The sequence below is a fragment of the Microcoleus sp. A2-C3 genome (assembly GCF_036706065.1).
Taxonomy (GTDB): Bacteria; Cyanobacteriota; Cyanobacteriia; order Cyanobacteriales; family Microcoleaceae; genus Microcoleus.
In genome coordinates this window covers 125,633-183,303 of the sequence record NZ_JAUBVX010000003.1, presented here as the reverse complement: position 1 = coordinate 183,303, position 57,671 = coordinate 125,633, and the positions used below count along the sequence as shown (strand labels likewise).

Annotated in this window: 45 protein-coding genes, 1 tRNA gene and 1 pseudogene (1 of these 47 cut by a window edge); 18 read left to right on the top strand and 29 right to left on the bottom strand. The window is 45.1% G+C overall.

Annotated features, from left to right (window positions below; genetic code table 11):
* The 3 genes from uvrA to QUB66_RS03590 form a co-directional block, all read right to left on the bottom strand.
* Positions 1 to 2,952, bottom strand: the 5' portion of a protein-coding gene (gene uvrA, locus QUB66_RS03600; RefSeq protein ID WP_332965869.1) for an excinuclease ABC subunit UvrA. 12 nt of this gene lie to the left of the window's left edge; 2,952 of the gene's 2,964 nt are visible here — the first part of the coding sequence; it begins with the start codon at positions 2,950 to 2,952; the stop codon falls past the left edge of the window.
* Between the two features lie 73 nt (positions 2,953 to 3,025).
* Positions 3,026 to 3,469 (bottom strand): retroviral-like aspartic protease family protein, encoded by a 444-nt coding sequence (locus QUB66_RS03595; RefSeq protein ID WP_265239383.1) that lies wholly within the window; start codon positions 3,467 to 3,469, stop codon positions 3,026 to 3,028.
* A 209-nt stretch (positions 3,470 to 3,678) separates the two neighbouring features.
* A complete protein-coding gene (locus QUB66_RS03590; RefSeq protein ID WP_332965871.1) occupies positions 3,679 to 5,871 on the bottom strand; it encodes an alkaline phosphatase D family protein in 2,193 nt (730 codons plus the stop codon).
* A gap of 265 nt (positions 5,872 to 6,136) precedes the next feature.
* On the opposite strand from QUB66_RS03590, the gene QUB66_RS03585 reads away from it, so the two are divergent.
* Positions 6,137 to 7,918, top strand: a complete 1,782-nt coding sequence (locus QUB66_RS03585) for an SWIM zinc finger family protein (RefSeq protein ID WP_332965872.1) — start codon at positions 6,137 to 6,139, stop codon at positions 7,916 to 7,918.
* A gap of 239 nt (positions 7,919 to 8,157) precedes the next feature.
* On the opposite strand, the gene QUB66_RS03580 is transcribed toward QUB66_RS03585, so the two are convergent.
* The 3 genes from QUB66_RS03580 to QUB66_RS03570 all read right to left on the bottom strand — a co-directional run bounded on the left by QUB66_RS03580 (position 8,158) and on the right by QUB66_RS03570 (position 15,316).
* Positions 8,158 to 9,963, bottom strand: coding sequence for a serine hydrolase (locus tag QUB66_RS03580; RefSeq protein ID WP_332965874.1), 1,806 nt, complete (start codon positions 9,961 to 9,963; stop codon positions 8,158 to 8,160).
* A 294-nt stretch (positions 9,964 to 10,257) separates the two neighbouring features.
* Complete coding sequence (locus tag QUB66_RS03575; protein ID WP_332965877.1) at positions 10,258 to 10,992, bottom strand: calcium-binding protein; 735 nt, start codon at positions 10,990 to 10,992, stop codon at positions 10,258 to 10,260.
* A 334-nt stretch (positions 10,993 to 11,326) separates the two neighbouring features.
* Positions 11,327 to 15,316: a Calx-beta domain-containing protein gene (locus QUB66_RS03570; protein ID WP_332965878.1), complete on the bottom strand. Its 3,990-nt coding sequence runs from the start codon at positions 15,314 to 15,316 to the stop codon at positions 11,327 to 11,329.
* 375 nt (positions 15,317 to 15,691) lie between these two features.
* Here QUB66_RS03570 and QUB66_RS03565 point away from each other — a divergent pair, with 375 nt between their 5' ends.
* Positions 15,692 to 17,047 carry an AAA-like domain-containing protein gene (locus QUB66_RS03565; RefSeq protein WP_332965880.1) on the top strand — a complete coding sequence of 452 codons (1,356 nt, stop codon included), beginning with the start codon at positions 15,692 to 15,694 and terminating at the stop codon, positions 17,045 to 17,047.
* Between the two features lie 50 nt (positions 17,048 to 17,097).
* Here QUB66_RS03565 and QUB66_RS03560 read toward each other — a convergent pair whose 3' ends face one another.
* The 5 genes from QUB66_RS03560 to QUB66_RS03540 all read right to left on the bottom strand — a co-directional run bounded on the left by QUB66_RS03560 (position 17,098) and on the right by QUB66_RS03540 (position 22,726).
* Complete coding sequence (locus QUB66_RS03560) at positions 17,098 to 17,598, bottom strand: hypothetical protein (RefSeq protein ID WP_332965881.1); 501 nt, start codon at positions 17,596 to 17,598, stop codon at positions 17,098 to 17,100.
* Positions 17,599 to 17,640: 42 nt separating this feature from the next.
* Entirely contained in the window at positions 17,641 to 18,351 is a 711-nt protein-coding gene (locus QUB66_RS03555) for a calcium-binding protein (RefSeq protein ID WP_332965882.1), read from the bottom strand.
* Between the two features lie 167 nt (positions 18,352 to 18,518).
* Positions 18,519 to 19,283 (bottom strand): calcium-binding protein, encoded by a 765-nt coding sequence (locus QUB66_RS03550; protein WP_265235081.1) that lies wholly within the window; start codon positions 19,281 to 19,283, stop codon positions 18,519 to 18,521.
* 510 nt (positions 19,284 to 19,793) lie between these two features.
* Positions 19,794 to 20,840 carry a hypothetical protein gene (locus QUB66_RS03545; protein ID WP_265235082.1) on the bottom strand — a complete coding sequence of 349 codons (1,047 nt, stop codon included), beginning with the start codon at positions 20,838 to 20,840 and terminating at the stop codon, positions 19,794 to 19,796.
* Positions 20,841 to 20,971: 131 nt separating this feature from the next.
* On the bottom strand, positions 20,972 to 22,726 hold the full coding sequence (locus QUB66_RS03540; protein ID WP_265235083.1) for a hypothetical protein: 1,755 nt from the start codon (positions 22,724 to 22,726) through the stop codon (positions 20,972 to 20,974).
* 404 nt (positions 22,727 to 23,130) lie between these two features.
* Between QUB66_RS03540 and QUB66_RS03535 the strand changes: the two genes are divergently transcribed.
* The 3 genes from QUB66_RS03535 to QUB66_RS03525 all read left to right on the top strand — a co-directional run bounded on the left by QUB66_RS03535 (position 23,131) and on the right by QUB66_RS03525 (position 28,211).
* Positions 23,131 to 24,372: an AAA-like domain-containing protein gene (locus QUB66_RS03535; RefSeq protein ID WP_332965885.1), complete on the top strand. Its 1,242-nt coding sequence runs from the start codon at positions 23,131 to 23,133 to the stop codon at positions 24,370 to 24,372.
* A gap of 141 nt (positions 24,373 to 24,513) precedes the next feature.
* Complete coding sequence (locus QUB66_RS03530; protein WP_332971202.1) at positions 24,514 to 25,593, top strand: transposase; 1,080 nt, start codon at positions 24,514 to 24,516, stop codon at positions 25,591 to 25,593.
* A gap of 71 nt (positions 25,594 to 25,664) precedes the next feature.
* Positions 25,665 to 28,211: a WD40 repeat domain-containing protein gene (locus QUB66_RS03525; protein WP_332971201.1), complete on the top strand. Its 2,547-nt coding sequence runs from the start codon at positions 25,665 to 25,667 to the stop codon at positions 28,209 to 28,211.
* A gap of 430 nt (positions 28,212 to 28,641) precedes the next feature.
* Here the strand turns inward: QUB66_RS03525 and QUB66_RS03520 are convergent, their stop codons facing one another.
* Positions 28,642 to 29,274 (bottom strand): 7-carboxy-7-deazaguanine synthase QueE, encoded by a 633-nt coding sequence (locus QUB66_RS03520; RefSeq protein WP_332965891.1) that lies wholly within the window; start codon positions 29,272 to 29,274, stop codon positions 28,642 to 28,644.
* A gap of 190 nt (positions 29,275 to 29,464) precedes the next feature.
* Positions 29,465 to 30,163 carry a class I SAM-dependent methyltransferase gene (locus QUB66_RS03515; protein ID WP_332965892.1) on the bottom strand — a complete coding sequence of 233 codons (699 nt, stop codon included), beginning with the start codon at positions 30,161 to 30,163 and terminating at the stop codon, positions 29,465 to 29,467.
* Between the two features lie 42 nt (positions 30,164 to 30,205).
* On the opposite strand from QUB66_RS03515, the gene QUB66_RS03510 reads away from it, so the two are divergent.
* From QUB66_RS03510 to QUB66_RS03500, 3 genes are all read left to right on the top strand, one after another.
* Positions 30,206 to 30,391, top strand: coding sequence for a hypothetical protein (locus tag QUB66_RS03510; RefSeq protein ID WP_332965894.1), 186 nt, complete (start codon positions 30,206 to 30,208; stop codon positions 30,389 to 30,391).
* A gap of 605 nt (positions 30,392 to 30,996) precedes the next feature.
* Positions 30,997 to 31,764 (top strand): hypothetical protein, encoded by a 768-nt coding sequence (locus QUB66_RS03505; protein WP_332965895.1) that lies wholly within the window; start codon positions 30,997 to 30,999, stop codon positions 31,762 to 31,764.
* A gap of 510 nt (positions 31,765 to 32,274) precedes the next feature.
* Positions 32,275 to 32,721, top strand: a complete 447-nt coding sequence (locus QUB66_RS03500) for a hypothetical protein (RefSeq protein WP_332965896.1) — start codon at positions 32,275 to 32,277, stop codon at positions 32,719 to 32,721.
* A gap of 151 nt (positions 32,722 to 32,872) precedes the next feature.
* Here QUB66_RS03500 and QUB66_RS03495 read toward each other — a convergent pair whose 3' ends face one another.
* The 9 genes from QUB66_RS03495 to QUB66_RS03455 form a co-directional block, all read right to left on the bottom strand.
* Positions 32,873 to 33,433: a cyclic nucleotide-binding domain-containing protein gene (locus tag QUB66_RS03495; protein WP_332965899.1), complete on the bottom strand. Its 561-nt coding sequence runs from the start codon at positions 33,431 to 33,433 to the stop codon at positions 32,873 to 32,875.
* Positions 33,434 to 33,780: 347 nt separating this feature from the next.
* A complete protein-coding gene (locus QUB66_RS03490) occupies positions 33,781 to 34,770 on the bottom strand; it encodes a DUF1517 domain-containing protein (protein ID WP_332965900.1) in 990 nt (329 codons plus the stop codon).
* A 47-nt stretch (positions 34,771 to 34,817) separates the two neighbouring features.
* Positions 34,818 to 34,940, bottom strand: a complete 123-nt coding sequence (locus QUB66_RS03485; protein WP_332965902.1) for a hypothetical protein — start codon at positions 34,938 to 34,940, stop codon at positions 34,818 to 34,820.
* A 16-nt stretch (positions 34,941 to 34,956) separates the two neighbouring features.
* Positions 34,957 to 36,198, bottom strand: coding sequence for an LPS export ABC transporter periplasmic protein LptC (gene lptC, locus QUB66_RS03480; RefSeq protein ID WP_265235093.1), 1,242 nt, complete (start codon positions 36,196 to 36,198; stop codon positions 34,957 to 34,959).
* Between the two features lie 154 nt (positions 36,199 to 36,352).
* Positions 36,353 to 36,958: a LabA-like NYN domain-containing protein gene (locus QUB66_RS03475; RefSeq protein ID WP_096831201.1), complete on the bottom strand. Its 606-nt coding sequence runs from the start codon at positions 36,956 to 36,958 to the stop codon at positions 36,353 to 36,355.
* A 90-nt stretch (positions 36,959 to 37,048) separates the two neighbouring features.
* On the bottom strand, positions 37,049 to 38,656 hold the full coding sequence (metG, locus tag QUB66_RS03470; RefSeq protein ID WP_265235094.1) for a methionine--tRNA ligase: 1,608 nt from the start codon (positions 38,654 to 38,656) through the stop codon (positions 37,049 to 37,051).
* 993 nt (positions 38,657 to 39,649) lie between these two features.
* A complete protein-coding gene (gene hrcA, locus QUB66_RS03465; protein ID WP_265235139.1) occupies positions 39,650 to 40,753 on the bottom strand; it encodes a heat-inducible transcriptional repressor HrcA in 1,104 nt (367 codons plus the stop codon).
* 301 nt (positions 40,754 to 41,054) lie between these two features.
* Positions 41,055 to 41,921, bottom strand: coding sequence for an alpha/beta fold hydrolase (locus QUB66_RS03460; RefSeq protein ID WP_332965903.1), 867 nt, complete (start codon positions 41,919 to 41,921; stop codon positions 41,055 to 41,057).
* Between the two features lie 132 nt (positions 41,922 to 42,053).
* Positions 42,054 to 42,779 (bottom strand): hypothetical protein, encoded by a 726-nt coding sequence (locus tag QUB66_RS03455; RefSeq protein WP_006631881.1) that lies wholly within the window; start codon positions 42,777 to 42,779, stop codon positions 42,054 to 42,056.
* A 507-nt stretch (positions 42,780 to 43,286) separates the two neighbouring features.
* Between QUB66_RS03455 and QUB66_RS03450 the strand changes: the two genes are divergently transcribed.
* From QUB66_RS03450 to QUB66_RS03410, 9 genes are all read left to right on the top strand, one after another.
* Positions 43,287 to 43,838 (top strand): GNAT family N-acetyltransferase, encoded by a 552-nt coding sequence (locus QUB66_RS03450; protein WP_265235097.1) that lies wholly within the window; start codon positions 43,287 to 43,289, stop codon positions 43,836 to 43,838.
* A 270-nt stretch (positions 43,839 to 44,108) separates the two neighbouring features.
* Positions 44,109 to 44,182 (top strand) — tRNA-Pro (locus tag QUB66_RS03445).
* Between the two features lie 152 nt (positions 44,183 to 44,334).
* Positions 44,335 to 45,189, top strand: coding sequence for a Tic22 family protein (locus tag QUB66_RS03440; RefSeq protein ID WP_332965905.1), 855 nt, complete (start codon positions 44,335 to 44,337; stop codon positions 45,187 to 45,189).
* Positions 45,190 to 45,489: 300 nt separating this feature from the next.
* Positions 45,490 to 46,428, top strand: coding sequence for a peptide chain release factor N(5)-glutamine methyltransferase (gene prmC / locus QUB66_RS03435; RefSeq protein WP_332971200.1), 939 nt, complete (start codon positions 45,490 to 45,492; stop codon positions 46,426 to 46,428).
* A 337-nt stretch (positions 46,429 to 46,765) separates the two neighbouring features.
* Complete coding sequence (locus QUB66_RS03430; RefSeq protein ID WP_332965908.1) at positions 46,766 to 47,191, top strand: YcxB family protein; 426 nt, start codon at positions 46,766 to 46,768, stop codon at positions 47,189 to 47,191.
* On the top strand, positions 47,192 to 47,749 hold the full coding sequence (locus tag QUB66_RS03425) for a YcxB family protein (RefSeq protein WP_332965910.1): 558 nt from the start codon (positions 47,192 to 47,194) through the stop codon (positions 47,747 to 47,749).
* 148 nt (positions 47,750 to 47,897) lie between these two features.
* Positions 47,898 to 48,491 (top strand): L-threonylcarbamoyladenylate synthase, encoded by a 594-nt coding sequence (locus tag QUB66_RS03420; protein WP_332965911.1) that lies wholly within the window; start codon positions 47,898 to 47,900, stop codon positions 48,489 to 48,491.
* 25 nt (positions 48,492 to 48,516) lie between these two features.
* Positions 48,517 to 49,452 (top strand): sensor histidine kinase, encoded by a 936-nt coding sequence (locus QUB66_RS03415; RefSeq protein ID WP_265235103.1) that lies wholly within the window; start codon positions 48,517 to 48,519, stop codon positions 49,450 to 49,452.
* A gap of 80 nt (positions 49,453 to 49,532) precedes the next feature.
* Positions 49,533 to 49,658: a hypothetical protein gene (locus QUB66_RS03410; protein ID WP_265235104.1), complete on the top strand. Its 126-nt coding sequence runs from the start codon at positions 49,533 to 49,535 to the stop codon at positions 49,656 to 49,658.
* 62 nt (positions 49,659 to 49,720) lie between these two features.
* Here QUB66_RS03410 and QUB66_RS03405 read toward each other — a convergent pair whose 3' ends face one another.
* The 7 genes and pseudogenes from QUB66_RS03405 to QUB66_RS03375 form a co-directional block, all read right to left on the bottom strand.
* Positions 49,721 to 50,209 carry a GNAT family N-acetyltransferase gene (locus QUB66_RS03405; protein WP_265235105.1) on the bottom strand — a complete coding sequence of 163 codons (489 nt, stop codon included), beginning with the start codon at positions 50,207 to 50,209 and terminating at the stop codon, positions 49,721 to 49,723.
* Positions 50,210 to 50,533: 324 nt separating this feature from the next.
* Complete coding sequence (gene hemB / locus QUB66_RS03400) at positions 50,534 to 51,517, bottom strand: porphobilinogen synthase (protein ID WP_265235106.1); 984 nt, start codon at positions 51,515 to 51,517, stop codon at positions 50,534 to 50,536.
* 278 nt (positions 51,518 to 51,795) lie between these two features.
* Positions 51,796 to 51,909: pseudogene (locus QUB66_RS03395) on the bottom strand (Uma2 family endonuclease); the annotation flags it as partial.
* A 229-nt stretch (positions 51,910 to 52,138) separates the two neighbouring features.
* Positions 52,139 to 53,560: a signal recognition particle protein gene (gene ffh / locus QUB66_RS03390; protein ID WP_332965915.1), complete on the bottom strand. Its 1,422-nt coding sequence runs from the start codon at positions 53,558 to 53,560 to the stop codon at positions 52,139 to 52,141.
* A 171-nt stretch (positions 53,561 to 53,731) separates the two neighbouring features.
* On the bottom strand, positions 53,732 to 54,151 hold the full coding sequence (locus tag QUB66_RS03385) for a helix-turn-helix domain-containing protein (RefSeq protein WP_332965916.1): 420 nt from the start codon (positions 54,149 to 54,151) through the stop codon (positions 53,732 to 53,734).
* Positions 54,141 to 54,434, bottom strand: coding sequence for a type II toxin-antitoxin system HigB family toxin (locus QUB66_RS03380; protein WP_265235109.1), 294 nt, complete (start codon positions 54,432 to 54,434; stop codon positions 54,141 to 54,143). The genes QUB66_RS03385 and QUB66_RS03380 overlap by 11 nt, the downstream gene beginning before the upstream one ends.
* 194 nt (positions 54,435 to 54,628) lie before the next feature.
* Positions 54,629 to 56,005, bottom strand: a complete 1,377-nt coding sequence (locus QUB66_RS03375; RefSeq protein ID WP_332965917.1) for an NB-ARC domain-containing protein — start codon at positions 56,003 to 56,005, stop codon at positions 54,629 to 54,631.
* A gap of 696 nt (positions 56,006 to 56,701) precedes the next feature.
* Here QUB66_RS03375 and QUB66_RS03370 point away from each other — a divergent pair.
* Positions 56,702 to 57,481, top strand: a complete 780-nt coding sequence (locus tag QUB66_RS03370; RefSeq protein ID WP_332965919.1) for a Tat pathway signal protein — start codon at positions 56,702 to 56,704, stop codon at positions 57,479 to 57,481.
* The last annotated feature ends 190 nt before the right edge of the window (positions 57,482 to 57,671 follow it).

Below are 57,671 nucleotides of genomic sequence, written 5' to 3'. Positions count from 1 at the left end.
TACAGCACTCCCCAAAGGATGCTGCTGCAAAACAGCTTGCAAATACTTGCCAGTATAAGACCGAGGATTTGCCGCCACATCCTCCGGCGTCCCCGCCACAATAATCTCGCCTCCCTTATCTCCCCCCTCCGGGCCCAAATCGATCGCCCAATCGCAGCACCGAATCACATCCAAATTGTGTTCGATTACCAAAATTGAATTACCCTTATCCACCAACCTTTGCAGCACATTTAGCAAGTGGTGAACATCATAAAACGACAAACCAGTCGTGGGTTCATCAATCAAATAAAGCGTCTTGCCAGTAGCGCGGCGCGACAGTTCCGTTGCTAACTTCACCCGCTGCGCTTCACCCCCAGAAAGCGTCGGTGCTGGCTGTCCCAACTGAATGTAACCCAAACCAACATCCACCAAAGTTTGCAGTCTGATACCAGCCCTGGGAATATTTTTAAACATTTCCAAAGCCTCCTCCACAGTCATGTTCAAAACATCAGAAATCGACTTACCTTTATACTTTACTTGCAGCGTTTCCCGGTTGTAGCGCGCACCTTTACAAACCTCGCACTGCACGTAAACATCCGGCAAAAAATTCATCGAAATTACGTTCACGCCTTGGCCACCGCAAGCTTCGCACCTTCCGCCTTTTACGTTAAAAGAAAACTGCCCCGCTTTGTAACCTCTTGCCTTCGCTTCAACGGTTTCGCAAAACAAATCCCGAATCACATCAAAAACTCCCGTGTACGTAGCAGGATTAGAACGCGGAGTGCGACCGATGGGAGATTGATCGATCACAATTACTTTGTCAACTACATCCTGAAGAGAGCGTTCACCCTTTGTTTTGAGGGCTTCCATATCGGGCGGTAACGGAACTTTTTTGGTGAGATAGTGTTGCAGCGACGGGTACAACAATTCATTGATTAAAGTGGATTTTCCCGAACCGGAAACGCCCGTCACACAGACGAGTTTTCCCAGCGGAATTTCCACATCAATATTTTTTAGATTGTTGCGCGTCGCATTTTTGATCGAGAGAGCTTTGCCGTTGCCTTTTCTCCTTTCATTCGGAGTTTCAATTACTCGTTTTCCCGACAAGTAAGCCCCGGTCAAAGATTCCTCTGCCGCTAACAAATTTTCTAAACTGCCTTGGGAGATGATTTTGCCACCGTGAACGCCGGCACCTGGCCCGATATCGATAATATGGTCGGCCGCTCGCATGGTTTCTTCATCGTGTTCTACTACAATCAAAGTATTGCCTAAATCGCGCAATTTTGTTAAGGTTTGCAGCAGGCGAAAATTGTCTCTTTGATGCAGTCCAATGCTGGGTTCGTCTAAAACATAGAGGACACCTGTTAAACCAGAACCGATTTGAGTGGCGAGCCGAATTCGCTGGGCTTCTCCGCCAGAAAGTGTCATGGCTGCACGGTCTAATGTCAGATAATCTAACCCGACATCAAGCAAAAATTGCAGCCTTGCTTTGATTTCTCTCAGGGCTAAATCGGATATTTGGAATTGTCGATCGCTCAATCCCAAATTATCCATTCTCTCCCGACATTCGCGAATCGAAATGCTCGTCAAATCCACAATTCCGTACTGTCCCAACCGCACCGCCAGCGCCTCTGGTTTCAACCGTTTGCCGTGACAAACATCGCAATGGCGATCGACTCGATACTGTTCCAACTTCTGTTTGATCAAATCAGAACCAGTATCATCGTACTGGCGCTGCAACATGGAAATTACGCCCTTAAAATCTCTCCTAAAATCGTTGCCGTTGCTGTCTCTATTCTTACTTTCTGCTGTTTGTTTGGACTCATTTCCATACAAAATCACCCGCTGATGTTCTGGCCTCAAGCGGAACCAAGGAGTGTCGATCGCAAATCCGCAAGCATCAGCAACGCTGCACAGCAAAGAGAGATAATAGGAATTGTCTTTGTCTGACCAAGGGGCGATCGCACAATAAAGAGGCGCTTTTTCGTCGGGAATCACCAACTCCGGCGCAAAAGTCCGCAAACTCCCCAAACCGTGACAGTTTGGGCAGGCGCCGTAGGGCGAATTAAACGAAAACAACCGCGGCGAAAGTTCTTCCATCACCGCGCCGTGTTCGGGACAAGCAAAGTTTTCCGAAAATACGATCGGCGGATTTGGTTCGGAATTTTCGTCAGTTGGTAACTCTTCAATTATCGCAATTCCCTCAGAATGCCGCAAACAAGTTGCTAGAGAATCCACTAAACGTTCTTCTAAACCCGGTTTTTTAACTAACCGATCGACAACTATCTCGATATTGTGGATATGATTTTTATCTAATTCGATATTTTCCGAAAGTTCTAAAATTTCTCCGTTAACTTTGACTCGAATAAATCCTTCGGAAGCTAAACTAGAGAGTAATTTGCGGTGAGTGCCTTTTTTTCCGCGCACCACGGGCGCCAGAAGGTGAAAGCGAGTGCCGTCTGGAAGGGCCATCACTCGATCGCACATTTCATCAATTGTCTGCGGCGCAATGCAGCGATCGCAAATCGGACAGTGCGGTTCGCCAGCTCTGCCGTAGAGTAATCTGAGATAATCGTAAATTTCTGTAACAGTGCCGACAGTCGATCGCGGGTTGTGAGAAGTTGACTTTTGGTCGATCGAAATAGCCGGACTCAGCCCCTCGATCGCATCGACATCGGGTTTGTCCAACTGTCCCAAAAACTGGCGCGCGTAGGCGCTGAGAGACTCCACGTAGCGGCGCTGTCCTTCGGCAAAAATTGTATCGAAAGCCAAGGAAGACTTACCAGAACCGGAGACACCAGTAAACACGATCAGGCGATCGCGCGGCAGTTCCAAATCGATATTCTTCAGGTTGTGCTGTCTCGCACCGCGAATCCGGATCGTATTTTGGCTGTTGGAGTTAGAAGTCGTCACCTGATGCCCATTGTGGGATGCACTTGGCTGGCTGTGTGAGGTTTCGGCGCGTTGGGACATGAGAGTAGTGCAAAACAGTGCTTAACCATCTTAGCGCTGCCTTTGGAATAGGTAGCATCCAAAGTCAATAAGCTCAAAGAATTGTCAAATAGGTTTCCGTCGGCCCGTCGGGCAAAACCTTCAAACTTTGATTTTTCAAATCCACTTCAATTCCCAGCGCTGACCTCGGAATCACGCCTAAAAGCGGAGTTTTCCCCTCTGGCAATTCCAAACACTCAAACGTGCCTTCGCGCCCGCACAGAGAAATTTTAGCATCTTGAAAAATTCTTGCCTCACTAATACCTGTGGCTGTTTCCACAACCAATTGTTTAAGGATTCTCAAACCTAGTCTAGCAATGACATCTTTCGGCAAACACAAAGTTGTCGCGCCCGTATCCATTAAAACATTTGCTATAGTCACAGACCTGACTTGCTCAATCGGAATCAAACCATCTTCTGCTTTCCCTTCATCTAACCGATTGGTAATTATTAGCGTTGTTGTAACCTTTCCCATCAGGCTTTCGGTTGTTGATTGCATAATTTTCATCTGAAAATTTGCTGTCTTAATTTTAATACAATAAACCTCTTGCCAAAGTCCTTTTAATCATTTTTTGGGACGTTGCTCTGAGCAGCGTCCCAATTATTTTCGGAATAATTATTCTACTAAAATTCAACCCGATGTGAACTCTAGAAAATCAAGATTATTCCTGTTTAATCCTAGCGTTTTTAAGATAGCGAGCCATTCAATTACTTAGGATTAACCACAAACTGACTCACAATAAACGGCTTTTGATTGATAATTGCCTGTGGATTAGCATCAAGTTGCGGCTGGGTGTAGGGTTCAACACCGTAAGTCGTGACCAACAACTGCTGCGTCCCAGGGGCGATCTCAAACTCATTCCAGCCGTAGGTATGCACTCCTAAATATTGTCCCTGAAGCAGTTTAGCATCAATCCCAGAACCTTCCAAACCTACTGGATCGTATCCCAGCGGCGCTGTCCGAGTATCCAGAATATTGCGGACAAAGGCATCTTTTTGTTCCCTTGTTGGCAATGAATTATAGCGATCTTTTTCAGATTGTGGCAGGAGGGCGGCGGGCGTAAAAGCAACTGTTGCCGGGCCAAAGGGGGCGGCAAACTGCCCTTGCCCAATATTCAACTGAATCGCAACGGGACTCGTCATTACATCAATCACATCCGTGGGGATTTGCGGCTGACCGGCTGCTTCTTGATAGGTGACGTTATTCACGACATATCCGTGAAAATCTCCGGTGGCAAAGACCACGTTTTTGATGTTATTCTCTTTGATGAAACGCAGCAAATCTGTTCGCTCAGCCGCATAACCTTCCCAGCGATCGCCTGCAACGGGAATGCCAAAATTTTGAATCGGATCGCTTGACATAATCACTTTCCAGGTAATGCCATTTTGTTGCGATTTCAGCAAGTCATTTTTCAAGTCCTGAAGTTGCACCGCCCCTAACATTGTACGATTCGGGGTAAAGGCATCGTTGAGGAACTTATTAACAGTAGCCTGGTCGGAAGTTTCTGCAATACTTTTTAAGGAATTATCGCGGAAAGATCGCAAATCTAACACAAATGTAGCGGCATCACTACCGTAGGTATTGTAGCGATAAAGCTTCTGTTCGTTAGCAGTGCGGGGGTCTGTCGTATTGCCGTAAAAATCGTCTCGTATGGGATTGTAGGCTTGAAATGCTCGCAAAGCGTCGTCAAATACAGGCGTATCATTGACAAAACCTCCGCCAGTCCCGAAAATTCCTTCCTTCTGAGGTGACTCAGCAGGCGCTACACCCCCGGCAAAATCATTGGTAAGTTCGTGGTCGTCCCAGGTAGAATAGATGCTAGTAGAAGCTTGCAAATTAGCCCAGGTATTGAGACCGTAACGCTGAGAGTAAACTTCATTCTGCTTGGTGTTAAACTCTTCAAGAGTTTTCGGTTGCCTAACTCCTGGTAAATCCGGCGATAAATCGTCTGCATAAACGCTGTCGCCGATGCGAACAAAAAAGTCGAGATTGCGTTCTGGTGCATTGGCGATCGCCGGAAAAGGAGTTAGTTGCCCTTGCCAATCGCCAGCCACGCCAAATCGTAAACCTTGGCGACTTCCCAACTCAGCAGCAGTGCGAAATTGTCCGACGGCTGAAGTGCCAGCGGTATCGCGCACTCGATAAAAGTATTGAGTTGCTGGCTTTAAATTTGTCAGTTGGACTTTCACCGGCATGGCGATATCGGTGGCTGTATTCGTGAGAGTGCCGAGAATATTGCCGAAATTGCGATCGGTGGAATATTCAAAGACAACATTACCGAGAACTGTGCTCCGCGTCCACAAAACCGTTGAATTTTGGGTGGTATCTCCAGCAGCAACGCCATTCGGCAAAGTTGAATCGCCAGACTTAATAAATGGTGTAACTTCGCGTGCTTCAGCAGCGCCAAACTTAATATAATGTTCGATGCCCGTGATTTCGTCGCGCTTAACAGCAGCAGCCACATCTGGGTTTTTTCCCAGATAATAGCCATCGTTATAGAAAGGGCTGGGACTGCGATTTTCGGATTCACCAAATAGGATGAAGTGACCAATACCTGTAATTTCATCGCGATCGACGGCGGCAGCTACATCGGGGTTTTTTGCTAGGTAATAGCTGTTGTTATAGAATTCGCTAGGATTGCGACCCTCAGATTCTCCAAAAGTAATGAAGTGTTGTATTGCTGTCGTGGCTTTGTTATTGACGGCGGCCGCAACATCGGGGTTGTTTAGGAGATAATAATTACTGTCGAATAGGACGCTAGGGCTGCGACCCTCAAATTGACCGAACTGGGTGAAGTGTGCAAATGCGTTCGGGAAGCTTCCGTTGGCTACAGCGCTAGCAACAGCCGGGTTTTTCGCCAAATAATAGCTTTCATTAAATAGGCTTTTAGTGTCTAACATAATGGGAAATACTAACTCTTGTTTAAGGGCTTTGGGGTCTAAAATGACCTTCAGAAGATTATATACTGTTAGCGCCGACTTATTTATACCAAATCTGGATTACCCCTTTTATTTTTCCTCTTCTCTCTGCGCCCTTTGCGCCTTTGCGGTTGATTAATCAAGATGGTCATAAAACCAGATTCGGTATAAGCCGTTCCATTCTTAGACCAAGTGCATTTCTGAAGTAAAATCGAGTCTAACCCTTTAATTGCTGAGGTCTGGTGTGATGCCAATTCCCAAACTTAGTAAAACGATCATCAAGAATAACAGTTCTGAGCGATCGCTCAACCGAGCCCAAGATTACTATTTAAGTGGCAGTGTTACTAACGCAGTCCTCCGTGGCAATATGGTGCAAGCAACAGTATACGGTTCTCAATATGAACCCTACCGTGTTTCCCTACCCTTTACTGATGCCGGATTAACATCTGGAGTATTCTGCACTTGTCCTTACGATGGCGATGGATGGTGCAAACACATTATCGCTACGCTGTTTTTGTGTCTGCGAGAACCAGAAAAAATTGAACATGGCGAGACGCTGGAAGACTTGCTTTCTCGCCTCAACGACGCCCAAATCTATGAGTTAGTAGAGCATTTAGTGGACAACGAACCGGCGCTGATAAATGCGATCGAACTATACGTTAATTCAAACGCTGTGTCTGCGCCGACAAACCAACTGACGAAAATACATCGCCAAAGTGCGATCGATCCTGCTCCTTTTCGGCGACAAGTACGAGAAATTTTCCGACAAGCTGAGAATTATTGCGAGAATGAATATGGTTATGATGAAGAAGACCCGATTACAGAAGAAATTTTAGAACTAATTCAACAAGCCCAGGAATTCAGCGAAAATGGAGACGGCAAAAACGCCTTAGTAATTTTAGAAGCCATTACTTCAGGTTGCGTTGATGATTGGGATGACGTAGAAGAATATGGTTTTGAAAGTTATGAAATTACTAATGCTTTGGATGAAGCTTGGACAGCAGCCATTTTGACCGCCGAACTAACTGCTGAAGAAAAAATAGATTTCCAGGTGATGTTAGAAGGTTGGAATGATGAATGGGATTGTGATTTCAGCATGAGTTTGGAAGCTTTACGCCAAGGTTGGGACTATCCGCCTCTCCAGCAGATATTGGAGGGAAACCTTACTGGACAAGAAATTTGGGATGATGATGCACCAAATTATGCCCATGAATTAACCTTGACTCGATTGCAAATTCTCGATCGCCAGAATCGAGACGAAGAATACTTATACCTAGCCCAAGCAGAAGGCTGTATTCAACAATATCTGACCATGTTAGCTCGTTTGGGTAGAATAGAAGAAGCTGTGAAAGCTGCGGCAACTGAGATGACATCAGTAGAAGAGGCTTTTGCTCTAGTTCAAATTTTAGAAGCAGACGGATACTCAGAAGAAGCTCTAAAAATTTGTCAATTGGGGTTAGATTTGCCAGGCAATTCTACCTACAAACTGGCAGTTTTCATGAGTGAACTAGCCGATAAATTGGGAGACAAAGAATCTGCATTTAGTGCTAAAATTAAAGTCTTTGAAATTCAACCCTCCTTGAATGATTATCTTTCATTGCTGGAGTTGTCAGGAGATAATTTTTTAACTTTGAAAGCCGATTTATTGGCAATTGTAAAAACCACTCAAAAATACACTTCTGCCGAAGCGAAGGTTGATATTTTTCTGCATGAGGGACTGATTGAAGAGGCGATCGCCCTTGTTGACACATCCTACAGTTCACAACTGGTGCATCGAGTGATGATGGCGGCAATTCCCCATCGCCCCGATTGGGTAATCGCCAATGCTTGTCAGCGCGCTGAATCGATTCTAAATCCAATGAAATCAGCCGAGTACGATAGTGCGATTAAGTGGCTAGAAAAAGCCCGTGCTGCGTATTTACAAGCTGGGCGAAATGTTGAGTGGTCTGCTTATCGTACTCAACTGATGGAAGTACACAGTCGGAAGCGGAAATTCATGGGCTTGTTCAAAAACTCATATTTAAATTGAGTCTTAATTTTAGCTTCATTCAGTTGACAGTTGACAGTATTTGTAGGGTGCGTCGCCATCGACAATCCTTACATCAATACTGACAATTTGATAGCGACGCACCTGACAAGATTCCCATCGGTGCGTCGCTTGCTAGATAATCAATTGAAATTTGGGATTAAAGAATGGCGACTCACCCTACGAATAATCTGCGTCGATCTACGTTTATCCACATCGCATCTGCGGTTTACCTATCAATATTATTTTGCACCAGCACTCGCCTCAACCATATTCCAATTTACCCGAGAAACACCGTACAAAATAAAATTATCCAAAAGTCCGTAAGCATCCCCGCAATTGTAACCTTTAGCATCAACACACTTCTTATCCGCCCTCTGATTCACCGCCACAAAAATATCAACTCCATCCGGCAACACACCCGCATACATCTTCAAATTAGCAAAATCATCAAGGATGTGACCTCCATCGTCCACAGGCGGCAATTTCCACTCCTTCGGGTTATTCTTTCCCCCTAACTGAATTGCCCAAGCATGAGTACCATCGAGCGCTCCGTTGTGAGCAGTATATCGATTCCAAACATTATTTCGCTTTTCCCCGATGCGCGGGTTATTTTCATAACCGCCCACCCAATATTGTGACATGAATTTGAGAAAAACTCCAGCTTCCGCAGCTAACGAACCGGTGCCGGGACTCAAATCTGTGTTTCTGTTGGAAAAAGGAACTTGGCTTAAATTCCAAGACCAATTTATCGTCCCAGGCTTGGTATTTATCCAACTAGAAAAATCGCAAAAGCTGCCATTCCAAATACAGTGCGGCCGCTTCAAATCCCATCCCATCCCGTAGTAATTTTTTCCGTTCCAGTGGCGCTTTTCCGGTTCGCGACTGCTAAAATTTTCTACTTCTTGGGTCATAAAAATTCCCTTGGTAGCCGTAGTAGGAATTCCCAACTCTGTTTTGAAGAAAAGCTCCAAAGCAGAGCCTTGATGAGTTTCTGGTTTACCCGTTTTAGCAGCATATCTGCCAGAAGCGACAAGCTGCTGCATAATAATTGTAGGAAATGCCGGACTGGTATTGGAATAATGATATTGACCGAGGGGATACTGAAGGCATCGCCCAGCCAAAACCAGCATGGTTTCTTCTAAATTAGGACTTGGCAAAAAATAGCCTGCGTTAGCAGAGATGCCGAGTTGATTTTTAGCGAAACTTACAGATTTGTTTCCCCATTCATTGACAAGTAGCTGTTCTTGTGATTTAAAATTGGCTGGAGTTTTCAGATTGCGAAGTACGGCCAAATTTGCAGTTACGTCTTCACCGTATCTGGGGGCGCTGCGCTGAAGTCCAGATCGGTGCGATAGCAGGTGTCCGAGGGTGACATTTTGCCACTGTTTGTCGGCAAATCCTGAGTTGAGATTGCTACAATTACGGTCTTTAATTGCTACGGGAAATTTGACTTTCCCCGAAAATACGGCGTGCAATTTTTCAGGGATAATCGCGACTGGATATTGCTTGTTTAAACCGGGAATTAGGGGCGGATAATGCTGGGGATCGAACAATTTCATTCCTTCGATTTGCTCGTCAGTCAGTTCTAAGCCAGCCCGATCGCGCGCCGTCTGTTTTAGCACCCAGCGCACCATTGCAAAGGTGACAGGCTTGCTGATGCTGCCCATACGCATGGGGGTGTCTGCGGGTACGATCGCGCTTAGAGGAGCCTGCATATCGTCGCCGCAAGCCGGATTTTCGCTCAAGGTCGATCGACCTTTCATGCGCCCCAAGCCCCAAACACCCACGGGCTTACCTTTGACAGAAACACCGAGGACAGCCGCACCGACGCAGCGGTGGCGCATGAACTCTGTCAAGGATTGCAAAATCGGCTGTAGTTGCGCGTCGCCGCTACCGCTAACGGGGATGCTTTCTTCCGCTAAAGCTGTGTTATTGTTCGACTCAAAAACCTTTCCGAAGCCTCCTAAGAGGATAGCACAAATTAAGGTTAAACTCGTGTAAAAACATCTATTAAATTTGAGTTGATTAAAAGCAATTTTTATCATAAAAGCCTCTGGTTTTAAAATAAAGGGCGGTACTCAATTTCCCGCCCTTTCGTAGCGCGATTGTCAACGTAATTTGATAGATGAAGTCAACCGCAGATATCGGGCAGACGCAACAGTGATAGACCCAGATTATTTCAAGATAGGCAAGCGTTTTTTGCAATTTAACTCTACTAAGCTGTTGTGCATTTAAATTGTATATCTTGATGACAATTGAAAATCTTCAAATCCTCTCCCCCTCTCCCCTTCTCCCCCTCTCCCACTCAATCGCTATACACAATCTATATGAGCAACAGCTTATAGAGGGATGGGAGGCGCGGATAAGAATACTTGATTTGGGTTGACACTCAATAATTTTTGGTCTTGCACAACCCCAATCAAATTATCCTTGTAGAAGATACCAGTATCTTTAACATTGTTGCCGTTCCAATCGCCAAGTTTGAGAGAATAGCCGTCTGCGAAATTGCCTTTAATTTGAATTTTGTCTTCACCTACACTAAAATCGGTAATCGTAGCATAGCCGGTGCCAAGATAGTAAACATTGTTAACGTTGCCGAGTACAAATGTGTCCGCACCCGCGCCGCCTGCGAGAGAATCCGATTCACTTCCGCCGCCGATACCGTTACCAGCACCTGAAAAATTAGCACCGTCAAGGTAATCGTTACCGTCGCCACCAATCAGATAATCTTTGCCGCTTCCTCCGAATAAATGATCGTTGTGAAGTCCGCCGCTCAGATAATCTTTGCCAGCACCTCCATACAGCAAATCTTCGCCAGCTTCGCCGTATAATTTATCGTTACCCGCGCCGCCATCTAGCTTATCGCCACCGTAGCCACCGTAGAGGATGTCATCTCCGTCGAGACCTGACAAGATATCATCGCCTTTATTGCCGTAGATTGTATCATTGGAAAGCTGAATTTGACCTTGGTCGTTGATTGTCCAATTTTGTCCAACTAAGGATTTGTGGAGTTTACCGTCGCCGTTGACAGTGTTGTTGTCGTCGTAGTCTGTACCTTTGATAATTGATGACATTTTTGTGGCTCCTTGTTTTTGTCTAATTAGTGCAAGGGTGAGAAAGACTCAACTAACTTGCTTGATGTCTCTAGTTTCTCCTTTCGTCAAGCAAGCGACAATGGGAATAAAATCAGGTGTTTAAATGACTAAAAAAGGTTTTTGGTAATTTTGGGTAGGAATAAATCAGGGAGTTCAATATCAAAATAGGGAAAAGTCAGGCTGCATTGATGTAAAAAAATGCGTTGAATCCGTAGTCCGCAAATCTTTGATTGATAAGTCAACCGCAGATGTAAGGCAGATGCAACACGGATTAACGCAGTGCATTTCAAGAATTGAGAGCGAATAAATTAGGTTAGTTAAACTCTGTAAAATTGATTTGAGCAACAGATAGGTTATTGAGAGTGGCTAAAATTTGACCTGTTGCTGTCAAGCGGATTAAGGTGTTGCTATTGGCTTGAGTAATTGCAAGTTCAGAGGAAGTCAAACCTCTAGTAAGGGCGATCGCATCTTTTCCGGGTTCAAAATCTCGAATGATATCCATGCCTGAATCAGCCCAAAGCAGAAAAACATCCCTCCCACTTCCTCCAATTAAAAAATCATCTCCCAAATCGCCACTTAAAAAGTCGTCTCCCGATCCCCCAAATATGGTATCATTGTCTTCCCCTCCGAAAATCGTATCATTTCCTTCACATCCACCCAGTAAGTCGTTATTTTCATCGCCCCGCAAGTAATCGTTACCACCGCCACCACAGGCTGTATCATCACCTACATTTCCCAACAGAGTATCGTTGCCTTCACTGCCTAAAATTAAATCTCGATCCTTACCTCCCAATAAGAAATCGTTTCCTTTGCCCCCATCCAAGAAATCGGAGTCTTCGTTGCCATTAATGAAGTCGCTATCTTCTCTGCCATTGAGTGAATCTTCTCCTCGATTTCCTAATAATGTATCTCCTCCTTCATTGCCAAGAATAATGTCTTGATTCTTGCCACCAAAAAGCCAGTCATCTCCCGTTCCACCAGAGATAAAGTCGTTGCCTTCGTTACCGTTACAAAAATCATTTCCTTCGCCACCAAACAGATTGTCGTTACCTTCTCCAGCCTGGAAATAGTCCTCGCTGTTGCTACCGTCGAATCTCTCATTGCTAGCAGTATCTGTGAGGATTCCATCGGTACTATTTACAACTACCTTTTCTATCGGATTGGGTTGGTTGAGATTTGGGAGGGATAGAGAGTTACAAAGGCAATCTTCTGTCGGAATTTCTGTCGGAATTTCTGTCGGAGTTGGCGTTGGTGTCGGAATCGGTGTCGTAATTTCTGTCGGAGTTGGCGTTGGTGTCGGAATCGGTGTCGGAGTTGGCGTTGGCGTTTTTATGGGAATCGGTGTCGGAATCGGTGTCGGAGTTGGCGTTGGCGTTTTTATGGGAATCGGTGTCGGAATCGGTGTCGGAATCGGTGTCGGAATTGGTGCCGGAATTGGTGTTGGCGTTGGCGTTTCTGCCGGAATTGGTGTTGGCGTTGGTGTCGGAATCGGTGTCGGAATCGGTGTCGGAGTTGGTGTTGGCGTTTCTGTCGGAATTTCTGCCGGAGTTGGTGTTGAAATTGGTGTCGGAGTTGGCGTTGGTGTTGGCGTTTCTGTTGGCGTTTCTGTTGGCGTTGGTGTCGGAATCGGCGTTGGTGTCGGAATCGGTGTCGGAGTTGGTGTTGGCGTTTCTGTCGGAATCGGAGTTGGTGTCGGAATCGGAGTTGGTGTCGGAATCGGCGTTTCCGTCGGAGTTGGTGTCGGAATCGGAGTTGGTGTTGGTGTTGGAATTGGTGTCGGAGTTGGGGCATTATCATCATTGACAATGATGTCCGTACTTTGGTTGGCGACGGGATCGATCGCGCCGTTGGTAGCATTATTGAGGGTAACGCTGAAAGTTTCATCCACCTCGATTTTGCCGTCGCCCTTAGCAAGTACAACGATCGCCTTTGTTAGCGCTTCTCCTGGATTAAAGATGAGATTACCGTCATTATCTTCGTAGTCGAGATCTGCCGTAGTAGCAGTACCGTCATCTGTCTTGTAGTTAACCGTAACGGGCAAACCAGAAGCATTTGAGAGGCTAACTGTATAGTTGTAGGCGGTTGTTCCTGTATCGCCTTCAGCTTGGTTAATCGTGGCGGGGGCGATGCTGATAGTTGGAGGATTGTCATTATCTGCGATCGTCAAAACTGCATTGTTATATCGATCGCCCACCGTAGCATTTCCAGTAGGATTAGTCAGAGATAAATTAACCGTTTCGTCAGCTTCATCGATCGCATCATCAGCGATCGGAATAGTCACAATTTTTGGTGTGGTATCGCCAGCGGCAAAGTTAATCGCGATCGGCGTATTGGTGTAGTCAGCAGCAACAGCAGTACCATCCGCCAGCGTCAGCGTTGCGCCAACTGCACCTTTGTTACCAGCAATGCGATCGACAGTAATTGCTGCACCTACAACTGTACCGTTTTCATTCACCGTGTAAGCGGGGTTGCTCAATTGCAGTAAGCCGGGGGAAGGTTGAGAAAATTCGGAAGTATCGTTAGTTGTTAAGTTAATAGCATTAGTCACAATCGCCCCTGTTGCAGTTAACACCGGCGATGTAAAATTAGCATTTCCAGCAGCATCAGTCGTGACATTAACAAAGTTGAGGTAAGTTTTTCCTTCGCCGTAACCGCTGGGATCTAAAACAGTATTGTCAAAAAATTCGACGCGGAAAGTTGTATTGGCAATGCTGTTGAGAGTGCCGCTAATAGTAATGTTGCCGTTGCTAGCAGTTGCCGAGTTTAAAATAGGAAAATTTTGCAAGCCGTTGCCGCCTGTATCTCCGTCTCCCAATTCGTTTGGGGTAACGCCGTCGCTAGTTAGGGGATCGGCATCATTATCGAGATCGATGCCTAAACCATTATTAGAAAAGATAGAATTGCCTAAAATTGCTACGCCGTTGCCACCGGTTACTTGAATGCCACTGCTACCGCTAAATGCGATCGTGTTGCCTTCCCCTGCTGCGGTACCGCCGATGCGGTTATTCACACCAGCATCTAAAGCTACGACGTTGCTGTACAAAGTATTGGGTAAAGGAGTGCTGCCGTCAGCTTGCGTGCCGATATAATTGCCGATAACGCGGTTGCGAATTGTCACCTCGCTAAGGAAATAGACGCCCATTTGATTGCCGGAAATGACATTGCCTTCTTGCGGTGTCGTGCCACCGATAATGTTGCTTTCGCCAGCAGCGATTACGACACCGACCGGATTTCCCAAAGCGGCAGTACCGCTGATATTTGTGCCGATATAGTTGCCGATCACTCGGTTTGTCGCAGGTACACCGCCTGAAGGTTCGTTTAAAACTGTGGGCGCAAATGCAAAAAAAATACCCGCAGTCTGACTGCCAGAAATGATATTGCGTTCTTGAGGCGTTGTGCCGCCGATAATATTGTTAGAAGCGCTGCCAATAGCGATGCCATAGATAGTGTTTCCTAGCGCTACATTACCCGTGATGTCAGTGCCGATGAGGTTGCCGACAACTCGATTTTGATTGGCAGTTGGGCCGTTAATCAAAATTCCGCCACCGATGCCCACATTGCCAGAAATCAGGTTGTCCTGAATCAAGTTTTCAGGCGCATTGCGAATGCTGATGCCACTGGCGTTGCCGATCGCAACAGTACCCGTAATATCAGTGCCAATACGGTTGCCGATTACTTGGTTGTTGCGCGCAGCGATACCGGAAATATCGATGCCAAACCCGAAATCAGAATTGTTGTTGCCAGAGATTAAGTTGTTCTCGATCCGATTATCTGGAACGCCATCAATCAAGATCCCTCGGGCGTTGCCCCGATCGACCGTACCCGTTAGATCCGTGCCGATGTGGTTGCTGAGGATCTCGTTGCCGCCATTGGTTTGCAAGCGGATGCCTTCCAAGCTAATAAATCTGTTGATCGCTAAACCTTGCACGGTACTGTTCCCAGCAGTGATAGCAAGTCCGGCAATCCCTATTCCAGCGAGGTTGCCGCTGAGTTCCACCAGTGGCAAACCGTTATAGCCCGCGCCGCCTTGACTCCAACCATCGACGACAACTCGATCGGAGATCGTCGGCAGTGCGGATAAAGGCTGAATTAATTGCTGAGAACCGATCGCCCCGATATTAAAGGCGATCGTGTCGCGATCGGCACCAGTACCGACAGTGCCGTTAATTTGCGCTTGTTCTGCCACTGTCAAAGCAGCAAAATTCAGAGTACCATTGGCAATCAGAATTGCCTCTCTGAGGGAGATGACGGCATTCCTGGTATTCAAGTCATCTGTGCTATTAACGGTAATGGTAGCAGCCATGATTTTTCTCCTGATACCCTGGTGTTTGCGAGGTTCGGCTTTGGTTAGTGCGATCGGATTTCTGTAATTGCGATCGACAATCAACTTGCTTCAAAACCAGCTTATTTTCTAATAATAAAACAGACCAGGGGAATAAAATCAGGTATTTCAACCTGATTGACAGTAAAAACTCAGCTTAAATCAGTTAAAATAGGGAAAAGTCAGGGTCATCCCAAACCCGGCTTAAATACCCATTTATTCTTTAGTCTGCGGAGGCAGACTTTGTTTGTGTAGACGCGGTTTCAACCGCCGAATCATAAATTTTTCCATTCAGGAACAATATATCTCTCGCAATAGTCTGCATACTTACGTATATACGTACTCACGGGCGATCCCATGAAATCAGAATTAGAATTCTCTTGGAGCAAAACCAAAGAATCAGCCGATCGCATTTTTGCTCAAAACACCGGCAAATATCTCAGCGATATCGAAATGAAAGTCCTTCAAGGTTCTTGGGAGGGCAAAAGTTACGATGAAATTGCCAAAACCTACGGCTACAGTGCTGAATACCTCAACAAAGATGTCGGTAACAAATTGTGGCACAAGTTTTCAGAAGCTTTGGGAGAAAGAATTACTAAGAAAAACTTCAAAGAAGCGCTGAGGAGAGCTTATGAAGCAGAACCAAGTCAATCTCTGCACAGAAACCTGCCCTCGCCAACATTACCGACGGCCGCAAATTTGCAATTTCCCGAAGGTTCAGTAGCCTTAGATTCACCTTTTTATATAGAGCGTTCCAGCATCGACTCTCTCTGCGAGGAAACGGTTGTAAAACCCGGTTCTCTGATTCGGATTAAGGCCCCGGAGATGATGGGTAAAACTTCACTGATGAACCGGATTTTAGCTAGCGCTGTCAAGGAAAATTATCACGCAGTTTATTTGGATTTGAGCGCCGCCGACCGAGGAATTTTAACAAATCTTGATAAATTTCTGCGCTGGATGTGCTTGATGGTAAGCCGGCAGTTAAAGTTAGAAAATAAGTTAAACGAGTATTGGGATACGGATATTTTAGGCAGCAACGATAACTGTACTGTATACTTTGAAGAGTATTTGCTGGCAGAAATAGCAACTCCTCTAGTGTTGGGATTGGATGAAGTCGATCGCATATTTCCCTACACAGAAGTAGTTGAAGATTTTCTGGGGATGCTGCGAAGCTGGCACGAAAAAGCCAAAATTTCTGATATCTGGAAAAATTTACGGTTGGTAATGGCGCATTCTACGGAGGTTTATATTCCTTTGGATATGAATCAATCTCCGTTTAATGCGGGAGTCCCCGTGGAACTGCTGGAGTTTGAGAGCCAGCAAATTTATGATTTAGCTCGTTTGCATGGCTTGGATTGGCATGAGGGGCAATTGCGGGAGTTGATTTGTGCGATCGGCGGACATCCTTATTTAGTAAGATTAGCAATGTATGAGGTTAGTTGTGGGAAAATCTCATTAAATCAGCTATTAGAAAATGCTGCCTCAGAATCGGGAATCTACAGCAATCATTTGCGGAGGCATTTAGAAATTCTGCAACAAAATCCCGAATTAGCTTTAGCTTTGAAAAAAGTTGTAAATTCCCCGGAAGCAGTTGAATTGGATTCAATGCAAATTTATAAGTTGCACAGCATGGGAATTGTGGGGCGGCAAAACAATTATGTGATGCCGCGCTGCAATTTGTACCGCGAGTATTTCTGCCGTGTTTTAGGTTAAAGAAAACACGCTCACCTTCCGGTGAGACGTAGGGCTTCTCGCGAGTCAAGCTAATTTTTTTTCAAAGTGAGATTCCAATTTGTATTGCCAACCTTTTCGCAAGAAAGCTGGGTATTGTTGGGAAGTTTGCATTTGAAAAACCAACTAGGTTTTTTGTCTTTTTGCTTGAATTCCAAAGTTGCACTATTAGCACCTACAGAGGCAACTACTGCACCACTTTCAAAAGGAGTATTATTTTCTCCTATAAATTTCCATGTTCCTTGCTGGTTTGCTCCCTGTTTAATAACCATTTCAACAGAGGTTAAGGCATCATCACCTCGATGAGAAAGATTCCCTTTCCAGTTGCCGACAATCGAAGATGGGGAAGTAATTACTTCATTAATTTGAAGATGATTAACCTGTTGTGATTTTAAAGGGTTGGCAAAAACTTGAGAAGTGTTACCTAAAATTGCCATTGCAGAGGAAAAAGATACTGCCATCAAGGTGGCAAGGACGATAGATCTTACAGGCCGTACAACTGAGATTTTTTGGTTTTGAATGTTGTTATTCATGATGATTCTCCAAGTAATGTTGTTGGGTAATAAAATCAGGTATTAGAGCGGACTAGATGCAGAAATAAACACCTGATTTGGGTTGAGATTAGTAATGTTTTGGTCTTGCACAACACCAATTAAATCACCCTTGTAGAAGATTCCCGTGTCTTGGGCATTGCTACCTTCCCAGTTGCCAAGCCCAAGCGAGTAACCGTCTGTTAGAAGGCTTTTAATTTGGATTTTGTCGCTTTGAATTAAGCTAAAGTCCGTAATTGTGGCGTAGCCATTTCCGAGGTGGTAAACACTATTTATGTCACCCAACACGAAGGTGTCTTTTCCAATGCCACCTGTGAGGATGTCGAATTCATTTTGCCCAAAGCCGTAACCAGTAAGTTGATCGTTACCGCTGTCGCCGAAGAGACTATCGCTGCCCGTACCACCAAGTAGAGCATCATCTAAATTGCCACCATCGAGAACGTCGTTGCCAAAGCCACCAACTAGATAGTCGTAGCCAGCGCCACCATATAAAGTGTCATTACCAGAGCCACCATCGAGAACGTCGTTGTCAAACCCACCATCTAAATAATCATTACCAGCGCCACCATACAGCTCATCGCTACCAGAAGCGCCGTACAGCTTGTCATCTCCACCAATACCCGACAATATGTCATTTCCTGTATAGCCAAAGATTGAATCATCTGCATTAGTTCCAATTAACTTGGGTTTATCGATACCGTTGTCGTTGAAGTTAGTGCCATTAATAATTGCCATTTCTGTTACTCATTGTTGTTCAAAATTAGGACGTAGAGATTGAGCAACCTGTACGATCGCTACTACATTGTTTTGAATCGTTAAAACTTGATTTATTCCCTCTGCCATAACTTTTGTAACGCCGTCAAATAATACGGCTAAGTTTAACCAGGCAGAGGGCGATCGGCTTAGCCAGGAAACGGATCGCCAAGGATGAAGTCCGTCGCTGTGACATTGGTGGTGTCTTGCAACACACCAATTACATCATTTCCGAACAATATCTTAGTATCTAGAGCAGCGTTGCCATACCCGAAGTCTCCAGACACCACAGTGTATTTATCTAGAGTCTCAAAGAGTGCGATTTTATCGCCTTCTAATGAGTTAAAGTCTGTAATTAGGCCGAAACCATCTCCGGTGTAGAAATTGTAGTAGGATTGCGCGCCCAGCACGAAAGTGTCCGCGTTAGCGCCGCCTGTGAGGGTGTCAAATTCGGTGCCGTTGCTGAAACCGTTAAGGTAATCATTGCCAGCACCGCCAGTAAGAATGTCATTGCCAGCCTCGCCCCACAGGTCGTCGTTGCCACTGCCGCCATCCAGATAGTCGTTGCCACTGCCGCCGTACAATTGGTCGCTGCCAGTCTCGCCGTACAGGTTGTCGTTGCCACTGCCGCCATCCAGATAGTCGCTGTTATTGAAGTTGTTGCCACTGTTGCTGCCATCACCGCCGTAAATGATATCATTACCGCTGTCGCCGTATAAGCGATCGCTCCCTCCACGACCGTAAATGATATCCTTGCCTTCCAGGCCGTGGATTACATCATTGCCAAGCGTTAATACTAGCCCGTTCGGACTTTGCTGCCATTCCGAATCGGTTCCCACTAATGATTTGTGCAACTTATTGTCCCCGTTGACAGTATTGTTGTCATTGAATTGAGTACCGTTGATATTTGCCATTTCAGTTGCTCCTTTGTATTTCAAACTAATTGGTTTATTTAGGAAGTAATGGTTGCTATTTATATTTTTTTGCTGCCCTTCTCGCTTCCTGTTATCAGTTTCTCGCTAAAACTCTTGAACGGCAATGGTGATAAAATCAGGTATTATAGGAACTGACAAATAACTTCAGGCTTTGAATTTATAGGAAAAAATCAGGTGCACCCTGACAAAGCATCATTAAAATCAGCAAAAGTCAGGTTTTTTGGTAAATCTCTACATCGTCAGGTTTGCGATCGTACAATCAAGTCTAGATTTGGGTGCTGGCGTCCGATGCGAGAGTATCCAACAGATAGCGTCAATAAAAGACAAAGGAATCGCCCTCAGTTTTTTGTCAACTGAAAAGGCGATCGCGCAAAGCTATAGTGATAGTGCTGGACACAAGCACGTAGCGCGCCGTAGGCATTCGCTCATGAGGAATGAAAGAATAATTCCTCTTGTTTTGACAGTCCAGAGCGATCGACACGCTGGCCATCACGCTGTTTCAATGTCTCCCCACCGCTGCGTTTCAGATTTTTTCGATGTGTCAAGCACCTGGTTGCCGCTAATAACGTTGGACACCATCCGAGTTCCTGTCGCCGATGGCTGAATCTTCACGCCGACACCGCCAACACCGCCGTTCTGCTCGAACCGATTGTTCATCAACATCGCCGCGTGCGACCCCAGCAAGGCACCACCAATTCCACTTCCCTCAAAGCGACAACCGGATATCAAATAATCGTTTCCCCATCCCATATTGTTCTCAGGTGGTGGTACAGGGTCGTTATCTTTGCCAAAGATCAGGAGACCCCAACACTTAGCCTGATTCAGGATGCAGTCGCGAATCCTCCAGTGGAAAGCGTTTCTGTGCATCACAATGTTGTAATCGTTTCCAAAGATGCTGCTACGGTCAACATATACCGATAAAGCCAACCAACCAGGACGACTGCCATAGATTCCTGCAAAGAAGCCTGTGACAATCACGTCCCGGATAAAGACTTTGTTGGCGCGCGAGACATCAATACCGATATTGACTCCACCACCGACACGCCCAATCGCCAGATCGCGGATAGTGATATTGGTAGCAGCTTTATCCAAGCAGATCGCAGAAACACCGTCAGGAAGATTATCGAATTCGAGTTTACCTTCTCCGTCGATGCCAACGCCTGCAAGAGTAAACCGAGAGGGAATTATCAGTGGTTCAGAGAGGTGGCAAACCTTATCGATAATTAGTGTCGCGTTGCTGTATTTGGTGTTTGCTATTGCTTTGAGGAAGCAAGGAAGATTTTGGCAGCCACCAATCAAATCTTCAATTTCACTGAGGAAGTAGAAGTGGGCGTTAAGGGGCTTCTTGCCCTCATCTTTGAGTTGCTGATTGTACTTTTCGAGCTTATCAATGGCTTCGGGACAACCTGGATCTGGCTTGTCCGTGATATCTGTAATGTCTGGTCCTTCAAAGAGCGCGAATTTGTTTAATTTACAGATTCCGCTATCTTTCGGTAAATCTTTAGAAGTGGGATTAAAAGGGGATAGTTTCGTCATCTGTTTCTAGCCTTCTTAGTTGACTGTAATTTATTTTGATTGCAAACGCATCTGTATATTTAGTAGCTATTGACCATTCTTGGCAAGGAGCAAATAAATTTAACTTGCTTGCTCCTTAAACTAATCAATAGCTATTGCCGAGAATTCTCCTGTTTAACTTCTGCAAATTTTTCAATCTGAGAACTGATGCTTTCTATTTGCCTGACTGAGATTCGTAATGTTTCTTGAGCAGCTTTAATTCCTAAATAAACTCCAGAATCTAAAACTCGGTTCAACTCTCTTTCAGCTCTCAGTTTATTTTCTTGACTGCGTTCTGGAAACTCTTTGGCAATTGATAAAATCATACCTCCAAGTACCGAGTTGACAATCACATCAAAAACTAAATCAGGAGCTGACTCTGAATTACCCCACCAAGGAGAGACGATATCCTCTATTTCAGTAAGGGAAGGAATTAGCCACTGAATTACTTGCTCTTCAGAAGAAATATTATTCAAGGAATATCGTGCTACACGACCCAGGTATAATATTCCCTCACGACTCAAGCCTTCTTGAACTGTTCTGGACGACAATTCCTCTACTAGCGGATAACTCCAACGTATTCCCCATAAGGCTGTTGCAAGTATTGATTTTTGGATTTTTTTAGGAGCCAGCCAAACACCAATATTTCGCCAGTAGGTTTTGATATCGTTGTAAACTTTTTTGCCTTTATCAGAAGCATTGAAGCCTTGATGCTTTATGTCATCTTGGTTATGAGGAGTCTCGCCGATGACATTGATGTTAATGAAGTGATGCCAAGTTGCATCCACCGCAACTCTTCCGACATTAACTTTATGTCCGTCATAAGCTCCTAAGACACCAAAAATTTTGGCTTTTGTTGGCAGACTGGAGTATTCATCCTTGTGACCTCCAATAACTATTGCTTCCGCAATCACTTCTGGTTTTAGGGGTTTACCAGTCTTTGGCAAAATAGGATACTCGGTTATGGTGTATCCATCAAAGGGAAAAGTTTTCGTTAAATCCTCATCAACATAGCATTCTCCCTCGTGCATATGATCCGGAAGAACGTTGATTACACCACGAGATTTGGAGAGCAAAGGATGAGGATAGCGTTTTTTGAAAATCCCCTCTTTAGTCCAAAATATAGTTGAGTACATTTTGGGAATAATTTGCTGGGGAATATCATCCGATTGGTCATCAAATTGATATCCGGAATCGTTTCCTTCCCTCAAGGTGTCATGTCTTTTAGACGAATCTTGACCTTGATCTTGATTTTCCTCCATTCCTGGAACTCCAACTGGTGGAGCTACAGGTTCTCCATATAGCCCCTCTTTGGGGAAATACCATTTACGCATACTTCTGACGCGAGGTATACGGGCGCATAGTCCATTTCCTATATCTTGGTGATCTCCTGTGGCAAAAACTCCTCCGCCATTATCCATAAACTGAGAAATAATTTTCAATTCGTCATCCTTCAAAGATAATGAATTTTCAAATTTTTTTGGCTCTTTTACGGGGTCTACAAATCGGGACATTCCAAAAAACCAGATTTCATCATAATCTTTGGGATTGAACATTTCTAGGCTATTGAACCGAAAATCCGTCTTATCATTATCAGTACCTGTAGCCCGATGAACTTTTGTTATCTTGAAATCCACATACAATCCGAGATTGACAGAATTAATTTCAAGAGCTTTAATTAATTCTGATAAACCAAAATCGCCATCGCCAAAATCGATTGTGGACTGTGCGTTTTTATCGCCAACGATTAAAACTCTAATAACTGTGGGCGGCAAACTAAAATCGTCAATCATGTAACTATCCTTGAGTGAATTAGTGGTGTCGAAACGAGAAATGTTTTGAAAGAGGCAGAAGGCAGAAGGTTTCATTCCTGCGAAAGCTAGACAGGGGAGAAAATGCTCTACAGCATTATATTGAGAATCAAGATCGACCTAGCGATTAGTTGATTTGGTCAACTCCGTACCTCCGTTGACCCGCGATTCATCCCACACTTCCCTTCGGGCAAGACGTGGGGCTTCTCGTGAATTTCGTGTTTTTAACTGCATCTTTCACTTCTTGTTATCAGTTTCTTGCTAAAACTCTTGAACGGCAATGGTGATAAAATCAGGTATTATAGGAACTGATAAATAGCTTTCGGCTCTGAATTTATAGGAAAAAATCAGGTGTAGCCCGATCGAGCATCAGCAAAATCAGCAAAAGTCAGGTTTTTTAATAAATCGCTACACAGTCAGGTAAGCGATCGTACAATCGAGTCTAGATTGAGGTGCAAGCAATGATTAAAGAATCTCCACTTGGTTATGAATATCAGATTGGCGGGAGTCTCCCAGCAGATGCGTCTAGTTACGTGACGCGGCAAGCAGACTTGGACTTTTATGAATGTTTGAAGGCTGGTGAGTTTTGTTACGTTTTGAATTCCCGGCAAATGGGTAAGTCTAGTTTGCGGGTGCGGGCTATGCAAAGATTGCAAGCTGAAGGTACTGTTTGCGCTTTTATCGATTTAACTGGGATTGGTAAGGAGGATGTAACTGCGGAAAAATGGTATGCTGGTATTGTTAATTCTTTAGTTAGTAGCTGTCAGCTAGGCAATAAAGTTAATTGGCGGAGTTGGTGGCGCGATCGCCGGGATTTGTTTTCGCCTCTACAGCGGTTTAGTTTGTTTATTGAGGAAGTTGTTTTAGTTGAGATAGAATCAAATATTGTTATTTTTGTTGACGAGATCGATCGCGTTTTGAGCATGAATTTTTCTACGGATGAGTTTTTTGCTCTGATTCGCTGGTTTTACAATCAAAGAGTTGACAATTTTTTATACCGGCGTTTGACTTTTGCGCTGTTGGGGGTGGCGACACCGGCGGATTTGATTGCTGATAAAACTCAAACTCCTTTTAATATTGGTAAGGCGATAAATTTAGGCGGTTTTAAAATTGATGAAGTGCAGCCTTTGATTGATGGTTGGCGGGGACAAGTTGGTGATGCTGAAAGTGCGTTAGCGAAGCCCTCGCAGAGGATCGCCCAAATCTTAGATTGGACGGGCGGACAACCTTTTTTAACGCAAAAGCTGTGCAAGTTGGTGCTTGAGGAATCTGCATTGGGAAATTTGCGATCGGTTGAAGAGGTGGTGCAGTTGCGGATTGTGGAGAATTGGGAGTCTCAGGATGAGCCTGAACATTTGAAAACTATTCGCGATCGCATTTTGAGAAATCAGCAAAAAGCAGGCCAGTTATTAGGGCTTTACCAGCAAATTTTGCAATCCGCAAACCCCCCCCAACCCCCCCTTGCTAAGGGGGGGCTAAATACTCAAAAATCCTCCCTTAGCTCTGAAAAAATAAGCGCAAACCCCCCCCAACTCCCCCTTGCTAAGGGGGGGCTAAATACTCAAGAATCCTCCCTTAGCCCTGAAAAAATAAGCACTCTTACTCCCCCCCTTAGCAAGGGGGGGCAGGGGCTGACAGGTGTAGGTTTTTTACGAAGGGGTAGTATAAAGTCAATTAAACCAGGCGAAAATAAGGGTGATTAAACGAAACACGTGGCTGCGGGAAAAACCTCAATGCTGAAAAATAAGCATCTCAAGGATTGGTCATGTATCGTGTCAAAACAAATGCCTCACCTGTCCATACCTCAAGCGATTGGCTTAGCGACTTGGAGCTTCGGTGTAGTCATGACCAGATCTAGCAGCTTAACCCAAGTTTCGCATTTGATTGCCCAGCTCAATGGAGAAAAGCCGAATACAGTTCGTCAGCGATTAAAAGAATGGTATCAAGAAGCCCCAGCTAAAAAAGGATTTCATCGTCGTGAGTTGAATGTGAGTAGTTGTTTTGCTCCATTACTGTTGTGGGTTCTGAGTTTACTACCCAAAAATGTTGAGGACATTGCCTTGGCATTGGATGCCACTAGCATCGGGGATAAATTTACAGTTCTGTCGATGAACATCTTATTGGGTGGGTCGGGAATTCCCGTAGCTTGGTCTATTGTCAGAGCCACAGAGCCTGGAAGTTGGAAACCCCATTGGCAAAAACTGATTTCTCAAGTTCAAGGTGTGATTCCCGCTAACTTTAGGGTGATAGTTGCGGCTGACCGAGGATTGTATGCTGATTGGCTTTATCAATTAATTGAAAGTGTGGGCTGGCATCCATTTCTACGTATCAACCACCAAGGAACTTATCGCCTGCCATCTCAACAGACATGGCAGCCACTGGCACATCTGGTTCGTCAAGGTGGACAATCATGGTCTGCCGAAGTCGTGTGTTTTAAAACTAATCCTCTGTCTTGTACACTCCTAGCTCGTTGGGATCTAGATTACAAAGACCCGTGGTTGGTTCTGACAGACTTCAAACCGGAAGAAGCAAACGTTCTTTGGTATGGACTACGTTCTTGTACCGAATGTGTTTACCGCGATCTCAAATCTGATGGCTGGCAATGGCATAATACCCGTTTACTCGCTCCACAACGAGCCGAACGAATGTGGTTAGTGCTGGCTATTGCCACTTTATGGATGGTGATTCTTGGTGGCACTCACGAAAATCAATCACTAGCCTCAAATTTTCAACAACTTCCCCCTGGACACATTGCTTTAAATCAGCCGATGGGCCTTAAAAAACAGCGTCATTTGTCTTGCTTTCTTCTCGGCTTTGTGACTCTGATGGCTAATTTACTCAACAATCGAACCATTCATCTTGAGCGTTGGAGTTCCTTCCCTCACACTCCTGTAGATGCCTTCTATACTTGTAACTCCTCCTAGTTGTAAAAAACCTACACCTGTCAGGGGGGCAGGGGGGGGTTCTTGCCGATGGCAGTCCCGAACAAACAGAATTGCGCCTCTCAGGTTTGGTGGTTCTGCATCAAGGCAAATTAAAAGTTTACAACCTAATTTATGCCGAAATTTTCAATCTTGAATGGGTGGATAAACAGTTAGCCAAGCTTCGCCCTTATGCGGAAAATTTTAATGCTTGGAATGCTGCCAATTTTGAAGATAATTCGCGGCTCCTGCGGGGAAATGCCCTACAAGAAGCTTTAGATTGGGCAAAGAATCAAAGTTTAAGTCCTCTGGACTACCGCTTTTTAGCAGCGGCTCAAAATTGGGAAAAGCGAGAAGTTCAACAGGCTTTAGTCGTCAAAGAAGAAGAAGGTCAGATATTAGCAGAGGCGAATGAAATTTTAGTTTTGGCTCAACAAAAAGCAAAACTAAAATTAACTCAAGCCCAGCGGAGGGCTACCCGGATTGTGGCTATCGGTTCTATAGTTTTGGCAGTTTCTATCATCACAGCATTCTCAATCCAATTACAAGTAAAAAAAGCCCAACAGCAACTAGCAGAACAACAAGTAATCTTGCAAACTTCATTCTCTAAAGTAGCTTTGGCTTCCGATCCTTTTGAGGCGCTGCTGAAAGCCTTACAAGCAGCACAACAGATCAAAGGATTAGAAAAATCAGCCAGCTATGAGACACAGATACAAGTAACGAGGGGGCTACAACAGGCAATTTATCATGTTAGAGAACGCGATCGCGCGATCGGTCATCGTGGCGCTATCAGAAGTGTAACTTTCAGTCCCGATGGCAAAATTTTTGCTTCTGCTAGCGAGGATGGTACGGTAAAACTCTGGAATGCTAGACCAGCTACATTAATATCAACCCTGACAGGACATACTGGTAGAGTTACGAGTGTGAGTTTTCATCCTCAAGGCAAGATTTTGGCTTCTGGAAGTGAAGATGGTACTGTCAAATTGTGGGATGTAACGCGCAGCACTTTAATTAAAACTATTAAGGCTCATCATAGCTGGGTGAGAAGTGTCAGCTTTAGTCCTGACGGTCAAATTTTCGCTTCCTGTAGTTCTGCTGGTTTTATCAATTTGTGGAAAACAGCCGACGCTACATTATTAAAAACTCTGAAAGCACATACCCAGATAGTTACCCATATTAGTTTTAGTCCCGATGGTAAAACTCTGGCTTCTGCAAGTTTTGATACAACCGTGAAGCTTTGGAATATTGGCGATGGAACTCTCATAAATACTCTGGAAGATCATAAAAGTAACACCAGAAGTGTCAGTTTCAGTCCCGATGGTAAAACCTTAGCTTCTACCGATCAAGACGGCATAGTGAAACTGTGGAATGTAGTAGATGGAACTTTACTGCAAAACCTTCCAACCCATCGCAGGGCTGTCTGGAGTGCAATTTTTAGTCCAGATGGCAATACTCTAGCCACTATCAGTTCCGATAGTACAGTCAAATTGTGGAATTTAGAAGATATAAACGACAATACAACTGAACCGCAACTTCTTAAAGGACATCGTGGCAGAATTTTGAGTATTGGTTTTAGTCCAGATGGCAAAACTCTGGTTTCTGGAAGTTTTGATAGTGCAATTAAGCTCTGGAATTTAGACGTGAGGGAACCGCAAACCATTAAAGGAAATAGCACTAATGTTCAATCTGTCAGTTTTAGTCCCGACGGTAAGATGTTAGCTTCCGGTAGCGACGACTTTAAAATAAAGTTATGGAATAAGAAAAATGGTACTTTACTCCAAACTCTCAACGGTCATCAAGGTCTGGTGCTAAGTGTTAGTTTTAGTCCCGATGGTAATATATTAGCTTCCGGCAGTGTTGACAAAACAATTAAGTTGTGGAATGTGCAAGATGGTAGACTACTAAAAACTCTCAACGGTCATAGCGCTTGGGTGAGAAGCGTTCGCTTTAGTCCAGATGGAAATACCTTGGTTTCTGGCAGTTCTGATAGTACGGTAAAACTTTGGAATGTAGCAGATATGAGGTTATTGCAAACCTTTAAAGAACCTCGCAGTATTGTAACCGATTTAAGTTTTAGTCCAGATGGAAAAGCTCTAGTTGTGGCTTGTTCTGACGGTGATATACAGCTATTAAATTTAAAAACAAGGAGTTTAATGCACAGTTTTCCTGCCCATAGTGGTTGGGTAGCTACCATTAGCTTTAGCCCAAATGGTAAAATTTTTGCTTCTGGTGGTTCGGACAGTATAGTCAAACTATGGAATGCAGAAAATGGCCGATTATTGTTCACCCTAGAAGGACATTTATCTGAGATAAGCAATATCAGCTTTAGTCCAGATGGCAAGACTTTAGCTTCCTCTAGCGATGACGGTACAGTGAGGATATGGAATGTAAAAAATGGTCTGGAAATATCAATTTTAGAAGGACACCTTGGCCGCGTTACCAGCGTGATGTTTAGTCCAGATGGCAAAACACTGGCTTCTAGTGGGCTTGACAATACTATCAAGTTGTGGAACTTAGAATTTGATTTAGATCATTTTATCAGGGAAGGTTGCTTGTGGTTGGAAGATTACTTTGCTTCCCATCCTGAAGAGGCGAGAAAATTTAGCAAAATATGTAAATAAATAATTTATGGCTGGACAATTATATTGCTAACCATCCTGAAGAAAGGGCGATCGCCGATTTGTGCGATGTTCAAAACTGAAATAAATCATTCCAAAATTCATCGCTGGTAGGGGCGGGTTCACCAACCATATATGCTAAAAATGAATAATATTGTAAACCCGCCCCCACCAACAAACAATACAAAAGCACATTAATTTATTGAGTAAGACGTTGATGTGAATAATGACGGGGGATAGGACAATACGGTTCACTTAAGACTGTTCAGTCTATAAAACCATGTGAAACATATATACGGAGATTGCCGCGCGAGGACGCTCGCAATGACAAATAAACCTTAAGTGAACCGTATTGGGGGATAGGGCGAGTTGATGAGATTATTTGTGGTTTCATAGATAGTTTATGAATCCGCCATACATGATTTTTGGATGTTTATTGCACACCAATAAACTTGTGAGTTTGCAAAGATAACCTGTAACTAGGATGCTGTTTTAGCAACTCCAAAATAATCGGAATCGCCCGATCGCGATTTTCCCACTCCGGCTGCAAAAATACAGGAATATTCAGATCATCAACAAAATATTTTTTGTAAAAATTAACTTCTTCGCCCGTGCTAACCACCAACTTAATTTCATTAGCTTTCTTCCAGAAATGCTCTTGCACCGGATATTTAGGATTGACGTGTTCTTTAGGAGAAAGAGTAATCCAAGCCAGCGGCGAAACATCTTGCCAATAAGCGCCAGAAGTTTCAATACTTACCTGTTTGTCAGCTTGTAACAATGCTGCAACTAACTCCGGTAAATTCTGGTGAATAAAAGGTTCGCCGCCAGTAATGACAACTCTCGGAGACTGCAATTCTGCCAATAGTTGAGAGATAGACTGCGGCAGAGATGGCAAACTTTTGCCACCATTTCCATAGCCTGTATCGCACCAAGGACACCCCACGGGACAACCGGCCAATCTAATAAAATCTACCAAGGTGCCTGTCCAATAACCTTCGCCTTGAACCGTACACTGAAAAGTTTCGTGAATTGGTAATTTTATTTGTAAATTTGATGCCAGCATTTTTACTTGAAATTAATAATATTTGTTACTACTTTTAATAATTGTAATCTATTGTCGGTAATTAATATAGTTCTAGATGCGCGTGTCGGCAGAAACCGGGTTTTTCACGATAATACTGTATCGTGGCCTTCAATACAGATAAAAACCTGGTTTCTTTGGCCTTAATGAAGTTCCCAGCAACTACAACTCTTTAATTGTGATGTTCGGGCTGCATCATAGTCGCCCAGCGGCGTTTCAGGGCTAAAGTCAGTCCGTCACCAATGGGGACAACACTGAGAGTAACTCTGGGATCGTTACGCAACTTGTCATTAAAAGCACGAATGGCGGTGGTACTTGTGTCTTGTACTTCAGGATCGGCAACTCGTCCCGACCACAGAACGTTATCAATTACTATTAAACCGCCATTGCGTACAAGTTGGAGCGATCGCTCAAAATAAGCCTCATAATTTTCTTTATCAGCGTCGATGAACGCAAAATCAAAGGTTCCGGCTTGTCCCTCGGCTATTAGTTTTTCGAGAGTATTTAGTGCTGGGCCCAACTGCAAAGAAATCTTGTTTGCTACACCCGCAGCTTCCCAATAGCGTCGCGCTATAGAAGTATATTCCTCGCTGACATCGCAGGCAATAATTTGACCGTTAGGAGGCAACGCTAAGGCTACACACAGGGAGCTATAACCAGTAAAAACGCCAATTTCTAAGGTTTTTGTCGCTCCCATAAGCTGCACCAGCATCTCCATAAACTGACCTTGTTCGGGAGCTATTTGCATCATACCCATAGGATGCTGAGCAGTTTCTTCCCGCAGCGCAGCGAGAATATCGGGTTCCCGCAGGGAAATAGATAATAGATAATTGTAAAGTTGATTTTCTAGGCCAAGAGTTGAGTTCGCCATCGGTTTGTCCTTGCTGCTGACTTTTGATTTTACGTGGTAGACGTGCAGTTATTGGAAATCGGAGACGGTAGAGTTAATTTTATCACCTATTTTGCTGTGGCCGATCGCAGGTTGCAGTATCACCGCCTTGGTAACAAGCTGGTAATTTGCTCAACGGGCGATCGACCTTTCAATCAGTTTATCTCAGCCGCAGGCGATCGAGCAGCTCTGCAAAAGAAAAGTGGATAGAGGAGCGTTTTGACATTGCTGCGTTTTTCCCCAAGTGTAACCCTGTGAGTTATACCATTTCAAAAAAGAATGCTACTTTAGACAAGCTGCAAACCCAGATACAATCAGTCATTACTAATCTCAAATCTTAAATATTAAATGGTATGACTTGGGGAAACTCTGACTTTATCCCGATCGCTAATCGCTAATAAGTAATTATTTAGAACTTACGCAATTCTCACAAACAAACCGTTTTATTTAACTATTATTGCTCGGTGAAATCCAGCGTATTTTTTTTAAACAAACCAGGTGTCTGGAAACTCTTGTGTCCTGCAAGATTACTAATCACTAATAAACTGGGTTCAACAATAGGACGCTTTCTCAACTGTCACAGCTTATTCTTCCACACCTCAAAAACCTACCCACAATCAAAATAACATTCCACGATTGAGATATAGCAAGTATTTCGCTGAAAAAGCTTGGTTGGTTGCAACCCTTCCCTCGCACTGTTACTCATAACTAATCAACCGGGATTAATAGGACGATTACTTAACTGTCACAGTTTCGGACTCCAGACCAAAACAACCTACTCACAATCAAAATAACATTTCACAAAGGCTCTCTTTATGTACAGTTTTGCAGGTTTCGGTGCCGGTACTGGCATATTTTTATTGTTAGTTTTTGCCATCCTACAATGGCTGCACGTCCCCGCCGGCAGTTTTATTGATTGGGTAATTGCTATTGCTATTTTTGAATGGCTGTTGCTGATAGTTACAGTTCCTTGGAATGTCCATTTTGAAGCTAAAGAAGTTTTAGCGCAAGCTGCGGAATCTACTAAAAGAAATATTGCTGTCGATCAGGAACAAGTCAAATACGTTAGTGTATTAGTTAGCCGATCGCTCTTTGTGGCGATCGCCCTGCATCTCGGAAGCGCGATCGTACTTTACACCTTAGCCGTCACTGGAATTAGTGCTGTGGGCTATCTCAGTTCCGGTGCTGCACTGCTGTTAACTGTAATGCGTCCAGCTATCCGAGGTTATCAGTATTTAGCCCAGCGGCTGACAAGTATCCGCAGCCAATTTTTGTACCCCCGCGAAGATATTGTCGAACTCCGCAGCCGCTTTGCAAACTTAGAATCTACAGTTAAAGATTTATCCAATCAATTCAGTTTAAATAATCCGAATTCGTGGGTAGCTGTCCAAGAGCGGGAGCAACAGGCTACTACAAGAGAATTAACTAATTTATCCGCATCTCTACAATCTTTGCGATCGACAAATCAGGCAGAACACACTAAACTGGCAAGAGATGCAGAAAGTGCGATCGCCCAGCTTACCGACGACGGACAATTTCTCAACCACGTCCGCGAAATCATCCGCTTCTATAAAGAAGCATAAAAAAGTCATTAGTCATTGGTCATTGGTCAGTAGTCAGTAGTCAGTAGTCATTAGCGCGAGCGTCCCCGCTCGCTTTCCGTTGTTATACCATTTTTCTAAAGATGTGCTAATGAAATCCGAAGCCCCCCCTTACTAAGGGGGGTTGGGGGGGTCAAATCTAGCGCTACTTTATGAAATTGGTATTAGTCATTAGTCATTGGTCATTAGTCATTAGTCATTAGTCATTGGTTATTGGTAATTTTCGCAATTTCCAATTACGCATTCCCGATTACCAATTACTTATTACCAATTCTCTACCTTTAGATAGATGCCATCTACTCGCCCGGTATAAATTTTTGAATAAAAACACAATTAAATCTGTCTTGAGGAAGATGGAATAAGTGTATTATTATAGATAATAGCAATTTTGAATAAACTATAACCAAAGATAGTTTGTTAATGAGTTAGCTTAAGCTTAAGATTAAACTATAAGCGAAAGACCTTTTTGAAAAAATAACTCAGGAAAAAATCATGACTAATCGCCAACCAACACCGCCCGATAGTAAGATTAGCAAATCAACACCAACCGACGAACAAATCGAAGCTAATATGGAAGCCCCCCACTACGACAGGGGCATTACTCCTGCTGAAACAGCAGCGCGGCAAGAGCGCGAAGGCTCTAACTTCATGCACGCAACCACTGAAGCAAAGCAGAAAGACGCCAAAACAGACGACCAAACCGATGACGAAAGCATTCACACTACAGATGGTTATACAGTAGACCAAGAAGGTCTTGTTAACAATTACGCGATCGAACCGGAAATGTACATCAACGAACCGGGCGATTTGAGAGAAAAAGCCGAAGCCGAAGCAGCAGAACGCGCCCGAGTTCTTGCGGAAATCAAAGATAAAAGAGGCGAGGAAGGAAAACTCACAGAAGAAGCAGACACCCGTCACAAAGGGCCGGGAGTTATCTAGGTTGTCTGGTTGGTGGTTGCGCCTCAGCGCGCGAGGTAGCAACTCCAAAGGGCCGGGTTTTAGGGTAAAAGTCGATCGACTTTTACCCTAAAACCCGGCCCTTATTTTGTTTGAGATTTCTGTGACATCTATCCCGATACCTCAAAATTACTCAAGCCCTAACATTTTCCCTCAGCCAATTAAACTTTGCCTGAGCTAGGGCTAAATTTTGTATAATGCTAGGATTCATATCCTCGCGCTCTAATTCTGGTTGGTCAAATTCTTCTATATTGCGCCCGTATTCTATATGCCTGATCGTACCGCGCATCCTGTCTGCCAAACAGAGCGAAATTCCATAATAAAAACGGGAAGCAAAACCCATATCGTGTTCGAGTTTGATTACTAACTGGCGCCGGGGAATTGCCAGCAAGTGAGTTTTTTCGATCGCCTTTACCGTAGCCAAAGGAGGGCGAGCATCAATAAAAGAAACTTCTCCCACAAGTTCACCGCTAGCTATTCTAGCGAGTTCTTTCGTCTCTTGGGCCTCGATCGAAACGCTCAAACTCCCTTCCAAAACAATATATAACGCATCTATTTGTCTCCCTTCAAAAATCAAAGTCCCGCCCGCATCGAGAACTTCCCTTTTACCTTTTTGGATGATCCAGTCAATATCGTCGTTATTTAACTGGCTCAAAATAAAAAGTGCTTTTTTTCTGCTGCTGCTGTCTGCCATAAATTTAGCTCCCGATCGCTTTTTTAAATAATCATCTTTCGTGTGCTCGTTACCAGTCGGAGCGACAGTAATGCAGATCCGGATGAAGAGCCTTTCTTTACCTCTGCGCCTCGGGATAGAAAAAATTGTGGCAGATGTTTAAGTTATTAAATTTTCGTTCCCAATCGCTGAGGCATCACGTTGAATAATAATCTTTCAATAATAGCATTTGTTGAATAAATTTTATGAACTCGATCGGCATTCACAACAGATTGCAAATTTCTTGTCTGACAACCGATCGGGTTCGCCCCACAGCTTTAGTGCGGGATGGGGCGTCTGAAACAATGCTCAGCGCCCCATTTGGCTCGCTAAATCAATCGCAAATCAGGATAGCCGGCCAACATATCATCAGAAGTCAGAGTGTCGCCGTTAGCTTGAGGAGTCCACAGCACCTCAACCGCCAGCAACTGCTCGCTCGATACTCCCCCAATCTGGCGCAAAGCTTGGCGCAAATCTTCAGAGTTTTTCACCGAGGGCAATTCCAATTTGCCTTGAGTACCGACAATCACCGTCACCACAATAAATTCACCGGGAGCGGAATCCAAATCGGAAGCAACAAGCGCGCCGTTTTCCTGCAAACCAGGCAAGATATTGCTGCTCCCTGCCTGCCGGAGTTGATTGTTGTAATTCGAGAGCGTTTCTTCAGTAAACTTACTGCGTTCTGCCAAAGAAAACTGGTTAAATTTAGCTTCGGCTGCTTCCAAGCGAGTTTGCATAGAGTCAGCGCCCGCGTAAACCCAGTATTCAGGATGGCGCAGCATCGCCAGAGTAGATTCTTGCAGCACTTGAGCGCGACCGACTGCTGTATCGGTATCCGCTGTGCGCGCTAGCGAGTCGAGTTCGGCTTGCAAGCCGCGGGCCTCTGCTAGCAAACCAACTTGCAAGCGGGCTACAGATACTGTGGTAGTAGGGACGCTGTTGCCGAGTTGGTCAGTTGAATTCCCGGCGCGACGGAAGCTTTGAACGAGGAAATTCGCGATCGAAATAAAGATCAAAATCGAGAACAGGCCACCAAACCCGCCGCCAAAACCGAAAAACGGCAGCAAGAAAGGGAATCCGAAACCGCCACCAAAACCGCCGCCATAGCCACCGGGGTAGTAACCCCCTCCAGACGGGGCGTTGCGAGTCGGAGACGAGTAACTGCGCGCCGGAGCTCTAAAAGATCCGCCACCCATCCGTCCTCCGCTGCGAGCAGCCAGAGCTCCGTCAGCGTTACCGAGGGCTAGCGTCAGTACCAGACCGATCGCAAATAGTGATTTCAAAAGCGGTTTGATCTTTGAAATTAGTTGCTTGTACATAAGACCGTTACTATTCGATACATTTATAATTTACAGTCTATTCTGGCTTATGGGCAGCCCGGTTCCAGGTATGCAGCGTGCGAGATATCCGTACCAACCCATCCCAGCACCCTGAGGGAACCAGAAAAACTAGAGTCCGAAGCCACTGTCTGCCATATCACTTGACGCATAATTTTCGCAACAATCCTATTTACTGTCCAAAATTCCCTTATTCTCATCCGGGACAAATTCCGTAACAACTTGGCCACCACCACCGTCACCTTTGACAATCACAGTTTGATTTTTCAACTCTCCCGCCGCCCTCGGCCCAGTCAAATTAAACACCGGATTTAGTTGCTTGTAAACCACATTTCCTTCTGCGTCAAAAGTTTGGTTAGTTAAATACCACGTTACGCGATCGGTATTTAATTGAGATTGACGTTTTTCCCCAATTCCTACCACATTTCCCGTCAAATAAAAAATCTTTTTCTCTAAATCTCCCCGCCCCGTATCCCCAGTCATCGTCACCTTTTCCACCCGGTGAAAAACCTTTACAGGCCCGGGCGATATCACAGATTGGGCCGGAAAATTCCAACTCATCAAACTGCTTTCTATTTGCAGCGGTGGGTCTGATGGCATTAATTGAGCGTTTTTCGTTAATGTCGCAATCTTGGTTTTTAAGTCTACATCTACCTGGTCAGCAAAACCGCTGTCTGTTACTTTTTGATCTTTATATCTGTCAATTTGAGTCGGTTGGTCGCTGTGTACCTTTTGTTGCTCCACAAACCATACTAAATGCTCGGTTCGCAATTGCAAAACCGGATCTTTAACATTCGCCACCACAGAGCCGAATAATTCCATCCTCTTAGCCCTACTGAAAACCCGCGCTTCCTTGGCTGAAGCAGTAACCTGTTTGTTCTGTCCAATCAAATTATTGCGGACAACTAAAACATCTTCCTTCGGCCGCCACTCCAACTCATTTCCCCGCAATACCACGCCATTTTTTAGGTCAGTAGCGACTATGTTACCTTTGAGAAAAACCTGATTTCCTTCCTGAAACACCTGCCCAGTGTCTCCCTGAATATCATAAATTTCTTTGCCGTCCTGAAACAATTTTCCGACTGGTTTCTGAACGTCAACTATCTTGTTGTCTTTGCTGTAAACGGCATTTTTCGAGTTTACTTTCCAGAACGTCTCGCCCTTTTCGTTTGCTTGTTCTAGGGTTACTTTGTTCAAAGTTAGAGTGCTGTTTGACTGCTGAGCAGTTTTGATATCCTCAGCTAATTTATTCTTTTGAGTCTCTTGCGGAGCCGCACAAGCACCAATCCCCAAAATCATTGCTGCCAAACATAGCTGCACCAATTTTGAGGATTTTAAATTAGGAATTTGTGATTTGAGATTAATCATTGCTAATTCATCATTGGGCATTGGGCATTGGGCATTGGGCATTGGTAATTGGCTAATTAAAAACACTAATCAAAAATCTGTCAGACTTGAGCTAAATTTTTAACTTCTAATTTTCAATTATTCAACCCATCAGCTATTACCCCTTAACTATTACCCATTCCCCATTCCCCATCCCCCATTCCCGATTCCCGATTCCCTATCTGTCGTCGTGTTCGTCCATTAAGCTCAAGCCCGACAATGGGCGGTAAGCATAGTTAGGGCGCGATGTTTTTTGGATGTCGTCCTTAATCATTTCCAAATCGATGTAGCGATCGGCTACATTAATCAAACTGTCACTTGTCATCGATCGCAAACTCACGACTTCCACCCGCACGCCGCGATAGCTCACAGCATCCACAGCATAAGCCAAATCGCCATCACCGCTGACCAAAACCGCCGTGTCGTAAGACCCGACTAAGGCCATCATGTCCACAGCAATTTCTACATCCAAGTTCGCCTTCTTAGAACCATCTGGTAACTGCACCAAATCCTTAGAAATCACTCGGTAGCCGTTGCGACGCATCCATAGCAAAAACCCCTGCTGTTTCTCGTTAGTGCGATCGACACCAGTGTAGAAAAAAGAGCGTAACAGCCGCGAACCCGCAGTTAAACGGCACAGCAGCTTAGTGTAATCAATCTCAATTCCCAACTGCAAAGCCGCGTAAAAAAGGTTAGAGCCGTCAATAAAAATTGCTACTCGACCGCGATTTTCCAGAACCTGTTCCGGCGTAAAAAGGTCGTTGCTTTCTATTCTATTCAACATCATTGTTATGCCTCAATTTTTATGAAAGATTGGTAAAGAAATAAGTGCTAATTCATAATCTGTCATAGCACCCCGATCGCTGGCTGCGAACTATGAAGGTAATGTTTCGAGCAGTTCTAGCCGCTTAAAAACAGGTTGTGGTTCCCCCAGAGTTTGGTTAGCCGGCAAAGCGCCCCAGGCAGCATGAACTGCAAAAGTCGCTGAACTGTTAACGGCAACCCGATCGTTAAAGTCAATTGAAAAACCTAGCTGCTGATAGATAGCGTTGCTGATATTAGGAATAATCGGCGATAAAAGGTAAGATGCCAGTCTAACAGATTCCAGAACAGAATATAGCACTTGTTGGACACTTTCGAGCTGTCCTTGCTTGTACAAACTCCAAGGTGCTTGTACGTCAATAAACTTGTTACCGGCTCTCACTAATGCAAGTACAGCTTCGCAAGCCTTGCTAAAAGCCAATTCTTCGTAAAAACCCGCGACTCGATCGCCCAAATCCCAGCCCATACTCTTGAGAAGGTTGTCGCCGGGAATGTCTTCCCCCGACACATTTGGCACTGAGCCTCCGCAATATTTGCGAGCCATGTTTAGGGTACGGTTAAGCAAATTTCCCAAATCATTTGCTAGCTCAGCATTCAATATATTGATAAACCGAGTTTCGTTAAAATCGCCGTCTTCTCCGAATTCAATTTCTTTGAGGAAATAGTAACGCACTGCATCAGCGCCGTATTTATTGACCAATTCGACTGGGTTTAAAGTATTACCCTCCGATTTCCCCATTTTTTTGCCGTCTTTGGTCAAAAAACCGTGAGCGAAGACACGGCCAGGCACCGACATACCCGCTGACATCAGCATTGCCGGCCAGTAAACTGCGTGAAACCGGAGAATATCTTTGCCGATCAAGTGCAGGTCAATCGGCCACCATTTAGATAAAGCATTCTCTAACATCGGATCGTTGTCCGGATCTAGCAAGGCTGTGACGTATGCCAGTAAAGCGTCAAACCAGACGTAAATGGTGTGACTGGAGTCAACCGGTATCGGCAGGCCCCATGCCAGATTCACTCTAGAAATCGAAAAGTCTTGCAGGCCGGAGTTGACGAAGCTGAGAACTTCGTTGCGCCGGCTTTCCGGGGCGATGAAGTCGGGACGTTCTGCGTACAAGGCGAGGAGTTGGTCTTGATATCGCGACAGGCGAAAAAAGTAGTTTTCTTCGTCGCGCCACTCAACTTCCTTGCTGGTGTGGACGGAACACCGATTTCCCGGTAACAAATCCCGTTCATCTTTAAATTCTTCGCAGGAGACGCAGTACCAGCCTTGTTGCTGGTTCAAGTAGATGTCGCCGGAGTTCCAGACGCGCTGGAAAAATTCTTTGACAATGTACTCGTGGCGGCGCGAGGTTGTGCGGATGAAGCGATCGTACTGGATGTCGAGTTGTTCCCACAGCGTTTCAAACGCCGGAACTACTAAGTCGCAGTGAGCTTGGGGCGATCGTCCCAAACTCTCGGCTGTGCGCTGAATTTTCTGCCCGTGTTCGTCAGTCCCGGTAATCATCAAGACAGATTTGCCCCGCAGCCGCTCAAATCGGGCTAGGGCATCTGCTGCCATAGTCGTGTAAGCGCTGCCAACGTGAGGTAAATCGTTTACATAGTACAGAGGCGTTGTGATTGCAAAGGTATTCTTAGTTTGATCGGTCGATTTCATTGAATCCTAAAAAAAATTCCCTAAATTGAGTTTCGATTTTAACTCAGCGTTTAAATCTTTGATGGAGCCGCAATCAAGCTAAATTTACTGCAAGTTATTTGCATTTGTCTAACCAGAGCTATTTCCAAAAGAAATATAGCTTTCATATCAACACTAATCTTTTTTAGTTCTTTTTGACGAACTCTCTAAAATGTCTTAATATTTTGACATTTTGCTGACTTGTGGCTCCCTAGGATTGTCTGTCCCGCATCCTTAATTTTTGGAGGGCCAAGGTGCGGCCCCACTTGCCATCTCGAAGCGAGAAACTAAGCTATGGAGCTCTTAATCGCCTGCAAATCCTCACTGTTTTCGATCGACCCAGGGACGCAGAAACCCAATTTTTTATAATAAAAATCTCTCGTGAAGCGCGAGTGCTTTAGTTTTTGGGCCCAGCCAGAGCCTGATAGCCGAGATTTTTTGTCAATCAACCCCGGTTTTTCGATGTTGCCAGCGCCTTCGGGGCACACACAAAAACCCAAACTACTTCAACTTCGGGCGATCAAATTAGCGTGCGTCTAACAATGTATTAACCCATATTTTTTACGATTGCCGTGCCACAGTACAATCACTGAGAACAATCGAGTTTTTCAGAGAGCGATCGGGCTTTTTCCCTGTATACCTACATAAATATAGGGACAAAAAGTATAATTTATTGCTTAATTGCTAGATCGAAAACCGTAAAAACCGAATGTAACAGTTGAGGGTGTCGAATGTGGGAGCTAACTCAATACGGTTCACTTAACATATTTATGCCCCGGAGATCCCCCTAAATGCCCCGAAAGCAAGGGGGACTTTGAGGGCATTCTTGTCCCCCCTTTTTAAGGGGTGTGCCAGGGAGATCTGTCTTAAGTGAACCGTATTCGGATCTAACTTTCAAAACCCTATTTCTTGAAACCATGAGTGGGGCGGACATTATTAGCCCGCCCAAAAATTAAATTTAAATGCCGATACAGCTTATCCTTCGGGAAAATTAACTCGATTTCCGCCCATAGCTTCCGACAAATAATCGGCCGCAGCTTCCACCACCGCGATCGCATTTTCGTAAACCATCCGCGTCGGTCCCAAAACCCCAACACTACCCACCGGCACTGATCCCCGGCGGTAAATCGAAGAAATCAGAGTACAGCCGCGAATTGGTTCTAAGGAATTTTCCGAACCAATACGCACCGTTACCCGCTTCCCTGGCGTGTCCAACTCAGGCGATTCAAAAATCAAAGGCCAAAGCAATTCCTGTTCTTGTTCGAGCAGTTGTACGAGGGTTTGAACTTGCTGCAACTGCGAAAAATCTGGTAAGCGCAGGGCTTCTGCCAAACCGCCGATCAGAATCCGCGTGTAGGTGGGATTGCTTTGGCGGCTGCTTAAAGCAGTCAGCATGGTTTCCATCCATTCTGCGTAGAGCTCAAAGTCTCGGTCTAACTCGCTCCAGTCTACAGTCGAGAGTTCCGAGAGTGATCGCCCGCGTAACTTGCTATTCAAAAAATTCGACAAAATCTGCAATTCGCGATCGACAATTTCGTCATCTGGCCAGCTACCATCTGCGCCCTTCGGCAACTGCACCAACACCGAATGAGTTTCGTAGGCATCCGTCACCACAATCAGCATCACCTTTCCGGCCTCTAGCTGCACCAGTTGCAAGTGGCGCAAGCAAGCCGTATTGGTTTGCGGTATCGTGATCATGGCAATGTAACCGCTGATAGTTGCCAGGATTTGAGCCGCGCCGCGAAGTGCCGCATCCATGCGACCATCCGACCAGTTGAGCTGGTCTAGTACCTTTTCCACCTTACCGGCGAGGGTATCAGACGGCTGAATCAACTGATCTACATAAATTCTGTAGCCGGAGTCAGAGGGGACTCGTCCGGCCGAAGTGTGGGGCTGATAGAGCAGTCCAGCTTTTTCGAGAGTCCCCATCGCATTGCGAATTGTAGCTGGGCTGACGCTGAGGTTGAATTCGTCAGCCAAAGCTTTTGAGCCAACGGGTTCCGCTGTAGCTATGTAGTGGCGAACCGTTGCCCAAAGGATGTGTTGTTGCCGATCGGTGAGGTTAACGCGCACAGATATTTAAGTAGAATTAGTATTTAGAGTTGAAAGCCACTATTTAATCGAAACGTCTGTCCCAAGAGGGCGATCGGGCAGACTTACTTATTTAAACATAACAGATTTTAGGTTAAGGAAGAAGTCAGTTGTTACTGGTTATTGATTATCGGTGATTGGTGATTGGTGATTGGTGATTGGTGATTGGTTATTTGTAAGTTCTAATGCCCAATGCCCCATGCCCCATGACCTGTTTGGCCCATGCCCCATGCCCCATGACCTGTTTGGCCCATGCCCCATGCCCCATGACCTGTTTGGCCCATGCCCTCTAATTATGTTCTTTAAGAATATTTTGCAGGTAACTAGCCACTGCATCCGGCTGTTCCATCATTGCCAAATGGCCGCAATCAAGCTGAAGCACATTTTCGCCACAACCTTGGAACATCCAGTGAAAGCTAGCCAAATGCAGCACGTATTTGGGTTCCATAATTTTGTCTTTAGTGCCGGCAATAAAATACACGGGCTGCTTGAGTCGGGACACTATTTGTGGCAACAGGTGAATCTCGGCTTCTGTGGTGGATTCCAACAAAGCCCCCAAAGCTGCGTCTGGATGAGCTCCCACGAAATCTCTCAAACGCTGCCTTCCCCAGTCGCGCCCGATCGATCTTGCCACAGAATCCCGCGCAAACACGAAATCTGCTAATGGCAAGTGAGGCAGCCAGCGGGGACGCATTTTGACTAGCTGTTTGCCGACGGAGCGAAACCGCTCGAATTCTTCCTTTAGATAGATGCCGCCGCCAGCATTGATGCAAACAACACCTTTAATACGATCAGAGAATTGGCTGGCTCCCCAAAGGGCGATCGTGCCGCCGAGAGAGTGCCCCACCAACCAAGCATTAGAAATATCGAGTTTTTCGAGTAAAATTTCCAAATCGCGAGCGTAAGCTGCGGGAGTGTAACAGGAATTAAGCGGTTCCCAATGCTCTGGATGGCCGTCGCCGTCCGGTTTAGAATCGCCAAACCCGCGCAAATCGTAGGTCAGGCACTGATAGTTTGGTGCCAAGCGATCGGTCAAAGGTTGCCAGTAGCGGCGGCTTAACAGCCAGCCGTGGACAAATACCAGAACCGGGGAAGTTGCAGTGGGAGCCGTCAAATCGCAAGCGTGCCGAACCCCTAGGATGTCTATGGTTGCCATGATTTTATCCTATCGCGAAATCAGCACAGAGGGATCGGCAGTTACAGGAGGGCGATCGACTCGGTTTCACTTTCTCAGGATTAAGGCCAAGCATTGAGCAAAAACCCAGTTTCGCCAGCATCAGCGCGATCGCTAAAACCGCTCGCCCAGCAATCTTTGTCGCACCCCCTCAGCGATTTTCTGCCCCAGATACTCAGGAATTAAACTTTCATTGGGCCCCAACAAGTAGAGAATCAGGCGAGTTCGCCCCCGCCAAACCAATAAATTTGCATTCACCACCAACAAATCCTCTTGCCAGATGGCATACATAACTTTGTAAAAAAGTCCAGGCTGATTATCAGCTTCTATCAGCAGAGCTGGCAAGTGGAAAACCGGATCAACGTAAAATTCAGTTGCCACATCCTCCAAACCCGCGTCTAAATTGAATTCCACAGCCAACATCTCTTCAACCTCAAAATGCCCCGCCAAGGCCTCTCGAACCGCCCTACAGACGTTTTCTGCTGTTTTATCTGCCAGTACCTTGCCACCGCGAGATACCACCAATTTGATAAATACCAGCATCGGCGGGTAAATTTGACCGTACAGACTCAGACTGTGAATCGTCAGTCCGTAGGCCGCCAGCACACCGAAAATATCGCTGAGTAGAAAAGACTGGTTCCGGTAAGCAAAATGCAGGGCACTTTTGTTACCTTCGGCTCTGATTTCGATGACGGCTTGCCGAGTTTTGTAAAGTTGGTAAGCTAATTTGAGGTTTTGCAGTTGGATTTCGCTGCTGACAAATTGCTCGTAAAACTGTGGAAACGCTCGGTTAAAGCGCTTGAGAAGTTCTAGTGTAGATGGTTTTAAACCCGAAGCCATAATTGAGGGGAAGGTGCGGGAGATATACTAGGTATTGACTCTCCCATGCCTTATGGCAATGGGATTTTAGATTTGACGATTCGACTTAAATTGTTCCCGCTTTCTCATTAAAAGCAGAAGTCAAATTTGTCTGGGAACACATAACTAGAATGTCGCGGTTGCGCCATTCGATCTGTACTTCCCACCAAGTGTATGACTTCCGATGCGATCGGCGGTCTAAAAAGAAGCAATTCCTAAATGCCTCTGTCCTGGTTGGGCAACAAATTTTACCTTAACACCGGGTTGTCCCGGCATAGGCTAGCAGAACATTTCTACCAAACTTGACGAGAAGCAAAAAAGCGCAGAGTCAATGTTGGACGACAAATCCCTGTTTTCGGCGTAAGATGAGTGTACCGTAAACTGTTCCTCAAGAGGCTACCCGCAATTCATCCCACGCCGATCGGAGTGGGTTGATCTATTGGGTTCTCTTTCACATCGTCCAACTTCTACTACCTTAACCGCGCCTGCATGGGTTTTTGGAAAAACTTATTTAGTAGTTCTGAGTCTGCCTCTGTACCCCAAACAGCGGAATTTGAGGAAGATATAACTCTTGGGTTAGGCGATCCGCTTTCCCCAATGTTTCGCAAACCCGCCAGCGGCAACGCTCGCATCTTTTTTAGTTGCGATCGGGACATTGACCTCTACGAACTCGAAGAACTTTGTAATGCAGTGGGTTGGTCCCGCCGTCCCCTGCGTAAAGTCAAAAAAGCTATTCAGCACAGCTTCCTAGTCGTCTCTATGTGGGAGATACGGGGCAGCCAGCGACGGCTGGTCGGTTTCGCCAGAGCGACTTCAGACCATGCTTTTAATGCCACGCTTTGGGATGTGGTAGTTCATCCTGACTATCAGGGTAAAGGCATGGGTAAGGCGCTGATGAAATACATCATTAAAAAACTCCGCAGTGAAGATATCAGCAACATTACCTTATTTGCTGACCCTCAGGTGGTGGATTTTTACCGAAATTTGGGCTTTATGTCCGATCCGGAGGGGATTAAAGGTATGTTTTGGTATCCAGATTAGCTCGCCCGGTGCAGGTTAGCGTTGATTTGTTGAGTAAATGCAATATTCACGCTGCCACACACCTCAGAAGGCTGTGCGCTGCGGTCAGTTACGCTCTTGATTGTATCTCCGCAGCTTGGCAGTTATGAAGCCCAGAGCTTTGCAAGTATTGTCCAACCGCACAACCTGAAGAAAACTTCAGCGTAGCTGCATCGAAAATTAAAATAAAAAAAAGCTTGACAAGCTGAGGGTTTTGTGACTTAATGGTTAACAGATAGGCAACTATCACAACGGGATGTAGCGCAGCTTGGTAGCGCGCCTGCTTTGGGAGCAGGATGTCGCAGGTTCAAATCCTGTCATCCCGATCGCACAATGTTAAATAATAGATTCAAGCAGAAACTGCCGCTGATGTTGACATTTGTTCAAAATGGAGACCCATTGAGGCAGTTTTTGTCGATCGTGTCAAGGAGCCAGTCTTTGCGTTAATGTGTTTCAGGATCGCCGATGGTGGAAAAACATGAAATCATTAGTTCGTTTAGGCGCAATATTGGGGATTGTGGGCTGCACTCTGCTCGGCCCCTCGCCCATTGCCAAGATGTCTGCACTGGCACTACCAGTGCCACAAATTTTAGAAAAGTTACGCCCGGTGCCGGTATTTACGATTACAGACGGTCAGGGTGCGTTTTTCATCGCTTCTGTTCCCAAGCAAGGTCAGGGTCAAACTGGTAATGCTTCGGTAGCCAGAATTTTTATCAGCCAGAAAGATGCTCAAGCTTTTGTCGATCAACTGAAAACGGGAAATCCTCAGTTGGCTGCCTCCGCGCGCGTGACACCCGTGTCACTGGGGGAAATTTATCGGCTCGCTCAAGAAAATAAAGGCAAGCCGGATCAGGTGCTATTTGCTTTTATTCCGGCGGCGCAGCAGGTGCAGTCGGCTAAAACTGTACTTCAGCAGAGCGGGCAACAAGTTAACGAGTTAAACGGTGTACCTCTGTTTTTGGCGAGAGGTGGCCCGGAAAATGGTTATCTGACGATTCAGCGGGGCGATAAAGAGGAGCTTCCCCTGTTTTTTAACAAGGAGGACTTGCAGGAAATGGTCGATCGTTTTAAGCAGCAGCAGCCGAACGTGAATAGCACGATTAAGATTGAAGTAGTGAACTTGGAGAGGATTTTGGAAGCTTTGGGTACTGAAAATGACCCGTCTTTGAGCCAACTGATTTTGATGCCGTCGCGGGAGTCGCTGGAATATGTGCGATCGCGCCAACCGGCTGGTGCTGGCCAAAATCCACAGGTGGCTCCATCTCCAGCTCCAACTCGACCTGCTGCATCTCCAGCTCCAGCTCGACCTGCTCCAGCTCCACCTGCTCGCTAATAGTTAGTCAGTAGTCAGTAGTCCTTGGTCATTGGTCAGTAGTCATTGGTCATTGGTCATTGGTCATTGGTCATTAGTTACAGACAGGATTTACCCAAAAATTGGTTTTATGCGTTACTTAAAGCGGTAAGGTTCGGTGTGGATGGAACCCTACATAATTAGGTTTTGGGTTCGGGACTGAGTTAGTAGGTTGGATTTTGGGATTTCTCGACTCAACCTACTATTTATCAATTCCCAATTCCCAATTCTCAATTACCAATTACGAAGGACTACTGACCAATGACCAAGGACTACTGACTAATGACTACTGACCAAGGACTACTGACTAATGACCAATTCCCAAAAAGTCTTATGTTTGTTTCGGGTTTAGAGTTGTGGCAGTGGATGAATCAAGCTAAGGTAGATGCGATCGCCTCTAACATTCCCCAAGCAGAACTTGACTGGCTGCTGCAAGAGTTGGCAGGTTTGGATAAATTGGCTCTGCGTTTGGAGTCGTTTAAAGATTTGCCCAAAATTGAATTAAAGTTGTCTTTATCTGAACTAGATCGATTGTGGCAACGACGGTTGCAGGAACGGGTGCCTGTGCAGTATTTAACGGGAGTTGCACATTGGCGGAATTTTTCGCTCAAAGTAACGCCGGCGGTGCTAATTCCTCGTCCTGAAACGGAATTGCTGATCGATTTGGCTGTGGCTGCTGTTAAAAGCTATTCAGTTAATCGAAAATCGGATTGGGTGGATTTGGGAACGGGCAGCGGGGCGATCGCGATCGGCTTGGCTTCTGAGTTGACAAATGCTACAGTTTATGCAGTAGATTGCAGTTGGGAAGCTTTGGTAGTGGCTCGACAAAATGCTGAGAATTTGGGTTTTGGCTCGCGAGTTAATTTTTATCAAGGTTTGTGGTGGGAACCGCTAGAATTTCTCAAAGGTAAAGTTAGCGGCATGGTGTCTAACCCGCCTTACATTCCCAGCAGCACGGTGGTGACTCTGCAACCGGAAGTTTTGAAGCACGAACCTCACCTGGCCTTAGATGGCGGTTTTGATGGCTTAGATTGCATCCGGCATTTGGTAGAAACGGCTCCCGATTATTTAGAATCTGAGGGAGTTTTTTTGGTTGAGATGATGGCGGGACAAGCTGAGGCGGTAGCTGAGATGCTGGAAAGTCAGGGGAGTTACGCTGAAGTTCAGATATTTTCGGATTTAGCAGGAATCGATCGCTTTGCGTTAGCCTATCGTCTTTAGGGAACAAGCCCAGGAAAGATAGAATTTCTCGACTTTGTATGCTTGCTGGATTTTGAGATAGAGTTGGCGTAAAAACGGCGATCGCGCTCAGCATACAAGAGGTATCACCGTGAAGCTGGAATATCAGTTTACTTTCAAAGAATATTTAGAGGCTAGTAGAATTGCCACGAAAGTCGAGACTTTCTCGAAAGTCGAGTTGTGGACTAGGGCTGTATTTATTGTGGGGGGCGGAATTGCCTATCTTAACGCTGCCGCAAATCCCCTCTGGGGTTATTTCATAATCAGTTTTGGCATCTCCTACATCCCTATTGTGAAGTTCCTAGAGCGGCGAAAGATCATGTCGCGCGATCGAGGTTTCTTTTGGTCTATGCTTTTCGGGCAGATTAAATTTGGGATCAAATGGGGAATTTCAGAGCCGCCTTTTTTGTTAGGATGGATAATTGTACAACTTGTTTATTGGCTCTGTAAATTTTTTGAAGTCGTTGAACTCTTTATGTGGAGAGATATTACTAATGCTTGGCATAACTTTGTTATTTTAAAAGTGACTGAATCTGGAATGGAGTTGAAAACTGCAAAGGTTAGCCTCAAACTCAAGTGGCAATTTTACTCGCACTTCTTAGAGACAGAAAATTTGTTTGTTATCTATCCTTGTGAGTCTTCCAATATCCCCCATTTTTTTCCAAAACATACATTGAACCGAGAGCAGTGTCAAGCATTTAGAAAATTGCTATCCAGTAATATTTCGCCAGTTCCTCACGTTTAAATGAAAACAATGAACTTAGGGTTTCAACTGAATTCTAATGATTACAAAGAAGCTAATCAGGCGGATCTAAACAGATCTTCAGAATCAGAAAAGCGAGTCTTGCGTAACTTGGCATTACTAATAGGATTTTTATTTCTTTATCTGGCAATAACATCGAAGGATTGGAGCTTCTTAGTGGTGGGCGTTATTTTGGTATCCCTTCCTGTTTTATGTAAAATTTTTGTGCTAATCGACGTAAATATAAAGATGCCAATTGTCGAGCCTACGAACTGCGGGGAACCTATCACAGTAGAAGTGATAGGAGAAGGGCTGATAGTTGATACTCCTAGTTGGCAAGGGACTTTTCAATGGGGGCATTTTGAATTATTTATTGAAACCAGAAAATTATTAGTAATTTATCCGGTGCCATCCCTCTATCCTGTGTCAGACTCGGATTTTATGATAGTTCCCAAGCGTGCATTCAGCGGTGAAGAGCAATTGTCGGATTTCCGAGAAGTGCTGCACAAGAATATCGGTAAGAGAGGTGACAATTCTTTAAAGAAAATGATGTATGATTAGAAGCGATAAATCTAAAATATACGGGACTTACGCACTCCCACCAAAGAAACCGGGTTTTTTACCGAATATTTGGACTGCAACAAGTATTCTCGCAAAAAAATCGGTTTCTGATCACCCTCGCGCAAGTCCTATTAAAATCTAAAATCGGATGACTCAAGTTTCGATCGCCTCCTTGATTCAAGGAGCAATTTCAGGAGATTATATTGTCAGCTTTCCTACAGATACTGTACCCGCTTTGGCTGCGCGGCCCGATCGCGCGGAGTTGATTTTTGCAGCTAAACAGCGCAGTCAAGACAAGCCGCTGATTTTGATGGCAGCATCACCGGAGGCTTTGTGGCCTTACGTGCAGGGGAGTCCCGCAGAAGTAACATTGTGGCAGCAAGTGGCCGAATCCTATTGGCCTGGGGCGCTAACTTTGGTGCTGCCGGCTTCGCCACTGGTGCCACGGGCGATGAATGCGATCGATCGCACTACAATCGGAGTACGAGTCCCTAATTTTCCCCTTGCTCTCAAGATTTTAGAGCAGACAGGCCCTTTGGCTACTACCAGTGCTAATCTATCCGGCCAAGCGCCTCTAGAGTCGGTGGCAGAAATAGAAGCGCAGTTTCCCGAAGTCTTGACATTAGTTGCTGCTGAATTAACAACAGCGACAACAGGTTCGAGTTTACCTTCGACTGTAGCGAAATGGACTGGCGGCGATTGGGAAATATTGCGACAGGGCGCGATCGAGCTAAAATGCTAAAAGCTAAACTCCTAGGCAAAGCAATATGGCGCCGATCGGCTGGAGCGACTTGATATATTTAGGTATGGGATTAGGACTGGGTTGGGGAAGCAGTTTGATTTGGCGCGGGCGACAAAAAAGCTCGCAACAGCCAGAACCTTTGCCCCCTATGCCGCCAACTCCTCAAGAAATGAACTTAGAGAAGTTTGATGCCTTGGCTGAGCAACTGAAGCAAACTCAATTGGCTTATCAGATGGCATCGGAGATGAGTCTATTTAAGGGGGGCTTTTTGGCTCGAACTTCTCACGAGTTGCGATCGCCCCTGAGCACTATGATTGGTACGCTGCAATTAATTCTGTCGGATTTGTGCGACGATCCTGCAGAGGAACGAGAGTTTGTCGAACAAGCTCACGTTGCAGCACTCAAGCTGGTGAAATTGATAGATGAAATTATCTCTGTTGCTAAAACTGAACACGGCACTGACACGATGGATATTGAGCCGATTCAATTAGCTAAGGTTTTTGATGAAGTTGATGATTTAACTTACTTGCAAGCTGCTAATCGCAGCATTCGTTTGGAGATATTGCCGCCCGATCCGGGGATTTATGTATTGGCAGATTTGCCGAGGTTTAGACAAGTTTTAGTCAATTTGGTAGATACTGCTGTGGCTCAGATGGAGGAGGGGAGTATTTCTGTTTCTGCCCATTCTTCACCGGAATCTGGATGCGTTCATATTTGGGTAGACGATCAGCGTTCGGTTAGTGCTTGGAGCGAATCTTGGGATTTGTTGAAGCACGATTTGGAGTCGGATGCTACTAAGATCAGCGATAATTCTCACGTCTCTTCTGGCATGAGGTTGTTGATGAATCAGACTCTTTTAAGTTTGATGAATGGAAAGTTGGAGGTTCTGGCTGTGCCTTCTGAGTCTGAAGAGTCCAATTTTAACCGCACTCAGTGTTCTATTCCTTTGGCAACTTTGTGATGAAGGAAGAAGTTGACAGTTGACAGTTGACAGTTGACAGTTGACAGCGACCTCTAACTGGAAGGAAGAGGATTGGAGTCATGAATCGTCTGCTTTTAATTTCTCCCCGCCCGATCGATCAGGGTTCCGGCTTTAAACCAATTCTTTCTGGTAACGGATTGTGTAATGGATTTAACGGAGGGAGGGAAGAGGTAAATTATTTGTAAATAGTATGGTGTGCATTGCACGCCATACTATTTAGAGATTTGGGTGCAGGTTTTGTGCTTCTTTAACAAATAGCAGTTAGCAATTCGCCATTGTTAATTTCTAATTCGAGATTCTCTTCTAAGAGTTGATTTTCAAGTACCATTGTGGTGCTGGCGTTGTGCTGAAAACCGATGCGCTCGTAGAAGCTTTGTTTGTAAGTTGTCATCAGGTAAACTCGCTCTACTCGGCACATTCGAGGGTGGCTCAAGACGGTTTGGACTAATTGGCGGCCGAGTCCTGCACCTTGGTAATCTGGGTGAATGGCGACATCCCAGATTGTAGCTCGATAGATGCCGTCTGAGGTAGCTCTAGCAAAGCCGATCGCCCGTAAGCCATCCCAAACTGTCACAACTGGTTCGCTATTGGCGATCGCAATTTCCCAATCTTCTATTTTGCGCGCCCTCGCCCAAAAGGCGGCGGCTTTAAATAGTTCTTGGATTTGTGCGATGTCTGCGCGATCGCGCTCTATACAAAATTGAATGTGACTGGAATCCCTAGTCGTTGATGTCATGCTCAATCCGCCTTTAAGTTGTATCTAAACTGTGTTACTTTTACTGTCTTACAGGATTGAAAGTTGATTTTGCTTGGGAACGATCAATATTGAATTCCCGATTTACAAAACTATTGTTAGTTACACATATTTTGTAACTAATTTCGGTAATTATTAATACTTTTTTGTATAAAGTTGGTGAAAAAGTCTTTGACTCAAAATTCGCCAGATTAGACGGCGGTTGAAACCGCTTCTAGACCAGCGAAGTCCGCACTTCGCCAGATTAGACGCGGTTTCAACCGCCCGGTATTCCGATCCCAAACGTATGGCGGCATCACGAGTGAATCAGTTTTGCAGCCAGCGGGCCGCATCTTTGGCGTGATAAGTCAAAATCAAATCAGCACCAGCACGCTTGAATCCTGTCAAGGTTTCCATCACCACTCTTTCTTCATCAATCCAACCATTAAGAGCGGCGGCTTTCACCATCGCATATTCTCCAGAAACGTTGTAAGCCGCAACTGGTAAGTTAGTTGCTTCCTTAACGCGCCAGATGATATCCATGTATGCTAAAGCAGGTTTAACCATCAGCATATCTGCGCCTTCAGCAATGTCGAGAGCAATTTCTTTGAGAGCTTCGCGGCCGTTTCCAGGATCCATTTGATAGGTGCGTCGATCGCCAAATTGCGGAGCAGAATCTGCCGCATCCCGGAACGGGCCATAATAAGCTGAGGCATATTTTGCCGCGTAAGACATGATGGGAATATCTTCAAATCCAGCCGAGTCCAATCCTTCGCGAATTGCTCCCACAAAACCGTCCATCATTCCCGAAGGTGCAATAATATCTGCACCAGCTCTAGCTTGAGCAACGGCAGTTTTCTTTAGCAATTCTAGTGTCGGATCGTTCAAAACGCGACCGCTTAAATCTCCGACTTCCAAATAGCCACAGTGACCGTGACTGGTATATTCGCACAGACAAGTATCAACCATGACAATTAAATCCGGTACGGCTGCTTTAACTGCTGCCGTCGCTTTTTGGACGATGCCGCAGTCGTGCCAAGCGCCTGTCGCGTCTGTATCTTTGTCTGCGGGAATGCCGAATAAAATAATCGCGGGAATGCCAAGATCGTATACTTCTTTGGCTTCTTCTACGATTTTGTCTACCGATAGCTGGTAAACTCCGGGCATTGATATAACTTCTTTGGCAAAAGCTTCCCCCGGTACGGCAAATAGGGGGTAAATTAAATCGCTGGTTGTCAAGATGTTTTCGCGTACCATCCGGCGGAGTTGGGGATGGTTGCGGAGGCGGCGGGGGCGGTGAGTTGGAAACATAATGTTTTTTTAGGGTAGATTAAAGTCCTGATTTCTGGGACTGGAGGTGTTTGTTTAAAAGTCTAAAGCTTATTGTTGGTCGATCGCCCTCAACCTACGTAAAGTTATGTAAAACCTGTGATGTCCATTGTTGGTAGTCATGACTTTAGTGCAATGGCACCGAAAAAGCATCGCACAAAAAACTATAAAGCAAGCCCTACATATATCGTGGCCTGACAAACCCAAATATCTCTCTGGGACGGAACTCGGCGCCGTCTTCTTGGAGACTGACAGGAAATTTAACGCCAAACTCGCCTTAAATTCAACACAAATCCCGGCAATACGCCTTCGCCGGACAACTAGGCTGGATTGATTAATATTTCTACTTCTGTTTGTTGTCTGTAAAATTCTACCCGAAGGGCGATCGAATTCGGCACTTCTAGAGATATAGTTTCTGGTTCAGTAAAGGTTTGTACCATATTCAATTCCACGCTTTTTGGGTCAAAATTGGTAACAAAAAAACTATTGTGTAGGGTGCATCGCTGTGAGATTTTCAAGCTGATGTGCAGATTATCAATAGCGACGAACCCTACGGTTTCTACTTCTTCCTTCTTCCTTCTTCCCTCTTCCTTCTTCCTTCGGTTACAACTGACCGAAACCTTTTTTAGGCTTGTTCTTTTTCTTTTTCTTCTGGCCGCCCATTCCCTGCATTCCTGGCATTCCTGGCATTCCTGGCATTCCGGGTAATCCTCCCATACCTGTAAAATTGCCTTGACTCATTTGCTGCATCATAGTACGCATTTTCTGGAAATCGCTGACGAGTTTTGTTACGTCATTTTCGGCGTAGCCTGCGCCTTTGCCGATGCGGCGGCGGCGGGATGGAGAACTTGCTAGAAGTTCGGGATTGCGGCGTTCTTCAATTGTCATCGAATTAATCATGGCTTCGGTGCGTTTTAGCTGCACTTCTCCCTGCCGCATTTGTTCGTCTGAGAGTTTGTTCATCCCCGGAATCATTTTCATGATACCGCCGAGGGAACCCATGTTTTTTAACAGTCTGGTTTGCTTGAGAAAGTCGGTAAAGTCAAACTTTGCCGTGAGCATTTTCTCTTGCATTTTTTCGGCATCGGCGATGTCGAATTCTTCTTGAGCTCTTTCTACTAGCGTCAAGACATCGCCCATGCCGAGTATTCTCGATGCCATGCGATCGGGATAAAATGGTTGCAATGCTTCCACTTTTTCGCCGACGCCGACAAATTTAATCGGCGCGCCGGATATTTGGCGAACTGATAAGGCTGCACCGCCGCGGCTGTCGCCGTCTAATTTGGTGAGGATTGCACCGGTAATCCCGATTTGTTCGTGAAAGGTGCGGGTTAAATTTGCTGCTTCTTGGCCTGTCATGGCATCAACAACTAACAGCGTTTCGTGGGGTTGTACTGTTTGTTTGATGCGGGCCAATTCTGCCATCATTTCTTGGTCGATTTGCAGGCGGCCTGCTGTATCGACGATGATGGTATCTACGCCTAGTTGTTTGCCGTATTCGATGCCTTGGCGGGCAATTTCTACGGGGTCAGTATCAGTGCCTAATTCAAATACTGGTACGTCGATTTGTTTGCCGAGGGTGAGCAATTGGTCGATCGCCGCTGGTCGATAAATGTCAGTGGCGACTAGCAGTGCGGTAAGATTTTGCTTGCGGAGGTGCAGGGCTAGTTTGGCGGTGGCCGTGGTTTTTCCGGTTCCTTGCAAACCGGCCATCAGGATGACGGTGGGCCCGGATTCGGCGGTGGCGAGGGGTACGTTGGTTTCCCCCATGACGCGCACGAGTTCGTCGTGGACGATTTTGATGAATTGTTGGTCGGGACGGACGCCTGAAACGACCTCTGCCCCTTGTGCTTTGGCCGTTACCTCTCCGACGAAGTTTTTGACGACTTGGAGGTTGACATCGGCTTCCAGGAGGGCGCGGCGGACTTCTTTGATGGCGTCTTGGATGTTGGATTCGGAGATTTTATTCTGTCCGCGCAGTTTTTTCCAGGTGGATTCGAGTCGATCGGCAAGGGCTTCAAACATAGGGATTTGTTGGCTAGTCAGTCTTTTTTATTTTAGGGCTAAATGGGGGTTTTTGGCCCCAAGTTTGGGGAAAGTTGGATTTTTGGGGTTTGAACCGCACATTAACGCGGATTAACGCTGATTGGTTTGGATGTTTTGTTATCTTATTTAAACAGTCGATCGCTTTTGCCGTTAGACAGGCTGCGATCGCGCTTCGAGAAACAAGCTAATATCGACTCTGAAAAACTCGGCGAGTTTTCGGGCTTCATCTGTTTCGATAGCCCTTCGATCGAGCATAATTTCCTCAACCGCTTTTTCCGTTCCCAAAAGGGGAATTAAGTCAGATTTATCTAAATCTCTCGCATCCATTAAATGTTGCAACATTGAAGCTGAATCCCCTGCGGTAATCGGATAATTTTCCGATTCAAATTTTTCGATGAGTGTGATCAAAAGCTCCAGAAATAGCTCTTCCTCCAGCGATCGCCCTGGGCGGTGTTCCAGTTCGCTAGCGAGAGCGATCACGGCCTCGTTTTCTGCTTCATTTGCGATCGGTTTTGGTTGATATTTAACCAGTAAATCTGTATAATATTTGACATCAAAACTACGGATCATTTTTCCACTCATCCTTATCATACTCAGCGTGAGTCAAAACATATTTGATGTAGGTTCTTTGAGAAGCGTAAACTAGATCGACTATCAAGCGATATCGATTTCCCTTAATATTAAATACAGTAAAATTTCCAACTGCCTCAGCTTTTGGATAAGTTTGCTGAACATCAATTAAGTTCTGCCATTGGGCTTTACTTGACACTCTATACCAGTCATAAAGTGCGTCGCAGGAATCCGCATGGCTTGCACAGAAATCTCGCAGAATTTTTCGGCTAATAACACGCATTTTACCCTTTTTTTTGAATTTACACCAGATTTTTACGCACCGATCACATTATAAACCTTTTTTAAGTGCGATCGCAACATTGTTAGATAGTATTCCAGTTGATTGATATTTTTATTTTTAAACCGCTAATGTAGGCGCTTCGCCTTCCCGAATAGTACGCGGATTAACGCGCTTTGAGTTTGGATGTTTTGAAGTTATTTGATGTTAGTTTTTACATATTCTGCGATCGCCCGCTGAACACTAAACAACGTACAATCACCCTGTTGCACTTTGTCAATTAATAACCTCCGTCTCAAAGACTCCAAGGCTTTGAGGAATTCTGACGGCGATAGTTCGAGATTCCTTGGCTTGTGCGAGATTTCGACTGCTGCGGTTTGATTTGCCAACCAGGACATCACCTGTGTTTCTGGTTCCGACAATCGTTGAAAATGTTGGTGCAATAAATATTCTAAATCTCCTAAAACTAGGCTATTATAGGATAAAAAAGCCGAAATATTGCCATCAAATAAGTCTTGAATTATTGTCGATACTATATTTAACCACAATGGATTGCCTCGGTAAATTTCAATCAATTCTGACCATTTTTCTGATTCAAGTAAACCTTTTTCTGTGAATAGTTTTCGTGCTGATTCGCCTAAACCATTGAGTTGCAATGTTTGACAATTTTTATGTTCGCCTTCTAATGCTGCAATTTCTCTGGGTTTTTCCCAACTAATCAAAATTAAGCAACTATTGTGACATGATTCTGCTATTTGTTTGAAGAAAATACCATAATTTTCATGGCCTGGTTTGTAGTTTCCTGCTAGTTGTTGGCTGCTGAAGATTGTTTGGACATCATCGAGTACGATCAGACAGCGGTGCGATCGCAAGTATTCGATAATTGATGGTAACTCGGTTTGTGACCCATCGCCCAAGAATTTGATTAAGTCGGTTTCCAGTGCACTCAGCGGTGGAGAGTTGCGGAGGCTGCGCCAGATGATGCAGTCGAATTGGTGTTGAATTTGTTGGATTAGTTGGAGGGCGATCGCACTTTTGCCACTTCCAGCTAATCCTAAGATGGTGATGAGACGGGTGCGATCGGCTAACACCCAGTTTTCGAGGGTGGTGAGTTGGGATGTGCGATCGTAAAACGTGAGGATTTCCGGTGCGTCGCCTAAGTCGATGCGGGGCTGTTTTGTTGTTGGTTGCGGGTTTTGGTGAGTTGCGGGCGATTCCCTAGATTCACGGGGTTTTTTAGAACAAATATTAAGCTTATTATTAACTGTTACAGTCTCACCTGTTATATTTTCAACAATAGCTGATTGATAATTATAAATTTTACCTGTTTCTAATATTGGTTTCAAACTAGCCTTAGTAATATTTTCGCCCAATCCTTCAGAAAGTATTTTCCAGAGTTCCGAACCGACATTTCTCACATGACTTGAACTTGAATAAACTTCCTTAGCAATTTGCGTGTAGGTGCGTTTTTTGAATGTTCCCCGCAGGATAGCTTCTTGCACATAATCTAAGCGCTTTCCCGTTTGGGCAAAAACTAGGTCATCTGCCAGTTTTAAAGCTGCGGCAATATCCATAAATAAAGGAGACGCTGGAGTTTACATGATTTATTGTACCTGACATTTCGTACAAATGAAACAATTTAGATTTTGTCATCTGTCAAAAGTCAGGACTTTTCGTACACAGCTCATCCTTTATAGTAGTTTAAAGTTTTGGCAAAATATTTTATGAAGCGCGATCGGTGGCTTAGTGGTTTTCTTTCGGCTGGGGTGTTGTCTTTTACTCTAGCGACTGTTGGTGCACAGGTGGCCCAGGCCCAGCGGCCTATCTATATATTAGACCTGCAATGTCTTGTTACAGGAGGTCTACTGAGAAATGGTAGCCCAAACCCTGGCGGGATAAATCATTTGTACAGGGAGCCTACAGACATTGTAATAGGCAGAGAAATATACACCAGTATTATGAATGTACGCTCGGCCAGTTGGACTTGTAAACTTCCAGGCGGTCGTGCTGCTCTCCGAATAGAGTATGGAGTTGCAGATAAGGATGAAATTTCACCGCCCAAAATTGAGGTTTATGTAGACGGAAATCCAGTAGCTTCTCAGGTTGGGAAGACTGGGAGGATCAATACAATGCTGGTAGATGTTAGTAATGGTAAAAGTTTATCTCTTGAGATATCTTGTTCCACAGCTCAAAATTGTAACAGCAGACCCTACCACTTCTTCAAATTTAATTTTGAGCCGGGTGCAAGCTCTCCTGGGAGAAGATAAATTATGAGTATCAGCCGCCGTCAATTTAATCGTATCATCATTTGGGGTGGTGCTTCTTTTGCTGCTTCCGCAACATCTGGCATTTTCTTCCCCAAACCCGCCGAAGCTTATTCCCTAGAATTTCCGATTAGTGCCTTATCAGCCGATCGCGTTTTCAGCGGTATTCAAAAATATTGTGGAGCACAGGCTATGCCCGGTGTTCTCTCACCCATCTTACAAGGCAATAATAATGTTAGCAATAAAATAGAATCAGCCGCCGCCAGCGCCATCCGCACGGCAGACAAAGAATTTGTCGATCGCAATTTTACCAACAAAAGAACCGAATTAGCCGTAACTGGTAGCGGTTCTAATTTTGCAGCAGATACCAGTCGTCTGTGGGGTAGACAAAGACAGGATAAAGTAGGCCCGAATGTCGGTTTTGGATTCGTACAAAAATGGGAAGGTCAATATAGCGATTCCAAAATTTCTGGGCCGACAATGTGCGCGATTCATAATGCTCAACAAGTCTTAGCAGACCAAAGATTAACACCGCCAGAAATCGCGGCTTCCCTATTACCAACTCGATCGCGAATAGATGATATGAGTTCTTGGGGAGGTGATAGCGATGCGTCTGCTGGGAGAAATCCTGGTGCTGTTTTTGCTCAATATGACACAGCGGCGGGGACGGTGACTTCTCGCTACGATTTAGTTGAACCGGGGCCGAAAGGTTTTGGGCGTGTTGAGTTTACTGTTGAAGCGGAAGATCAGCCTCGGCGGGTGATTTTGGTGACTGTGAGGTTTTAGGGGAATTATCTCATCTCGAATCAAATTCAGAGTGATTCGGCGGTTGAAACCGCTACTACACAAACGAAGTCCGCCTCCGCGGACTGAAGAATTAAATAGATTTTTAGAATCAAATTCGGCGGTTGAAACCGCTACTACACAAACGAAGTCCGCCTCCGCGGACTGAAGAATTAAATAGATTTTTAGAATC

Excerpts from the sequence above, each read along its gene's own strand:
- QUB66_RS03595 (WP_265239383.1), bottom strand. The coding sequence starts at position 3,469 with ATGCAATCAACAACCGAAAGCCTGATGGGAAAGGTTACAACAACGCTA.
- QUB66_RS03590 (WP_332965871.1), bottom strand. The coding sequence starts at position 5,871 with ATGTTAGACACTAAAAGCCTATTTAATGAAAGCTATTATTTGGCGAAA.
- QUB66_RS03585 (WP_332965872.1), top strand. The coding sequence starts at position 6,137 with ATGCCAATTCCCAAACTTAGTAAAACGATCATCAAGAATAACAGTTCT.
- QUB66_RS03580 (WP_332965874.1), bottom strand. The coding sequence starts at position 9,963 with ATGATAAAAATTGCTTTTAATCAACTCAAATTTAATAGATGTTTTTAC.
- QUB66_RS03575 (WP_332965877.1), bottom strand. The coding sequence starts at position 10,992 with ATGTCATCAATTATCAAAGGTACAGACTACGACGACAACAACACTGTC.
- QUB66_RS03570 (WP_332965878.1), bottom strand. The coding sequence starts at position 15,316 with ATGGCTGCTACCATTACCGTTAATAGCACAGATGACTTGAATACCAGG.
- QUB66_RS03565 (WP_332965880.1), top strand. The coding sequence starts at position 15,692 with ATGAAATCAGAATTAGAATTCTCTTGGAGCAAAACCAAAGAATCAGCC.
- QUB66_RS03560 (WP_332965881.1), bottom strand. The coding sequence starts at position 17,598 with ATGAATAACAACATTCAAAACCAAAAAATCTCAGTTGTACGGCCTGTA.
- QUB66_RS03555 (WP_332965882.1), bottom strand. The coding sequence starts at position 18,351 with ATGGCAATTATTAATGGCACTAACTTCAACGACAACGGTATCGATAAA.
- QUB66_RS03550 (WP_265235081.1), bottom strand. The coding sequence starts at position 19,283 with ATGGCAAATATCAACGGTACTCAATTCAATGACAACAATACTGTCAAC.
- QUB66_RS03545 (WP_265235082.1), bottom strand. The coding sequence starts at position 20,840 with ATGACGAAACTATCCCCTTTTAATCCCACTTCTAAAGATTTACCGAAA.
- QUB66_RS03540 (WP_265235083.1), bottom strand. The coding sequence starts at position 22,726 with ATGAAACCTTCTGCCTTCTGCCTCTTTCAAAACATTTCTCGTTTCGAC.
- QUB66_RS03535 (WP_332965885.1), top strand. The coding sequence starts at position 23,131 with ATGATTAAAGAATCTCCACTTGGTTATGAATATCAGATTGGCGGGAGT.
- QUB66_RS03530 (WP_332971202.1), top strand. The coding sequence starts at position 24,514 with ATGACCAGATCTAGCAGCTTAACCCAAGTTTCGCATTTGATTGCCCAG.
- QUB66_RS03520 (WP_332965891.1), bottom strand. The coding sequence starts at position 29,274 with ATGCTGGCATCAAATTTACAAATAAAATTACCAATTCACGAAACTTTT.
- QUB66_RS03515 (WP_332965892.1), bottom strand. The coding sequence starts at position 30,163 with ATGGCGAACTCAACTCTTGGCCTAGAAAATCAACTTTACAATTATCTA.
- QUB66_RS03505 (WP_332965895.1), top strand. The coding sequence starts at position 30,997 with ATGTACAGTTTTGCAGGTTTCGGTGCCGGTACTGGCATATTTTTATTG.
- QUB66_RS03500 (WP_332965896.1), top strand. The coding sequence starts at position 32,275 with ATGACTAATCGCCAACCAACACCGCCCGATAGTAAGATTAGCAAATCA.
- QUB66_RS03495 (WP_332965899.1), bottom strand. The coding sequence starts at position 33,433 with ATGGCAGACAGCAGCAGCAGAAAAAAAGCACTTTTTATTTTGAGCCAG.
- QUB66_RS03490 (WP_332965900.1), bottom strand. The coding sequence starts at position 34,770 with ATGTACAAGCAACTAATTTCAAAGATCAAACCGCTTTTGAAATCACTA.
- QUB66_RS03485 (WP_332965902.1), bottom strand. The coding sequence starts at position 34,940 with ATGCGTCAAGTGATATGGCAGACAGTGGCTTCGGACTCTAGTTTTTCT.
- lptC (WP_265235093.1), bottom strand. The coding sequence starts at position 36,198 with ATGCCCAATGCCCAATGCCCAATGCCCAATGATGAATTAGCAATGATT.
- QUB66_RS03475 (WP_096831201.1), bottom strand. The coding sequence starts at position 36,958 with ATGTTGAATAGAATAGAAAGCAACGACCTTTTTACGCCGGAACAGGTT.
- metG (WP_265235094.1), bottom strand. The coding sequence starts at position 38,656 with ATGAAATCGACCGATCAAACTAAGAATACCTTTGCAATCACAACGCCT.
- QUB66_RS03460 (WP_332965903.1), bottom strand. The coding sequence starts at position 41,921 with ATGGCAACCATAGACATCCTAGGGGTTCGGCACGCTTGCGATTTGACG.
- QUB66_RS03455 (WP_006631881.1), bottom strand. The coding sequence starts at position 42,779 with ATGGCTTCGGGTTTAAAACCATCTACACTAGAACTTCTCAAGCGCTTT.
- QUB66_RS03450 (WP_265235097.1), top strand. The coding sequence starts at position 43,287 with ATGGGTTTTTGGAAAAACTTATTTAGTAGTTCTGAGTCTGCCTCTGTA.
- QUB66_RS03440 (WP_332965905.1), top strand. The coding sequence starts at position 44,335 with ATGAAATCATTAGTTCGTTTAGGCGCAATATTGGGGATTGTGGGCTGC.
- prmC (WP_332971200.1), top strand. The coding sequence starts at position 45,490 with ATGACTACTGACCAAGGACTACTGACTAATGACCAATTCCCAAAAAGT.
- QUB66_RS03430 (WP_332965908.1), top strand. The coding sequence starts at position 46,766 with ATGTCGCGCGATCGAGGTTTCTTTTGGTCTATGCTTTTCGGGCAGATT.
- QUB66_RS03425 (WP_332965910.1), top strand. The coding sequence starts at position 47,192 with ATGAAAACAATGAACTTAGGGTTTCAACTGAATTCTAATGATTACAAA.
- QUB66_RS03420 (WP_332965911.1), top strand. The coding sequence starts at position 47,898 with ATGACTCAAGTTTCGATCGCCTCCTTGATTCAAGGAGCAATTTCAGGA.
- QUB66_RS03415 (WP_265235103.1), top strand. The coding sequence starts at position 48,517 with ATGGCGCCGATCGGCTGGAGCGACTTGATATATTTAGGTATGGGATTA.
- QUB66_RS03410 (WP_265235104.1), top strand. The coding sequence starts at position 49,533 with ATGAATCGTCTGCTTTTAATTTCTCCCCGCCCGATCGATCAGGGTTCC.
- QUB66_RS03405 (WP_265235105.1), bottom strand. The coding sequence starts at position 50,209 with ATGACATCAACGACTAGGGATTCCAGTCACATTCAATTTTGTATAGAG.
- hemB (WP_265235106.1), bottom strand. The coding sequence starts at position 51,517 with ATGTTTCCAACTCACCGCCCCCGCCGCCTCCGCAACCATCCCCAACTC.
- ffh (WP_332965915.1), bottom strand. The coding sequence starts at position 53,560 with ATGTTTGAAGCCCTTGCCGATCGACTCGAATCCACCTGGAAAAAACTG.
- QUB66_RS03385 (WP_332965916.1), bottom strand. The coding sequence starts at position 54,151 with ATGATCCGTAGTTTTGATGTCAAATATTATACAGATTTACTGGTTAAA.
- QUB66_RS03380 (WP_265235109.1), bottom strand. The coding sequence starts at position 54,434 with ATGCGTGTTATTAGCCGAAAAATTCTGCGAGATTTCTGTGCAAGCCAT.
- QUB66_RS03375 (WP_332965917.1), bottom strand. The coding sequence starts at position 56,005 with ATGGATATTGCCGCAGCTTTAAAACTGGCAGATGACCTAGTTTTTGCC.
- QUB66_RS03370 (WP_332965919.1), top strand. The coding sequence starts at position 56,702 with ATGAGTATCAGCCGCCGTCAATTTAATCGTATCATCATTTGGGGTGGT.